55 protein-coding genes, 1 tRNA gene, 1 pseudogene and 2 other annotated features (2 of these 59 cut by a window edge) are annotated in these 57,671 nt (G+C 41.2%); of the genes and pseudogenes, 50 read left to right on the top strand and 7 right to left on the bottom strand.

Annotated elements, in window-relative coordinates; genetic code table 11:
* The 7 genes from ftsZ to ileS form a co-directional block, all read left to right on the top strand.
* Window positions 1-721, top strand: partial view of a cell division protein FtsZ gene (ftsZ, locus tag AC1Z3S_RS14080; protein WP_461735614.1) — the 3' portion only. Its footprint begins 527 nt before the window's first position; only the last 721 of its 1,248 coding nucleotides appear in the window; its start codon lies off the left edge, out of view; it ends in the stop codon at window positions 719-721.
* Window positions 722-739: 18 nt separating this feature from the next.
* On the top strand, window positions 740-1,417 hold the full coding sequence (locus AC1Z3S_RS14075) for a YggS family pyridoxal phosphate-dependent enzyme (RefSeq protein WP_461740885.1): 678 nt from the start codon (window positions 740-742) through the stop codon (window positions 1,415-1,417).
* 13 nt (window positions 1,418-1,430) lie between these two features.
* Window positions 1,431-2,033, top strand: coding sequence for a cell division protein SepF (locus tag AC1Z3S_RS14070; protein WP_461735616.1), 603 nt, complete (start codon window positions 1,431-1,433; stop codon window positions 2,031-2,033).
* A 17-nt stretch (window positions 2,034-2,050) separates the two neighbouring features.
* On the top strand, window positions 2,051-2,323 hold the full coding sequence (locus AC1Z3S_RS14065; protein WP_461735617.1) for a YggT family protein: 273 nt from the start codon (window positions 2,051-2,053) through the stop codon (window positions 2,321-2,323).
* A 27-nt stretch (window positions 2,324-2,350) separates the two neighbouring features.
* Window positions 2,351-3,133 carry a YlmH family RNA-binding protein gene (locus tag AC1Z3S_RS14060; RefSeq protein WP_461740884.1) on the top strand — a complete coding sequence of 261 codons (783 nt, stop codon included), beginning with the start codon at window positions 2,351-2,353 and terminating at the stop codon, window positions 3,131-3,133.
* Window positions 3,134-3,151: 18 nt separating this feature from the next.
* A complete protein-coding gene (locus tag AC1Z3S_RS14055; RefSeq protein WP_461740883.1) occupies window positions 3,152-3,874 on the top strand; it encodes a DivIVA domain-containing protein in 723 nt (240 codons plus the stop codon).
* Window positions 3,871-4,080: a binding site (T-box leader), on the top strand. Its footprint overlaps the gene before it by 4 nt.
* Window positions 4,081-4,137: 57 nt before the next feature.
* Window positions 4,138-6,936 carry an isoleucine--tRNA ligase gene (ileS, locus tag AC1Z3S_RS14050; protein ID WP_461740882.1) on the top strand — a complete coding sequence of 933 codons (2,799 nt, stop codon included), beginning with the start codon at window positions 4,138-4,140 and terminating at the stop codon, window positions 6,934-6,936.
* A gap of 263 nt (window positions 6,937-7,199) precedes the next feature.
* Here the strand turns inward: ileS and zwf are convergent, their stop codons facing one another.
* Both zwf and AC1Z3S_RS14040 read right to left on the bottom strand, forming a co-directional pair.
* On the bottom strand, window positions 7,200-8,720 hold the full coding sequence (gene zwf, locus AC1Z3S_RS14045) for a glucose-6-phosphate dehydrogenase (RefSeq protein WP_461735621.1): 1,521 nt from the start codon (window positions 8,718-8,720) through the stop codon (window positions 7,200-7,202).
* A 48-nt stretch (window positions 8,721-8,768) separates the two neighbouring features.
* On the bottom strand, window positions 8,769-9,416 hold the full coding sequence (locus AC1Z3S_RS14040; RefSeq protein WP_461740881.1) for a metal-dependent transcriptional regulator: 648 nt from the start codon (window positions 9,414-9,416) through the stop codon (window positions 8,769-8,771).
* 216 nt (window positions 9,417-9,632) lie between these two features.
* Between AC1Z3S_RS14040 and gltB the strand changes: the two genes are divergently transcribed.
* The 26 genes from gltB (at window position 9,633) to phnX (ending at window position 36,022) form a co-directional block, all read left to right on the top strand.
* Window positions 9,633-14,144, top strand: a complete 4,512-nt coding sequence (gene gltB / locus AC1Z3S_RS14035) for a glutamate synthase large subunit (RefSeq protein ID WP_461740880.1) — start codon at window positions 9,633-9,635, stop codon at window positions 14,142-14,144.
* A gap of 1 nt (window position 14,145) precedes the next feature.
* The gene (locus tag AC1Z3S_RS14030) at window positions 14,146-15,585 is read left to right on the top strand and encodes a glutamate synthase subunit beta (RefSeq protein ID WP_461735624.1); all 1,440 of its coding nucleotides are present in this window, start codon (window positions 14,146-14,148) and stop codon (window positions 15,583-15,585) included.
* Window positions 15,586-15,634: 49 nt separating this feature from the next.
* Window positions 15,635-15,873: a binding site (T-box leader), on the top strand.
* An 81-nt stretch (window positions 15,874-15,954) separates the two neighbouring features.
* Window positions 15,955-17,280: a histidine--tRNA ligase gene (gene hisS, locus AC1Z3S_RS14025; protein WP_461740879.1), complete on the top strand. Its 1,326-nt coding sequence runs from the start codon at window positions 15,955-15,957 to the stop codon at window positions 17,278-17,280.
* Complete coding sequence (locus AC1Z3S_RS14020; RefSeq protein ID WP_461740878.1) at window positions 17,280-18,455, top strand: ATP phosphoribosyltransferase regulatory subunit; 1,176 nt, start codon at window positions 17,280-17,282, stop codon at window positions 18,453-18,455. Before hisS ends, AC1Z3S_RS14020 begins: the two co-directional genes overlap by 1 nt.
* 1 nt (window position 18,456) lies before the next feature.
* Window positions 18,457-19,092, top strand: a complete 636-nt coding sequence (gene hisG, locus AC1Z3S_RS14015) for an ATP phosphoribosyltransferase (protein ID WP_461740877.1) — start codon at window positions 18,457-18,459, stop codon at window positions 19,090-19,092.
* Window positions 19,089-20,378, top strand: coding sequence for a histidinol dehydrogenase (hisD, locus tag AC1Z3S_RS14010; RefSeq protein ID WP_461740876.1), 1,290 nt, complete (start codon window positions 19,089-19,091; stop codon window positions 20,376-20,378). The genes hisG and hisD overlap by 4 nt, the downstream gene beginning before the upstream one ends.
* Window positions 20,378-20,962, top strand: a complete 585-nt coding sequence (gene hisB, locus AC1Z3S_RS14005; protein ID WP_461740875.1) for an imidazoleglycerol-phosphate dehydratase HisB — start codon at window positions 20,378-20,380, stop codon at window positions 20,960-20,962. The genes hisD and hisB overlap by 1 nt, the downstream gene beginning before the upstream one ends.
* Window positions 20,963-21,589, top strand: a complete 627-nt coding sequence (gene hisH, locus AC1Z3S_RS14000; RefSeq protein ID WP_461740874.1) for an imidazole glycerol phosphate synthase subunit HisH — start codon at window positions 20,963-20,965, stop codon at window positions 21,587-21,589.
* Window positions 21,567-22,286 carry a 1-(5-phosphoribosyl)-5-[(5-phosphoribosylamino)methylideneamino]imidazole-4-carboxamide isomerase gene (gene hisA, locus AC1Z3S_RS13995; RefSeq protein ID WP_461740873.1) on the top strand — a complete coding sequence of 240 codons (720 nt, stop codon included), beginning with the start codon at window positions 21,567-21,569 and terminating at the stop codon, window positions 22,284-22,286. Before hisH ends, hisA begins: the two co-directional genes overlap by 23 nt.
* The gene (hisF, locus tag AC1Z3S_RS13990; protein ID WP_461740872.1) at window positions 22,276-23,031 is read left to right on the top strand and encodes an imidazole glycerol phosphate synthase subunit HisF; all 756 of its coding nucleotides are present in this window, start codon (window positions 22,276-22,278) and stop codon (window positions 23,029-23,031) included. The genes hisA and hisF overlap by 11 nt, the downstream gene beginning before the upstream one ends.
* Entirely contained in the window at window positions 23,028-23,351 is a 324-nt protein-coding gene (gene hisI / locus AC1Z3S_RS13985) for a phosphoribosyl-AMP cyclohydrolase (protein WP_265455343.1), read from the top strand. Before hisF ends, hisI begins: the two co-directional genes overlap by 4 nt.
* A 14-nt stretch (window positions 23,352-23,365) precedes the next feature.
* Window positions 23,366-23,677 carry a phosphoribosyl-ATP diphosphatase gene (gene hisE, locus AC1Z3S_RS13980; protein ID WP_461740871.1) on the top strand — a complete coding sequence of 104 codons (312 nt, stop codon included), beginning with the start codon at window positions 23,366-23,368 and terminating at the stop codon, window positions 23,675-23,677.
* Window positions 23,678-23,996: 319 nt separating this feature from the next.
* A complete protein-coding gene (locus AC1Z3S_RS13975) occupies window positions 23,997-25,022 on the top strand; it encodes a phosphate/phosphite/phosphonate ABC transporter substrate-binding protein (RefSeq protein ID WP_461740870.1) in 1,026 nt (341 codons plus the stop codon).
* Between the two features lie 12 nt (window positions 25,023-25,034).
* On the top strand, window positions 25,035-25,787 hold the full coding sequence (gene phnC, locus AC1Z3S_RS13970; protein ID WP_461740869.1) for a phosphonate ABC transporter ATP-binding protein: 753 nt from the start codon (window positions 25,035-25,037) through the stop codon (window positions 25,785-25,787).
* Window positions 25,788-25,830: 43 nt separating this feature from the next.
* The gene (locus tag AC1Z3S_RS13965) at window positions 25,831-26,628 is read left to right on the top strand and encodes an ABC transporter permease subunit (protein ID WP_461740868.1); all 798 of its coding nucleotides are present in this window, start codon (window positions 25,831-25,833) and stop codon (window positions 26,626-26,628) included.
* A 1-nt stretch (window position 26,629) separates the two neighbouring features.
* Window positions 26,630-27,520, top strand: a complete 891-nt coding sequence (locus AC1Z3S_RS13960; protein WP_461740867.1) for a PhnE/PtxC family ABC transporter permease — start codon at window positions 26,630-26,632, stop codon at window positions 27,518-27,520.
* Window positions 27,521-27,552: 32 nt separating this feature from the next.
* Window positions 27,553-27,984: a phosphonate C-P lyase system protein PhnG gene (phnG, locus tag AC1Z3S_RS13955; RefSeq protein ID WP_461740866.1), complete on the top strand. Its 432-nt coding sequence runs from the start codon at window positions 27,553-27,555 to the stop codon at window positions 27,982-27,984.
* The gene (gene phnH / locus AC1Z3S_RS13950) at window positions 27,981-28,559 is read left to right on the top strand and encodes a phosphonate C-P lyase system protein PhnH (RefSeq protein ID WP_461740865.1); all 579 of its coding nucleotides are present in this window, start codon (window positions 27,981-27,983) and stop codon (window positions 28,557-28,559) included. The genes phnG and phnH overlap by 4 nt, the downstream gene beginning before the upstream one ends.
* Window position 28,560: 1 nt before the next feature.
* Complete coding sequence (locus tag AC1Z3S_RS13945) at window positions 28,561-29,679, top strand: carbon-phosphorus lyase complex subunit PhnI (protein ID WP_461740864.1); 1,119 nt, start codon at window positions 28,561-28,563, stop codon at window positions 29,677-29,679.
* Window positions 29,666-30,502 (top strand): alpha-D-ribose 1-methylphosphonate 5-phosphate C-P-lyase PhnJ, encoded by an 837-nt coding sequence (locus tag AC1Z3S_RS13940; protein ID WP_461740863.1) that lies wholly within the window; start codon window positions 29,666-29,668, stop codon window positions 30,500-30,502. Before AC1Z3S_RS13945 ends, AC1Z3S_RS13940 begins: the two co-directional genes overlap by 14 nt.
* Window positions 30,492-31,358 (top strand): ATP-binding cassette domain-containing protein, encoded by an 867-nt coding sequence (locus AC1Z3S_RS13935; RefSeq protein ID WP_461740862.1) that lies wholly within the window; start codon window positions 30,492-30,494, stop codon window positions 31,356-31,358. The genes AC1Z3S_RS13940 and AC1Z3S_RS13935 overlap by 11 nt, the downstream gene beginning before the upstream one ends.
* A gap of 14 nt (window positions 31,359-31,372) precedes the next feature.
* On the top strand, window positions 31,373-32,560 hold the full coding sequence (locus tag AC1Z3S_RS13930; RefSeq protein WP_461740861.1) for an alpha-D-ribose 1-methylphosphonate 5-triphosphate diphosphatase: 1,188 nt from the start codon (window positions 31,373-31,375) through the stop codon (window positions 32,558-32,560).
* Window positions 32,538-33,290 carry a phosphonate C-P lyase system protein PhnL gene (locus AC1Z3S_RS13925; protein ID WP_461740860.1) on the top strand — a complete coding sequence of 251 codons (753 nt, stop codon included), beginning with the start codon at window positions 32,538-32,540 and terminating at the stop codon, window positions 33,288-33,290. The genes AC1Z3S_RS13930 and AC1Z3S_RS13925 overlap by 23 nt, the downstream gene beginning before the upstream one ends.
* A 28-nt stretch (window positions 33,291-33,318) precedes the next feature.
* Window positions 33,319-34,149, top strand: a complete 831-nt coding sequence (locus tag AC1Z3S_RS13920; RefSeq protein WP_461740859.1) for a PHP domain-containing protein — start codon at window positions 33,319-33,321, stop codon at window positions 34,147-34,149.
* An 18-nt stretch (window positions 34,150-34,167) separates the two neighbouring features.
* Window positions 34,168-35,265, top strand: coding sequence for a 2-aminoethylphosphonate--pyruvate transaminase (gene phnW, locus AC1Z3S_RS13915; RefSeq protein WP_461740858.1), 1,098 nt, complete (start codon window positions 34,168-34,170; stop codon window positions 35,263-35,265).
* Window positions 35,255-36,022, top strand: a complete 768-nt coding sequence (gene phnX / locus AC1Z3S_RS13910; protein ID WP_461740857.1) for a phosphonoacetaldehyde hydrolase — start codon at window positions 35,255-35,257, stop codon at window positions 36,020-36,022. The genes phnW and phnX overlap by 11 nt, the downstream gene beginning before the upstream one ends.
* 100 nt (window positions 36,023-36,122) lie before the next feature.
* Here the strand turns inward: phnX and AC1Z3S_RS13905 are convergent, their stop codons facing one another.
* Window positions 36,123-36,488: a DUF4828 domain-containing protein gene (locus tag AC1Z3S_RS13905; RefSeq protein ID WP_461740856.1), complete on the bottom strand. Its 366-nt coding sequence runs from the start codon at window positions 36,486-36,488 to the stop codon at window positions 36,123-36,125.
* Between the two features lie 182 nt (window positions 36,489-36,670).
* On the opposite strand from AC1Z3S_RS13905, the gene sfsA reads away from it, so the two are divergent.
* From sfsA to AC1Z3S_RS13850, 11 genes and pseudogenes are all read left to right on the top strand, one after another.
* Complete coding sequence (sfsA, locus tag AC1Z3S_RS13900) at window positions 36,671-37,393, top strand: DNA/RNA nuclease SfsA (protein WP_461740855.1); 723 nt, start codon at window positions 36,671-36,673, stop codon at window positions 37,391-37,393.
* A 20-nt stretch (window positions 37,394-37,413) separates the two neighbouring features.
* Window positions 37,414-38,409: pseudogene (locus tag AC1Z3S_RS13895) on the top strand (Gfo/Idh/MocA family protein).
* A 61-nt stretch (window positions 38,410-38,470) separates the two neighbouring features.
* A complete protein-coding gene (locus tag AC1Z3S_RS13890) occupies window positions 38,471-39,670 on the top strand; it encodes a DEAD/DEAH box helicase (protein ID WP_461740854.1) in 1,200 nt (399 codons plus the stop codon).
* Between the two features lie 95 nt (window positions 39,671-39,765).
* Complete coding sequence (locus tag AC1Z3S_RS13885) at window positions 39,766-42,486, top strand: sigma-54-dependent transcriptional regulator (RefSeq protein ID WP_461740853.1); 2,721 nt, start codon at window positions 39,766-39,768, stop codon at window positions 42,484-42,486.
* A 128-nt stretch (window positions 42,487-42,614) separates the two neighbouring features.
* Window positions 42,615-42,935, top strand: coding sequence for a PTS sugar transporter subunit IIB (locus tag AC1Z3S_RS13880; protein WP_265455331.1), 321 nt, complete (start codon window positions 42,615-42,617; stop codon window positions 42,933-42,935).
* A 21-nt stretch (window positions 42,936-42,956) separates the two neighbouring features.
* Window positions 42,957-43,274 (top strand): PTS lactose/cellobiose transporter subunit IIA, encoded by a 318-nt coding sequence (locus AC1Z3S_RS13875; RefSeq protein WP_461735639.1) that lies wholly within the window; start codon window positions 42,957-42,959, stop codon window positions 43,272-43,274.
* An 83-nt stretch (window positions 43,275-43,357) separates the two neighbouring features.
* Entirely contained in the window at window positions 43,358-44,764 is a 1,407-nt protein-coding gene (locus tag AC1Z3S_RS13870; protein WP_461740852.1) for a PTS sugar transporter subunit IIC, read from the top strand.
* A 70-nt stretch (window positions 44,765-44,834) separates the two neighbouring features.
* Window positions 44,835-45,053 (top strand): hypothetical protein, encoded by a 219-nt coding sequence (locus tag AC1Z3S_RS13865; RefSeq protein WP_461740851.1) that lies wholly within the window; start codon window positions 44,835-44,837, stop codon window positions 45,051-45,053.
* A gap of 16 nt (window positions 45,054-45,069) precedes the next feature.
* A complete protein-coding gene (locus AC1Z3S_RS13860) occupies window positions 45,070-45,273 on the top strand; it encodes a DUF3188 domain-containing protein (protein WP_461740850.1) in 204 nt (67 codons plus the stop codon).
* Complete coding sequence (locus AC1Z3S_RS13855; protein WP_461740849.1) at window positions 45,252-45,665, top strand: DUF3284 domain-containing protein; 414 nt, start codon at window positions 45,252-45,254, stop codon at window positions 45,663-45,665. The genes AC1Z3S_RS13860 and AC1Z3S_RS13855 overlap by 22 nt, the downstream gene beginning before the upstream one ends.
* Window positions 45,666-45,931: 266 nt before the next feature.
* Entirely contained in the window at window positions 45,932-47,116 is a 1,185-nt protein-coding gene (locus AC1Z3S_RS13850; RefSeq protein ID WP_461740848.1) for a GNAT family N-acetyltransferase, read from the top strand.
* A 227-nt stretch (window positions 47,117-47,343) separates the two neighbouring features.
* Here the strand turns inward: AC1Z3S_RS13850 and AC1Z3S_RS13845 are convergent, their stop codons facing one another.
* Both AC1Z3S_RS13845 and AC1Z3S_RS13840 read right to left on the bottom strand, forming a co-directional pair.
* Window positions 47,344-47,514 carry a hypothetical protein gene (locus AC1Z3S_RS13845; protein ID WP_265455317.1) on the bottom strand — a complete coding sequence of 57 codons (171 nt, stop codon included), beginning with the start codon at window positions 47,512-47,514 and terminating at the stop codon, window positions 47,344-47,346.
* A gap of 133 nt (window positions 47,515-47,647) precedes the next feature.
* Window positions 47,648-48,592, bottom strand: a complete 945-nt coding sequence (locus AC1Z3S_RS13840) for a DUF7916 family protein (protein WP_461740847.1) — start codon at window positions 48,590-48,592, stop codon at window positions 47,648-47,650.
* A 92-nt stretch (window positions 48,593-48,684) separates the two neighbouring features.
* On the opposite strand from AC1Z3S_RS13840, the gene AC1Z3S_RS13835 reads away from it, so the two are divergent.
* A tRNA-Arg gene (locus AC1Z3S_RS13835) sits at window positions 48,685-48,756 on the top strand.
* 224 nt (window positions 48,757-48,980) lie between these two features.
* Window positions 48,981-50,300 (top strand): DUF2142 domain-containing protein, encoded by a 1,320-nt coding sequence (locus AC1Z3S_RS13830; protein WP_461740846.1) that lies wholly within the window; start codon window positions 48,981-48,983, stop codon window positions 50,298-50,300.
* Window positions 50,301-50,349: 49 nt separating this feature from the next.
* Here AC1Z3S_RS13830 and AC1Z3S_RS13825 read toward each other — a convergent pair whose 3' ends face one another.
* On the bottom strand, window positions 50,350-51,585 hold the full coding sequence (locus AC1Z3S_RS13825) for an aminopeptidase (protein ID WP_461740845.1): 1,236 nt from the start codon (window positions 51,583-51,585) through the stop codon (window positions 50,350-50,352).
* Between the two features lie 238 nt (window positions 51,586-51,823).
* On the opposite strand from AC1Z3S_RS13825, the gene AC1Z3S_RS13820 reads away from it, so the two are divergent.
* Both AC1Z3S_RS13820 and AC1Z3S_RS13815 read left to right on the top strand, forming a co-directional pair.
* The gene (locus AC1Z3S_RS13820) at window positions 51,824-52,393 is read left to right on the top strand and encodes a TetR/AcrR family transcriptional regulator (protein WP_461740844.1); all 570 of its coding nucleotides are present in this window, start codon (window positions 51,824-51,826) and stop codon (window positions 52,391-52,393) included.
* Between the two features lie 363 nt (window positions 52,394-52,756).
* Window positions 52,757-55,231 carry a glycoside hydrolase family 95 protein gene (locus AC1Z3S_RS13815; protein ID WP_461740843.1) on the top strand — a complete coding sequence of 825 codons (2,475 nt, stop codon included), beginning with the start codon at window positions 52,757-52,759 and terminating at the stop codon, window positions 55,229-55,231.
* On the opposite strand, the gene AC1Z3S_RS13810 is transcribed toward AC1Z3S_RS13815, so the two are convergent.
* On the bottom strand, window positions 55,217-55,390 hold the full coding sequence (locus AC1Z3S_RS13810) for a hypothetical protein (protein ID WP_461740842.1): 174 nt from the start codon (window positions 55,388-55,390) through the stop codon (window positions 55,217-55,219). The genes AC1Z3S_RS13815 and AC1Z3S_RS13810 overlap by 15 nt on opposite strands.
* 513 nt (window positions 55,391-55,903) lie before the next feature.
* Here AC1Z3S_RS13810 and AC1Z3S_RS13805 point away from each other — a divergent pair.
* On the top strand, window positions 55,904-57,391 hold the full coding sequence (locus AC1Z3S_RS13805; protein WP_461740841.1) for a cellulase family glycosylhydrolase: 1,488 nt from the start codon (window positions 55,904-55,906) through the stop codon (window positions 57,389-57,391).
* A 147-nt stretch (window positions 57,392-57,538) separates the two neighbouring features.
* Window positions 57,539-57,671: the start of an MFS transporter gene (locus tag AC1Z3S_RS13800; RefSeq protein ID WP_461740840.1), read on the top strand. The gene runs 1,298 nt beyond the window's last position; the window shows 133 of its 1,431 coding nt (coding positions 1-133); its start codon is at window positions 57,539-57,541; its stop codon lies beyond the right edge, outside the window.

Genomic DNA, 57,671 nt, shown 5'->3' with positions numbered 1-57,671 from the left:
AAAGACACCGATGTTGGAAGCTTTCCGTGAAGCGGATAATGTTTTACGCCAAGGTGTGCAAGGTATCTCTGACTTAATCACAGCTCCTGGTTACGTGAACTTGGACTTTGCTGATGTGCGCACTGTGATGGAAAATCAAGGCACTGCTTTGATGGGTATCGGTGTTGCCAGCGGAGAAGAACGGGTCGTTGAAGCTACTAAACGAGCAATTTCTTCACCTCTACTTGAAAGTTCAATTGACGGAGCTGAACAAGTCTTGTTAAATATCACTGGTGGATTAGACATGACTTTATTTGAAGCTCAAGATGCTTCTGATATTGTTGCTAATGCTGCTTCAGGCGACGTCAACATTATTTTAGGAACGTCAATTAATGAAGACATGGGGGATGAAATTCGTGTTACTGTTATTGCAACAGGAATTGACCCTGCTAAAAAAGAAGGTCGGGTTGGCCGGGCTTCCGCTCGTCAAAGCCAAATCCATTCTGTGAGACAAGAACCTGTCTTAGATATGGAACAAGCAACGCCAATTCGCGAAGAAGAAACAAGCGCTTTTGGTGATTGGGATATTCGTAAAGAAGAAACTTTACGTCCAAAAGTAGAAGATACTGCATTTGAAAACGTTGAGAAAAAAGAATTAGAAACTTTTAGTCGTCCTGATTCCAATACCAACAACGATTCAGATGAAATTTCAACACCACCATTTTTCCGTCGTAAAAGATAATTTTGGAGGCTGAGACCGATGATTTCCGATAATTTGAATGAGGTTTATCAGAAAATTGCGGAAGCCAGCGTCAAAGCTAAACGGCAGCCTAGTGACGTGACTTTAGTAGCAGTGACCAAAAGTGTGGATGCTGCTACAGCGCGCCAGCTAGTCGAAAATGGAGTCATTAATCTCGCCGAAAACCGTGTCGATAAACTTTTAGAAAAACAACATGACCTAAAAGATCAAACAGCTGTAAAATGGCATTTAATCGGCAATCTGCAGCGGCGTAAAGTCAAAGATATTATCAATCAAATTGATTACTTTCATGCCCTGGACAGTTTGCGTCTAGCTCAAGAAATTGAAAAAAGGGCTGAGACAGAAATTAAGTGTTTCGTTGAGGTTAATATTTCTGGTGAAGCTAGTAAGCATGGCTTCTCACCAGAGGAAGTGTTGAACTTTGTTAATGAGCTGGGGACCTTTGAAAAAGTCAAGGTCATCGGTTTGATGACAATGGCGCCTTTAACGGCGACAGAAGCAGAGATACGTGTTATTTTTAAACAACTAAAAAGACTACAATCTACCGTGCAGGATTTAAAGGTTGAACAAGCTCCCTGTAGTGAATTGAGTATGGGAATGAGCAATGATTTCGAAATTGCGATTGAAGAGGGTTCAACGTTTATCCGTGTCGGTAGAATGTTATTCGGTGCGATGTGAAGGAGGTAGGCCAATGGCACTTTTTAATAAGAAATTTGCCAATTTTTTTGGACTGTTAGACGAGGAAGAATACGAAGAAGAAGTTCGGTCAAATCACGAGGAGAGCAGTTTCCAAGCCAGAGAACAACATCAGGTAGAAATGCCCCAAGCAGTGAATGATCCTGTTCGTGAAACTCGTTTTAGTGAAAACATTCAAAAAGCCATGAAGGAATCTGATGACAAACAGGTTGAAAGATCCCGTCAAATGCAACAGGAAGCTCCTAAATTGGTATCACTTAGCAATAATTCGAACCGAGGTGGCGGTGGCGGAAACGGGACTAAAAAAACCGGTTCAGCTAAAAATCTCGGTAAAATTACCATTTGTGAACCAAGAGCTTACTCTGAAGCGATGACAATTGCCAAGCGGATTATCGCTGGCGAATCTGTTTTAATTAATTTCTATTCTGTCGAGGAACTCCAAGCACGCCGAATTGTAGACTTTCTAACCGGAACAGTCTATGCACAAGATGGTGATATTCAACGGGTTGGTGACGAAATCTTTTTATGCACACCACCGGATGTTGAAATAGACAAAAGCATTGCACAATCGCTTGCAGAGTCGAATTTCTTCGAATAATCTAGAGGAGGAATTCCATGTTAGTGTTAATTGAAATAATTAGAGTTTTTCAGTATGCAGTGAGAATTTATTCAATTCTCTTAGCTGCTTATGCGCTGATTTCTTGGTTTCCTGGAGGCTATCAGTCCTCCATCGGAAAATTTTTGGCACGGGTTTGCGAACCTTATTTGAGCCTATTTGATCGTTTAAATTTAAGATTTGGCGGCTTGGATTTTACAATTCTAGCAGCAATTCTAATTTTAAATTTGGCGAGCCAAGGATTAGTAATGCTAATTGTTCGATTGCTATAAAAATATATGAAAAGGGGGTGATTGTCTTTGAATGCAAATGTGTACCAGCATTTTCGCAGAGATGAGCACCCTTTTATTGATACTGTGGCTGATTGGATTGAGCGGGTCTCGTTGCAATATTCTCCGTACCTGACTTATTTTCTTGACCCTAGACAGGCTTATATTGTGGAAACCTTGGTTCAGCAGCAGGAGGACGTAAAATTTAAATTTTATGGTGGTTATCCTGAGGCAGAACGTTTCCGCTGTATGATTTATCCAGAGTACTATGAGCCTGAGGATACAGATTTTGAAATCCAATTATTTGAAGTTAATTATCCGCAAAAATTTTCAACCTTAAGCCACGGCAAAATATTAGGGAGTTTAATCGGTGCGGGTGTTCAGCGGGATTCCTTTGGTGATATTATTACCGACGGGGAACAATGGCAGGTCTTTATTGCCAAAGAAGTTAGTAATTTTATTGTCAGTCAAGTGACCAAAGTCGGCAATATTTCCGTCCGCCTCGAAGAACTAGATGCCAGTCAATTTGTGGAGTCTATCGATAAGTGGTCAATTGAGACAATTACTGCAAGTTCTTTAAGATTAGATGTCATTATCTCGAATGTCTACAATATTTCTAGACAACGCTCGAAACAATTGATAGAATCAGGAAAAGTCAAAGTGAATTGGGGAGAAACCCTCAAACCTGATTTTCCGGTTGATTTGTTGGATATTATATCGGTCCGGGGATTTGGCCGTATTCAGTTAAATGAAATTGGCGACAAAACCAAAAAGGACAAATATCGTATTACGATTGGCGTATTGCGTAAATAATTAGAAGAGGTGAAAAACATGCCACTAAGTCCATTAGATATTTCAAATAAGAGTTTCGCAGTCAAAATGCGGGGCTATAGTCAAGATGAAGTTGATGATTTTCGTGATTTAATTGTGAAAGATTATGAAGAGGTTCTATCACAAAACCGCATGATGGAAAAAACATTAAAGCATGCGGAAGAAAAGCTGGAATACTTTAACGAGTTAAAGGATGCCTTGAATCAGTCAATCATTGTAGCACAAGATACTGCTGATAAAGTGAAATCAAGTGCCAATAAAGAATCAGAAGTAATCGTCGGTGACGCTCAAAACAAAGCCCATGAATTAGTCAGCGATGCTGAGGCACGGTCAAATTACTTAATTACCACGGCTGAGGAGAAAGCTCGTCAGATTATTGATGAAGCAACCGCTAGAGCACGAGAATTAGTCAGTGAAACGGATGACTTGAAGAAAAAAACGCGGGTTTTCCATCAGCGTTTAAGTTTGATGTTGGAATCACAATTGCAAACTGTTAAGAGTGAAGAATGGACACAATTATTAACACCATTTTCATCTTACGTGCAGGATTCTCATACCGTGATTAAAGAATTATTTGGCGATGAATTTGGCTTTGGTGCTATGCCAACAGCTAAGGAAATGCCTGTAGCAGAAGTTGTTGATGAAGATATTATTGTCAAAGAGACGCTTGACGGTTATAATCAAGACGAAGCGACAACGGATGACAATCAAGCGTCAGAATAAAAAGATAGAACAGAAAACCAGAAATATCCTTAATAGCGAACCAAAGCCGGTGAAAGTTTGGTAGGCAATGTTTCTAGGTAGATCCTCTATTTACTTATAATCTGAATTTAGTAAGATTATACGAGTGACTTCGTTACCAGTTACGAAAGATAATCCAAGGAGTTGGATTAAAATTTGGGTGGTACCACGATACGTTCGTCCCTTTTTAGGGATGGGCGTTTTTTTATATAGATTTTTAGTGAATTTAAAGGAGCGAAACACGCATGAAGATGAAGGAAACATTGCATTTAGGAAAAACAGCTTTTCCAATGCGAGGCAATTTACCAAATCGTGAAGCTGAATGGCAGAAGGATTGGGAAGAAAAAAAAGTATATGAAATGCGTCAAAAAATTAATGAAGGTAAACCGACTTTCGTTTTACATGATGGCCCCCCCTATGCCAATGGCAATATCCATGTCGGTCATGCCTTAAATAAAATCAGTAAAGATATTATTATCCGCTCAAAATCAATGTCAGGTTTTAGATCACCGTACGTTCCCGGTTGGGATACCCATGGTCTGCCGATTGAACAAGTCTTAACCAATAAAGGCATTAAACGCAAAGAAATGACGATGGCAGAATATCGCCAAAAATGTATGGAATACGCTTTGTCGCAAGTTGACGCTCAAAGAGCTGACTTCAAACGGTTAGGCGTTGCTGGTGATTGGGAGCATCCTTATATCACGTTGGATCCTTCCTACGAAGCAGCTGAAATTCGTGTTTTCGGAAAAATGGCGGAAAAAGGCTATATCTACAAAGGCTTAAAACCAATTTATTGGTCACCTTCAAGTGAGTCTTCTTTAGCTGAAGCTGAAATCGAATATAAAGATGTGAAATCAGCTTCTATCTATGTTGCCTTCAAAGTGAAAGACGGCAAAGGATTATTGGATAATGATACGGCTTTCGTTATTTGGACAACGACACCGTGGACTTTGCCCGCTAACCAAGGTATCGCTGTGAATCCAAGTTACACTTATAGTGTTGTCGTTGCAGACGGCAAAAAATATGTTGTCGCAAAAGACCTAGTGGAAACAGTTAAAGAAGCTGTTGGCTGGGAAAATGTTCACACAGAAAAAGAAATTAAAGGAACTGAGCTAGAGTATATGACAGCTCAACATCCTTTTTATGATCGTAAATCTTTAGTTATCTTAGGCGACCACGTTACTTTAGACGCTGGTACAGGTTTGGTCCATACAGCACCTGGCCATGGTGAAGATGACTATGTTGTTGGGAAAAAATATAATTTAGAAGTGATGTCGCCAGTTGATGATAAAGGAATTTTCACAGCGGAAGCACCTGGCTTAGAAGGTGTCTTTTATGACAAGGCCAATCCAGTTATTACTGAATGGCTAGAAGAAAAAGGTGCATTATTAAAACTTGATTTCTTCGTCCACAGCTATCCCCATGATTGGCGTACGAAAAAACCGGTTATCTTCCGTGCAACGCCGCAGTGGTTTGCTTCAATCGATAAATTCCGCCAAAATATTTTGGATGAAGTTGAAAAGGTTGATTGGGTTATCCCGTGGGGTAAAACGCGTTTATATAATATGATTCGTGACCGTGGCGATTGGGTCATCTCCCGTCAAAGAGCTTGGGGTGTGCCGCTGCCAATTTTTTACGCTGAAGATGGTGAACCCATCATCACACCAGAAACAATCGATCATGTGGCTAATTTATTTGCGGAATTTGGATCTAATATTTGGTTTGAAAGAGAAGCCAAAGAGTTATTACCAGAAGGATTCACTCATCCTCATTCCCCAAATGGCGAGTTTACCAAGGAAAAAGATATCATGGACGTTTGGTTTGACTCTGGCTCTTCCCATGAAGCAGTCCTGCGTCAACGTCCAGAATTAACATTCCCAGCAGACATGTATCTTGAAGGCTCTGATCAATACCGTGGCTGGTTCAACTCAAGTATTACGACTAGTGTGGCCATCAATGGTGTTGCACCTTATAAAGCTGTCCTGTCACAAGGCTTTACTTTAGATGGCGAAGGTCGCAAGATGAGTAAATCTTTAGGCAATACAATTGTTCCTGATAAAGTGATTAAACAAATGGGTGCAGATATCCTGCGCTTATGGGTCAGCAGTGTTGACTATGAATCAGATGTACGGGTCTCAATGGACATCTTAAATCAAGTTTCCGAAGTCTATCGGAAAATCCGTAACACTATGCGTTTCTTATTAGCGAATACTTCTGATTATGTGGCGAGTGAAAATCGCGTGCCTTATGCTGAATTGCGCTCAGTCGATAAATATATGCTGGTGCGTTTAAACCAAGTCATCAAAGAAATTCGTGAAGAAGGCTATGAAAAATATAACTTCCTGCACATCTATCGGACAGTAATGAATTTCCTAACAGTTGATTTGTCTTCCTTCTATTTAGATTTTGCCAAGGATGTTGTTTATATCGAAGCAGCCGATGATTACCAACGTCGCTGCATGCAGACTGTTTTCTATGATGTAATTGTTGCGTTAACTAAATTAATGACGCCAATCATCCCTCATACAGCTGAAGAAATTTGGTCCTATCTGGAAAACGAAGAAGAAGCCTTCGCCCAATTAGCTGAATTTCCTGGCTATGAAGAGTATGCTAATGCTGCGGAATTGACGGATACTTGGAGCAGCTTCTTAGAATTTAGAGATAAGGTCTTGAAGGCTTTAGAAGAAGCCCGCAATGAAAAATTAATCGGAAAATCTCTTGAAGCAAAAGTGACTATCTATCCAAATCAAGAGGTTAGAGATTTATTAGTGGCAGTTGATAGTGATTTAGCTCAGCTGTTGATTATTTCACCAGACTTTTTTGAAGTTGCTAAAGCGGGTGAAACAGCACCGGCTAATGCGATGAGCTTTGATGATGTCGCAATTTTAGTGGAAAAAGCCGATGGTGAAGTTTGCCAACGCTGTCGTCAAATGCGCAAAGACGTTGGTTCCCATGAACATTTACCACATATTTGCGGTCACTGTGCCAATATTGTAGAGGGTGAATATCCTGAAGCCGTTGCGGAAGGTTTTGAAGAATAATTGAGAAGCCTTTAAAAGAATCTGTTCTGAATAAATTAAAAAAGCAAACCATTGGGAAATCATTTTCCAGTGGTTTGCTTTTTGTTTACAAAAAGAGGCTATGACATTAGTTAGAAGAAAGCCGAACTTTACGAACGGTATCTAGTGAAAATCACTAAATATTGTTAATTTGCGACAAGGACCTACTGGACCGCAGGAGCAAATATAATACAGTTCGGGATTTCATCTGTTAGAAAGACTAATGTCACAGGCCCGTTTTATTTTTATAATTGATCTCTATCCCGATACCAGACATCCGGCTGCCAGTTCCAAGTGAAGCCGTCTTTTTCCAATAAATCAAAGGCTGCTTGTGGTCCCATGGTTCCAGCTGCATAATTGGGAAAATCTGGTGTTACTTGATCCCAAGCGTGGCGAATAACGTCGACAATATGCCATGATTGGGCCACTTCATCCCAGTGGGAGAAGTTGGTGCCATCTCCATTTAAGGCATCAAGAATTAGTTTTTCATAGGCTTCGGGACTGTTTTCAATCGTTTCAGCGCTATTGCGATAATCTAGCTTAACGGGAATCGTATTGAAGCCTTGGCCGATTTCTTTGCCGTTTAAAGTCATCGAAAAGCCTTCCGTCGGTTGAATGTAAATGGTTAAAACATTCGGCGGTAAATCTTTATTTTCGCTGTGGTCTTCTAAATCAGTCCGAAAGACATTGATTGGCACTTGTTTAAAAACGATATTGATGCGAGTCCCTTTTTCGGTCATGCGCTTGCCGGTACGAATGTAAAAAGGCACGCCAGACCAGCGGAAATTATCGATATAAAATTTACCAGCAACAAAAGTTTCAATCGTAGAATCAGGGCTAACGTTTGGCTCATGGCGATAATCGACAAATGATTGATTCGCTAATTGCCCCTCACCGTATTGGCCCCGGACAAAGTTTTCCAGCGCTTCTTCTTCATTGTAAATGCGTATGGCATTTAAGGCTTTGACTTTTTCAGTCCGAATTTCTTTTTCTGAAAAGGCAACTGGTGGCTCCATGGCTAATAAGGAGACGACCTGCAGAATATGATTTTGCACCATGTCCTTCAAGGCGCCACTATTTTCATAATAGCCGCCGCGATCTTCAACCCCTAATGACTCAGCAAAAGTAATTTGCACATTGTCAATATAGCGATTGTTCCATTGGGACTCAAAAATATTATTGGCAAAACGAATGGCAGAAATATTTTGAATCATTTCTTTACCGAGGTAGTGGTCAATCCGGAAAATATCTTGTTCTGGAAAGGCTGCCCGGATTTCTTGGTTCAGCTGGTAAGCCGATTGGTAATCTGAGCCAAAAGGTTTTTCAATGATCAACCGGTCAAAGCCGTGATCAGAAATAATTTGCTGACTCTTTAAATGTTCGACGATTGTCCCGAAAAATTGCGGAGACATGGCTAAGTAGTACAGGCGATTGCCTTCAATCTGATAGGTCTCATCCAATTTATCAGCCAGTGTTTTCAAGGCATCATAATGTTGCGTATCGGTCACGTTATGGGCTTGATAGTAAAAATGGCTAGCAAAATCAGTTGCTTCGGCCTCTGTCGGATTTAAATCTTGAATGGTTTCTTTGACGATTTCCCGATAATAATCGTCGCTCCATTCTCTTCTAGCGGTGCCAATCACTGCAAAATGGTTAGTAATTTCGCCTTTTTTGTACAGGCGAAAAAGAGAAGGATACAATTTGCGTTTGGCTAAATCACCGGTACCGCCAAAGATCGTCATTAAGACGCGGATATCATTTTTCATCATAAAAAACTCCTTTTGATTGCGATTGTGTTGCACTGGGGAAACTATTTATAGCGGATCAACAAAAATGGTGCTGGCGGCCTTAAAGCTAATGGCGACTTTTTTGGTTTCATTTTCCAGCGTAATGGGGCCTTCAAAGGCGGCCTTATCGCTAATGGTAAAGTGCTCATCAATTTTAATATTAACTGAAACTAAATAATCCAAGAGCTCCTGTTCGTCTAACACGCGGGCGATGCGAATCGTTGCCCCGATTGGATAATCTTTCAGGTTTTGCCGCTCTTTTTCATCAACTACGGCTGTTGCAGCGGGAATCATTCCGCCATGGGGACAGTATTGAGGATGCTCTAGATATTCCTCCAAGTGGTTTGCCAAATGATCTGAGGTCACATGCTCTAAGACTTCAGCATCATCGTGGACCGTATTCCAAGGATAATTCAGATGCTCCACTAAAAAAACTTCCCATAAGCGATGCTTACGGATTAAACTGCTGGCCAACTGAGTACCTTTGAAAGTTAGCTGTGCTCCTTGATAAGGAAAATGATCAACTAAGCCCTCTTTGACTAGCTTGTTAATCATCTCGCTGACGGAAGCCGCGGAAACATTCAGTCCGGAAACAATTTGCTTATTGTTAATCTTGCGTTTGTCGCCGCCCAGCTCCAGTAATAATTTCAAATAATCTTCGCGATTTGGGGTCATGTAGCTTAACTTCCTTTCCAATAGATTAATTTTATCAAAAAAGTCTTTCTTTGACTATTTTAATGAAAGTAAAACTGCTATTATTTTTAATAAAATAAAGTAATAGAGGGCTTTCAATGAAAATTATTTTGCAAATGCATTGTAATTCTGTGAAAAACAAGGTAGAATATTAAAATAAAATTAGAATTTTCAAAATATTTAAAAGGGTTGGTGTCCATGAAAGTAAAACTGCCGGAAGCTAAAAAAACAATGTATGATCCCTCATTTGAAAAAGATGCCTGTGGAATGGGTTTTATTGCCCAAATGGACGGTGTGGCTTCCCATCAATTAGTCGATCATGCTTTAACTATGTTGGAACGGATGAATCATCGCGGCGGAACTGGGGCAGAACCTGATACTGGTGACGGTGCGGGGATTTTGATGGCTTTGCCGGATGTCTTTTTCCAAAAACAAGCAGCCAAAGCGCAAGTTGAATTGCCTGAAAAGGGTAATTATGCTGTGGGCATGCTTTTTTTACCACAGGAAGAAACCCATAAAGACCACATGCTACAGGCCATCACCTTAGATATTGAACAGGCTGGCTATCACGTTTTGTGGCATCGGGATGTTCCGTTTGTCTTTGAAAACTGTGGACCAGGTGCACAAAAAGTCATGCCAAGCTTTGTCCAAATTTTTGTCGAAAAGCCGATTGATGTCAAAGCGGGCCGCGCTTTTGAGGATCGTTTATTCCGACTGCGGCGTAAGCTTGAAAAAACCTATGCGCCAGAAGAAATGGCAATTTGTTCTTTGTCTTCTAAGACAATTGTATATAAAGGCATGCTCCATGCTTATCAAGTGCGGCTCTTTTTCCCGGACTTATCAGATAAAACGATGGAAACCAGCATTGCTTTAACGCATTCTCGTTTTTCAACGAATACCTTTCCCAGCTGGGATCGGGCGCAACCGTTTCGCTTTTTAGCCCATAATGGAGAAATTAATACTCTAAGAGGTGCCGAAAACTGGATGCGCAGCCATCATATTGAAATTTATAATGAAGAAAATTCTGACTCAGCAAAATTAGAAAACTGTTTAGAATATCTTTATCGCAACGGCCGGGATATTCCCCAAGCTTTAATGATGATGATTCCTGAAGCTTGGTCACCAGAAGCGAAATTAGCAGATGAAACGGCCGCATTTTATGAATATGCGTCAAGTTTCATGGCTCCGTGGGATGGCCCTGCGGCTTTGTGTTTCACAGATGGCGATATGGTGGGAGCAACTTTAGACCGCAATGGCCTGCGCCCGTCTCGTTATTCAATTACGAAGGATCGGATGATTATCGTAGCTTCAGAATCTGGCGTCGTTGATTTAGAACCGGCTACCGTAGTCGAAAAAGGCGTATTAGGGCCAGCCAATATGATTTTAGTTGACACGACTACTGGCAACTTTTACCGCAATGAAGAAATTAAAGAGAAGTATGCAACCGCCCATCCATATCGGGAGTGGCTGGACAGCACCCGTTTAACAGTAGCAGATCTAGCTGAAGTGTCAGATGAAGCAGCAAAGGATTTTTCTGAAAAAGAATTAAAACGTTTATGGAAATTAAACGGCTACACAGATGAAATTATCCGCACTTTAATTATCCCAATGGCAGAAAAAGGGGAAGAGCCGGTTATTTCGATGGGCTTTGATTCACCTTTAGCAGTTTTAAGTGAAAAACCACAGTCTTTATTTACCTATTTTAAACAACAATTTGCTCAGGTGACCAATCCTCCTATCGATGCGATTCGAGAAAAATTAGTTATCGGTACCGAAATGTTTTTAGGTCGAGATGCAGATGTGAAAGTTGATAATAAAGAAAACTGTCACAAGCTGAAAATTGAAAGCCCAGTGCTGTCAACAGCTGATTTTGACAAGATTAAGCAAGTTGCGCTAAAAGGTCAAAAAGCTGTCGAGCAGTCGATTTTGTATAGCGTCTATCCGGAAAACGACAACCGCTTTTTACATGCATTAGAAAGTATGTTTAAAGAAGCGGAGGAAAAAGTCGACGAAGGTGCGACTATCTTAGTTTTGACGGATCGAAATTCGCAGGAAGGCCAAATGGCTTTGCCGATTTTATTGGCGGTCTCTGGTTTACACAACTATTTAGTGGAGAAAGGCAAACGGGGTCTGGCCTCGATTGTCGTTGATTCAGCAGAAGTCTGTGAGGTCCACCATTTTGCTATGTTGATTGGCTTTGGTGCTTCGGCAATTCACCCTTACGGAGCTTACGCAACGATTAAAGATTTTAAAATGACGGATAAAATCGAAACCTATCGACAGGCTGCTGAAAAAGGCATCATCAAAGTGATGTCCCGCATGGGGATTTCAACAATTGCCGGTTATCACGGTGCCCAATTATTTGAAGCAGTCGGTTTATCTGGCCAAGTTGTTGAAAAATTCTTCACTGGCACCGCTAGTCGAATTGGCGGTTTATCGTTAAATCAGATTGAAGCAGAATATTTGGCTCGCTATAATTTTGCTTATGGCGAAAAACAAGACGATTTCCTGCCTTCTGGCGGCAGCTTCCAATTTAAAGCAGATGGCGAACACCATCTCTTTAATCCAAAAACAATTTATAATTTCCAAACAGCGATTCGTAAAGGCGATTATCAACTGTACAAAGAATACGCCCGCGAATTAAACGACGAAGCAATCAAGCAGCCGACCACCTTGCGTTCGATGTGGGAATTTGCAGCAGATCGGCCAGCGGTCAAATTATCTGAAGTCGAGCCGGCTGAGATGATTGTCAAACGGTTTAAAGTCGGTGCAATGAGTTTTGGCTCCCTTAGCCAAGAGGCCCACGAATGTATCGCTGAAGCCATGAACTCCATCGGCGCTAAATCCAACAGCGGTGAAGGCGGCGAAAACCGCAATCGCTTCAAACCACAAGCCAATGGCGTCAATTTAAATAGCCGCATCAAACAGGTTGCTTCTGGCCGTTTTGGGGTCAATGCAGAATATCTAATGAGTGCTGATGAATTGCAGATTAAGATGGCCCAAGGTGCTAAGCCTGGTGAAGGTGGGCAACTGCCAGGGAATAAGGTCTTTCCTTGGGTGGCAGAAATCCGTGGCTCGACGCCGGGTGTGCGGCTGATTTCACCACCACCTCATCATGATATTTATTCGATTGAAGATTTGGCACAGCTGATTTATGATTTAAAAACCATCAATCCTTATGCCAAAATCAACGTCAAACTTGTTTCCTCTACGGGAGTTGGCACAATTGCCACCGGCGTAGTGAAGGCTGGTGCAGATGTTGTCGTTATTTCCGGTTACGATGGCGGAACGGGAGCTTCGCCTCGTAATTCTGTGCGGGATGCTGGCTTACCGTGGGAGATGGGCCTAGCGGAAGCCCATCAAACGCTGGCTATGAACAATCTGCGTCAGCGGATGACCTTAGAAACCGACGGCAAATTAATGACCGGTCGTGATGTGGCGATTGCGGCTATCTTAGGAGCTGAGGAATATAGCTTTGCTTCCCTTGCTCTAGTAGCAGTTGGCTGCGTTATGATGCGGGTATGTAGTTTGAATACTTGTCCGGTAGGCGTTGCGACGCAAAATCCGGCGTTACGGAAATTTTTCGCTGGTAAACCAGAACACGTAGTTAATGCGATGATGTTTGTCGCTGAGGATTTAAGAGAAATCATGGCAGAGCTAGGCTTTAGAACCGTAGATGAAATGATTGGCCATGGGGAAGTCTTGAAGCCTAAATTTGTCGCCAAGGGAAAAGCGAAATCTTTAGACTTTTCAAGAATTTTAGGGAGCACCTTACCGATTGAACGGAAATGTGATGATCCCTTCAAAGAACCGCGCCAATGGAAAGAACTGGATGCTTTTGCTAAAGCGGCAATTGATAACCAGCAGCAAGTTGCTTTAACTGGTCCGATTAACAATGTAAACCGGACAGTGGGCGCTCGTATGGGAGGCTGGATTGCCGAACGCTTCGGTAATTACCAAGTGACACCAGGACTGATTAAATACGAATATACCGGAATTGCTGGTCAAAGTTTTGGAGCCTTTACCACTCAGGGAATGGAATTAAAATTAATTGGTGAAGCCAATGACTATGTGGCCAAAGGTCTCAGTGGCGGCCGTTTAATTATTTTGCCGCCAAGCGATGCTGCTTATGATATCGAACAATCGCCAATTGTCGGCAATGTTGCCTGCTTTGGTGCCAATCGTGGCGAGGCCTATTTTATGGGCCGAGCTGGGGAACGCTTCTGTGTCAGAAATAGCGGAGCCGAGGTTGTCGTAGAAGGTGTCGGCGACCATGGCTGTGAATATATGACCGGTGGTGTGGCCGTTATCTTAGGAAGCACTGGCCGTAACTTCGGTGCCGGCATGTCCGGCGGTGTAGCTTACATCTACGATCCGGAAGGTAATTTCCCAGAGCAGTTAAACACTGAGATGGTGGAGTTATTTAAATTGGGAGAATCTGGAAATGATAAGATCTTAAAAGAGTTGTTAGAAAAACATCGGGATTATACAGGCTCCAAAAAAGCAACGACTATTTTAGAAAACTGGGAAACTGAACAGGCTAATTTTGTGAAGGTTTACCCGACTGAGTACCATGAAATGATCAATGTAACCGAAAAATTACGCAAGAAGACCAAACTTAAAGGCAATGCGTTATTGGAAAAAGCCTTTGAAAGTGTCATCGGCGAGCAAGTTGCACCGCCAAAACCTGCAGTGAAGGAGCGTGGCTAAAATGGCAGATCCATTTGGATTTTTAAAATATCCCCGCAAGGATAACCCTTACCGACCAGTTGAAGAGCGCATTACCGACTGGGAAGAATTGCAAACGCCCCTTGAAGAAACTGAGCGACAAGAACAAGCAGCCCGCTGTATGAGCTGCGGCATTCCTTTTTGCCATACCGGTGTTTTTTACGGCGGTAAGCGGGCAGTTTCTGGGTGCCCCAATGATAATTTAATTCCTGAGTGGAATGATTTAGTCTATCGCGGGGAATACAAAAAGGCTTGGGAACGTCTGAGCCGCACCAATCCGATTCCCGAAATGACTGGGCGGGTTTGTCCCGCCCCCTGTGAAAAATCTTGTACCGAGGCCTTGAACGGCTCTGGTGTTGCGATTCATGACAATGAACGCTTCATCATTGACACGGCCTTTGACAACGACTGGGTGCGTCCGACAGGGATTCCTGAAAGCCGGACTGACTTTCAGATTGCGATTGTCGGCAGTGGACCGGCTGGGCTTTCAGCCGCTTGGCGGTTAAATCAATTGGGCCATAATGTCACAATCTTTGAACGCTCAGATCGTTTCGGTGGCCTGTTAATGTACGGCATTCCAAATATGAAATTGGATAAAGACGTTGTGCAACGGCGTATCGATGTGATGATGGAGGTCGGCATTAAGTTTGTTGCCAATACTGAAATTGGCACCGATAAAACCGCTGAGGAATTATATGCTGAGTTTGACCGGGTGATTATCACTAGCGGCGCATCTGTGCCCCGTGATTTAAAAGCTCCAGGGCGGGAATTAGAAGGCGTTCGCTTTGCTGTTGATTATTTGACAGAAGCAACGAAGGATGTTTTAAAACATGGTAAAGGCGCCACTAGCCGCAAGCTTGAAGGCAAACATGTTGTCGTGATCGGCGGTGGTGATACCGGAAACGACTGTCTGGCTTCGGCAATTCGTCAAGGGGCAGCGTCGGTGAAACAGTTGGAAATTACCCCGATTTTACCGGAACAACGCACACCGGCTAATCCTTGGCCTGAATATCCGATGGTGGATAAAGAAGGCTATGGACAAGCGGAAGCTCACTTTGTTCAAGATGAACAGTTAACGTATTATTCTACTTCCACAACTAAATTTTTAGGAGCGGAACGAGGTCAATTAATTGCTATTGAAACCGTCGAAGTCGATAATCAATTCCAACCGGTGGAAGGTACTGAAAAACGCATGAAGGCTGATTTAGTCTTGTTAGCGATGGGCTTTACCGGTCCAGAGCATAGTTTATTGGCGGAATTTGGGGTTTCTGAAATTTTAGATGATTACACTACCAACAATGAACGGGTTTTTGTTGCCGGCGATGCCAAACGGGGCCCAAGTTTAGTTATTTGGGCAATTCGAGAAGGTCGTCTAGCAGCTGAAAATGTTGATGCTCAATTAAGAGCTCTGGTTGCACAATAAGTTTGACGGATACAAAAATTTGTGTTAATTTATGATAAATGAATGAGAAAATAAAACTTTGATTAGAAAAAGTAAGTTTGCTCTTTAGTCTAAGAGAGCTTCCGACAGCTGTGAAGGAAGTACTAAATCAAGCTGAACACATCTAGGAGTTATTTTTCTGAAAGTAGTAGGAAAAATCGGCGATGGCCGTTACCCATGTTCTAGTTATAAACTAGCAGAGATCTGTCCTGTGAAGTGCAGATGAATCTGAGGTGGTACCCCGGGAGTTTACCAATTCTCGTCCTCTTGGCTTTTTTGCCAAGAGGACTTTTTTTATTTCCAAATTTTTATGTAGCTTAAAAAAATTAATCAGATAAAGGAGCAGCCGATATGAAAATCACCCAGCCGAGAATTGCCAGCGGTTTTCCAGAATATTCGCCAGAGGAGCAGTTAGCCTTTGATCATCTGCTGACGATTATTCGCGACACCTACGAACTTTATGGGTTTACACCGATTGAAACACCGCAGCTGGAGCTTAAAGAAGTGCTCTTGGCAAAGGGCGGTGGTGAGACGGACAAGCAGGTGTATGAATTACAACGGGGAAAAAATAATTTCTGTCTACCCTTTGATTTGACCTTACCGCTAGCCCGCTATGTGGCTGAGCGACAGGGGAACTTAATTTTTCCTTTCCGCCGTTATCAAATTGCCAAAGTTCATCGAGCTGAGCGAGCACAGGCTGGTCGCTATCGGGAATTTTATCAATGTGATATCGATGTGATTGGCAGCAATAATCCTTACATTGATGGGGAGTTGCCGGCGGTTATCAATCAGATTTTTGAAGCATTTCAAATTGGTGAATTCACTATCCAAATCAACGACCGTAAATTGTTAAACGGCTTTTTTAAAGCCATTGGCTATCAGGCAGAACCGACTCCGCTATTGCGGCTAATCGATAAACTAGCCAAAATTTCTTCTGAGGAGTTTGCAGCAGAATTGCAGAAACTAAACTTGACCAGTGAACAAATTGAGCAGCTGCAGGATTTTATGGCTATTCAAGGGACCAATAGCGAAGTTTTAGCGGCTTTAACCGATTTAGCTATTGCAAATGAAGAATTTCAAGCAGGCCTAATTAATTTGCAGGAAATTTATCAAGTGCTGAGGGATTTAAATGTTCCGGAAAGCCGTTTTCAAATTAATTTGAGTATTACAAGAGGGCTAGATTATTACACTGGGACAGTTTATGAAACTTTCTTGGATGAATATCCGCAGCTAGGTAGCATTTGTTCAGGAGGGCGCTATGATGATTTATTAGGTCATTTTTCAAAAGCGCCATTACCGGGAGTTGGCATTTCAATCGGTCTCTCCAGATTGTTTTATCAATTATTAGAAAATAAACTATTAAACATTTCCCAGCAGACAAAAGTTGCTGCAGTTATCTTACCCTATGATCAAAATAGTTTTTCAGCCGGTTTAAAGCTAGCCAGTCTTCTTAGAGAACAACATGTACCGGTAATTTTTTACAGTGAGGCAACGGCCTTTAAAAAGAAAATGCGCTATGCCGACCGTTTGAAGGTGCCTTTTAGTTTGATTATCGGCGAAGATGAAATTGAAAAACAGACAGTGTCAGTCAAAGATATGCGCACAGGTGAGACGACAGAAATAGCTGAGACAGCTGTTGTTAACTATTTGCAGGAAAAATTGAAGGGGGCCGACTGATGAGTTGGAAAAAATCTTTACCAAATGGCATGCGGGACCGCTTATTTAGAGAAGCGTACGGCAGTGCCGCTTTAGAAGCAGAAATCATGGAAGTCTTAAAAAAACGCGGCTATCAGCGGATAGAAACACCATCAATTGAGTTTGAGGATGTCTTTAATGTGGTAGCAAATCAAGATAATCTTTACCGCTTTTACGATGGCCAAGGCCGCACCCAAGTCCTGCGACCGGATATGACTTTACCGATTGGCCGAGTGATTGCAACAACGGGGGTTCAACTGCCACTGCAATTAGCCTATAGCGGCAAAATTTTTAGAGATGGCCGCCAGCTTGAAGGGATGCGCAATGAGTTGACGCAAATCGGTATTGAAATTGTCGGTTATCCTTCAATCAAAGCAGAACTGGAATGTTTATTAGCCAGCTATAGTGTCATGCAGGCGATGCAAATCCCTCATGTGCATTTTGAATTAGGACACGCCGCAATCGTTCCAGTGATTGAAGCGGAGCTGAACTTTTCAATGGAGGACAAACAGGCCTTAAGACAGGCCTTATCAGAAAAAAATATCTCGACGGTTGCAAACTTTGTTGAAGCGCACCCTAGTGAGTACGACGCTTTTCTCAAAGCGTTGCCAATGCTTTTCGGAGATATTGATGAGACCCTTGAAAAAGCTCAGAAATTACTGCCGCGAGTGACGCCGATTTTACAATTATTAACTGATTTACAAACCTTAGCGGGCTACTTGACGCAGGTGACAGCGGAGTTTCCAATTACCGTCGATTTAGGCACAGTAGCCAAAAAGGATTATTACACAGGAATTATTTTCAATGCTTATGGGGCTGGAATTGCTGAAGACTTTTTAAGCGGCGGCCGCTATGATCGCCTTTTGGAAAAATTTGAAATGGAGCCAACTGCTGCTGTCGGCGTGGCTTTAAATTTGGATGCACTGATTGAAGCCCAGTATGAATTAGGTATTTTACCGAAGCAGGCCCAAGTCAATCGTCTAATTTTCACAACAGTAGAAACTTTTTGTGAAGCGCAACAACTGATAACAGAAACAACCAGGCTAGCATTGTTTGATACGCTAGCAGAGACGAAGGCCTACGCCAAACGCTGGCAGATTCCAGAAATTTTAGTGATGACTGAATTAGGTCAAGAGCTGATTAAGGTGGGTGAATAAGATGAGTTTAACAATTGCGCTAACTAAAGGGCGCCTACAAAAGCAGACGCTGGCCCTTTTTGAAAAGGCCGGCATTGACGTCAGTTTTGTTGATGAAAGTAATCGCAAGTTGACCTTTACTTCTCCGGCTGGCGAGCTGACTTTTTTGCTAGTTAAGGCAGCGGATGTTACCACCTACGTCCGCCATGGCGTAGCTGATTTAGGTGTTGTCGGCAAGGATGTTTTGATTGAACATCCTGGCGAGTATTATGAATTGTTGGATTTAGGCATTGGCCGCTGTAAATTTTCCGTCGCATCAACAGCCGGCTTTGAATTAAAAGATTATAAACGGAAAATGATTGCTACTAAATATCCGACGGTTGCCCGCCAGCATTTTCAAAAAAAGGGTGAGGATGTCGAAATCATCCGCATTGAAGGTTCAGTGGAAATTGCGCCGATTTTAGGTTTGGCAGATGCCATCGTGGATATTGTTGAAACAGGAACGACTTTAAGAGAAAACGGCCTGCAGGTTTACGAAGATATCATGGAGATTTCTGCACGAATGATTGCGAATCGGGCTGCTTTAAAACGCAAGCGGACAGAAATTTCTCAATTGCTGGCAACAATCAGTCAAGAAATAAAGGAGAATACACTATGAAATGGTTAAAGGGCAGCAAGGCAGATATTTTAACAGATTTAGCAACGGATCAAAGAAGCAGCAACGATCAACAACAGATAATTGACCAACAGGTGGCAGCAATCTTAAAAGAAGTTTCTGAAACAGGCGATGCTGCTGTCGTCAAATTTACCGAAACCTTCGATCAGGTCCTATTAGACGAACTGGAGATTTCCGCAAAAACTGTGGATTTAGCTTTAGATTTGGTTGAGCCTGAGGTCATCAGTGCTTTAGAGGCAGCCAAGGCTAATATTATTAGTTATCATCAACAGCAAAAACAAGTGCCCTTTGTCGATGCCAATCGAGTTGGTGTGATTCGTGGACAATTGGTGATTCCTTTAGAGCGAGTGGCTGTCTATGTTCCCGGAGGCACGGCTGCTTATCCTTCCTCTGTTTTGATGAACGTTTTACCGGCAAAGATTGCCGGGGTTAAAGAAATTATCATGGTGACACCTCCTGGAAAAGACGGAATTCCGCCAGTGATTTTGGCGGCGGCCAAAATTGCCGGTGTCGATCGGATTTTCCAAGTTGGCGGCGCTCAAGCGATAGCCGCTGTTGCCTATGGAACGGAAACGATTCCTCAAGTGGATAAAATTGTGGGGCCGGGTAATATCTATGTTGCGACAGCCAAAAAAATGGTCTATGGGCAAGTCGCAATTGATATGATTGCCGGACCGTCTGAAATCGGCGTAATTGCCGATGAAAATGCGAATCCAGATTATATTGCTGCTGATTTATTATCTCAAGCGGAACATGATGTCTTGGCCCGGGCAATTTTAGTGACGAATGATGTCAAGCTAGGAGAAAAAGTTGAGGCTGCTGTGGCTGCTCAATTAAAAACTTTGCCACGACGGGCGATTGCTGAAGCGGCCATTCGCGATTTTGGCCGGATTGTTTTATGCAATACGACTGTGGAAATGTTTGAATTAATGAATGCTGTTGCCCCCGAACATTTAGAAGTTCAAGTCACTGATCCTATGAGCTATCTAGGTACTATCAAAAATGCCGGCTCAATCTTTTTAGGAGAGTACGCCTCTGAACCAGTCGGAGATTATTTTGCAGGGACCAATCATGTATTGCCAACTAGCGGCACCGCACGCTTTTTTTCACCACTGGGGGTCTATGATTTTGTTAAGCACAGTCAATTTACCTACTATACAAAAGAGGCGCTGCAGGAAGATCAAAAAGCGATTACGACTTTGGCTCGCAAAGAAGGTCTTGAGGCCCACGCCCGGGCGATTGATATTCGATTTGAGGAGGAAAACTAATGCGCCAATCAGAAATGATGCGAAACACGAATGAAACTAAAATTAAATTAGCGTTAAACTTAGACCAACAAGAGCCGGTTTCGATTCAAACCGGCGTCGGCTTTTTTGACCATATGCTGACTTTGTTTGCTCGCCACAGTCGCATCTCTCTTGAGGTGACTGTTGACGGTGATTTAGAGGTAGACAGTCATCACACTGTTGAGGACGTTGGAATTGTTTTAGGCCAGTGCCTTCGCGAAGCCTTAGGTGATAAAGCTGGTATCAATCGTTACGGCTCAAGCTTTGTACCGATGGATGAAACATTAGGCTTAGCTGTTGTGGATTTAAGCGGTCGTTCTTTTTTAGTTTTCGATGCTGCCTTTGACAATCCGAAACTTGGTGCTTTTGACACCGAGCTGACAGAGGAATTTTTCCAAGCCTTAGCCTTTAATCTGCAGATGAATTTGCATTTGAAAATTTTACACGGGAAAAATAGTCATCATAAAATCGAAGCACTCTTTAAAGCAACTGGACGAGCTCTGCGGGAGGCGATTACCAATAATCCCGACATTCAAGGCGTCAATTCAACGAAGGGAATGTTGTAGATGATTATTATTGTCGACTATGATACGGGCAATACCCGCAATGTCCAAAAGGCCTTAGATTTTATCGGTTTAGAAAGTCAGATTAGCGACCAAGCGGCAGATATTTTAGCGGCTGATGGCTTGATTTTGCCGGGAGTTGGTGCATATGCTTTAGCGATGGAACAATTAAAGCAACGAAATTTGATTTCAGTTTTAAATGAAGCGGTTGAAAGAGGAATTCCCTTACTAGGTGTTTGTTTAGGGATGCAGCTGCTTTTAGAAGGCAGCATGGAATACGGATATCATGATGGCTTAGGCTTTATTCCGGGAATTTGTGAAAAGCTTCCAGAGGAAAAAGCTTTTCCGGTTCCCCATATGGGCTGGAATCAATTGATGGTCACCCAAGAGAATGCATTGACTAAAGAAATTGCTGGTGAATATTTTTATTTTGTCCATTCCTATTATGCTGACTGCGAGCCAGAATATATTGATGGATTGGCACAATATTCCTTAAAAGTGCCGGCTGTGATTTCAAAGGGCAATGTCTATGGGGCCCAATTCCATCCAGAAAAAAGCGGTGAAGCTGGGATGAGGTTATTAAAAGGCTTTAAGGAGGTCGTTGATCATGCAAGTATTACCCGCAATTGATATTCGTGACGGTCAAGCTGTCCGTTTAGTCCAAGGTGATTTTGAACAAAAAACCGTCGTTCATCCAGATCCAATAGCTCAAGCCGAAATATTTGCCAAAGCTGGCTTTCAATTTATTCATGTCGTCGACCTAGACGGTGCATTGGCTGGCAGAGCAGTCAATGCAGATATTATCAAAGGTATTTTGAATTTGGGACTGCAAGTGGAAATTGGCGGTGGTATCCGCACTTTAGCTCAAATTGAAGAGTATTTGGCTTTGGGTGTCAGTCGGGTAATTATCGGTTCCGCTGCTTTAAGTCAGCCTGAGCTGGTGCGGGAAGCTGTTGAATTATTCGAAGAAAAAATCGCTGTCGGTATCGACGCCAAAAATGGCAAAGTAGCAGTAAGCGGTTGGCTAAAGGTTAGTCAAACTGATTACCTAACCTTAGCAAAAGAGATGGCAGCGATGGGTGTCAAAACGATAATTTACACAGATATTAGTAAGGATGGAACATTAGCCGGTCCAACATTAGCAGACTATCAAGCTTTGCAAAAAGCTCTACCTGCCGTCAAGATTATCGCTTCTGGCGGAGTGGCAAGTCAACAGGACTTGTTTGATTTGGCTCAGCTACATTTGGCTGGTGCGATTGTCGGCAAAGCTTATTACAGCGGCAAGGTCAGTTTGGAGGAAATGCTGGAGGTGCAAAATGTTAGCTAAACGAATTATTCCTTGTCTCGATGTTACAGACGGACGAGTGGTCAAAGGGGTTAATTTTGTTAATTTAACGGATGTCGGCGATCCAGTGGAAGTGGCCCGAGCTTATAATGAGCAGGGAGCAGACGAATTAGTTTTCTTAGATATTACCGCCACCAGCGATGAAAGAAAAACCATGGTGGAGGTTGTCGAGCGGACTGCTGCGGAAGTTTTTATTCCCTTGACAGTCGGCGGCGGTATTCGCTCCGTGGAAGATATGCAAAAAATGTTAAAGGCCGGCGCTGATAAAATTTCTTTAAATTCCGCAGCCATCGCCAACCCGGCATTAATTTCTGCCGGGGCTGAAAAATTTGGTAATCAATGTATTGTAGTTGCCATCGATGCTAAAAAAGTGGGTGACGGCTGGCATGTTTTTGTTAGAGGTGGTCGTGAAGATACTGGCTTGGATGCTTTGGAATGGGCCAAAAAAGCTGTCGAGTTAGGTGCAGGTGAAATTCTGCTTACAAGTATGGACGCTGATGGCACGAAAGCGGGCTATGATTTACCATTGAACCAAGTAATCGCTGAAGCGGTGAGTGTTCCGGTGATTGCCTCAGGGGGCTGCGGTAGCAGTCAAGATATTTTAGAGGTCTTTGAAAAGACACCGGTGACCGCTGCTTTAGCTGCTAGCATCTTCCATTATGGTGAAGTTAAGGTGCCGGAAGTCAAGACTTTGTTGGCAGAACATCATGTGGAGGTGCGAAAATGATTCCAGATTTTTCTAAAGGCTTAGTGCCGGCAATTGTTGTGGAGGAGACGACTCAAGAGGTGCTGATGCTGGCTTATATGAATGAGGAAAGTTACCAAAAAACTTTGGCGAGCGGTTATACTTGGTTTTTCTCCCGCTCCAGAAATCAACTGTGGAAAAAAGGCGAGACTAGCGGACATTTACAACGAGTAAAAAAAATGTTTTTGGATTGTGATCAAGATACACTCTTAGTTTATGTTGATCAAACTGGTCCGGCTTGTCATACCGGCGCCCACAGCTGTTTTTTCACGCCAATTGAAAGTCCTAATTTTGAAAACTAGAGGGGGCAACACGCATGATTGATGATTTATATCAAGAAATACTAGACCGTAAAAATCAACCAAAAGACGGTTCTTATACCAATTACCTTTTTGATAAAGGCTTGGATAAAATCTTAAAAAAAGTCGGTGAAGAAAGCACCGAAGTTATTATTGCCGCGAAAAATAATAATGAAGAATTGGTGTATGAATCAGCCGATTTAATCTATCACCTGCTGGTTTTATTAGTGAATCAAGGGGTTAGCATGGCAGATATTTCAACTGAATTGGCTAGCCGTCAAGGAAAGCTGAGTAAGACAGAAGATCGTAAAACAATTGAAGAATTATAAGCCGTAATCATAGGTCCTACAAAATTTTAACTAATTTTGTAGGTTTTTTTATACAAAATTCTGGGTTTCATGAAAACCCTTTCGTAAATTTTAAGGAGAGCGCTCGCTAAAATGAGAGCGCTCTTTTTGTTTTCTGCAAAAAAAAAGCTGATTTATCAATAGTTCCAGTCCTTTTTCGATGAAAATAAATTGACAATAATTTTACAAAGTTCAAAAAGTTCGAGCAGGAATTCCAAATGAAATTTACATAACTGCTATAGACTAAAGGTGTACCAAATAACTACCAAAAATTAAAACATACATTTTAAAGGAGTCTAACATGTTAAACAGTCAATTTAGAAAAGCGGTTTTAGGTTTGTCTTTAACGGGTACAATTCTTTTAGCTAGCGGCTGTGGTTCAAGCAGCACCTCAGCAAATGCTACCAATTCAAGCAATTCTGATGAGCCATTGAAGGTGGCGTTTTATCCCAATGAATCGGCTACTGAATTCGAAGCAGCTAGAGATGAAATTCAAAAAACGTTAAGTGATGCAACTAGCCGGGAAGTTGAAATTGTTACCACTACGGATTATAACGTTGTCGTTGAATCAATTGCTAATGGTCAAGTTGACATGGCATACATGGGAGCAGAGGGCTACATCGAGGCCAATAAGAAAAATGACAAAGTGCAGGCTATATTTACCAACTCTGGGGCGAGCGGTACTTTAGATGATGCTATCTACTACAGTTACATCGCAGTTAAAGAAGAAAACAGCGGCGACTATCAGGATGGTTCTGACTATTCGTTGGAAAATATTGAAGGGAAGTCTTTCTCCTTTGTTTCCAACAGCTCAACTTCTGGTTTTAAAGTGCCAAGCTCTTCAATTGTTAAAGAATTTGGTTTAGAGAGTGCTGATGAATTATTAATTGATGGCGACTTTTTTGAACGAGTGCTATTCGGTGGCTCCCATCAAGGATCAGCGGTGAATTTATTAAATGGCGATGCAGATGCTGCAGCCTTTATGAATATGCCGCAATACTTTGAGGTTGTTGAAGGGGAAGAAAGTCAAGCTGGCATGTTATATCAGGTTAAAGAGGATGCTGAAGCCCCTTTTGATTCATTGAGAGGTGAGCAAGCGCGGATTATTCAGACAACTCCCGTTTTAAATGGGCCAATCGTTGCCAACACAGAAACTTTAGATGAAGAGACTGTCGATAAGATTGTTGAGGCGATGACTTCTGATGAGGTGGCTGAGAATACAGCAATTTTCGCGCCAGAGGGAGAAACTGGATTTTATGAGAAAAAAGGCGAGGACCGTTACGTTGAAGTCACAGATGAATGGTACAACCCAATTCGAGAATTATAAGAGGAGTTCAGTATGTTATTAGGCGTATCAGGTATTTCAAAAACTTACAGCAACGGTAAAGAAGCTTTGAAGGAAATTTCTTTTGAAGTAGAAGCTGGTGAATTTGTGTCGATTATCGGTCCTTCAGGGGCCGGTAAATCGACTATTCTCCGCAGCATTAATCAGTTAATTTCCATTGACCGAGGAGAAATTTGGTTCCAGGATACCAACTTGGTGACTTTAAAGAAAAAACAATTACGGCAGCATCGCCGCAATATCGGCATGATTTTCCAACATTATAATCTGGTCAGTCGCTTAACAGCAGTTGAAAATGTTCTCCATGGACGCTTAGGCTACAAGTCGACCATGGCTGGTTCCTTGGGTTTGTATCAAGAAGCAGAGAAGAAACGGGCCTTTGAATTATTGGCTAAAGTCGGGTTGGCAGAATTTGCTTATACCCGCTGTGATCAGCTCAGCGGTGGTCAGCAGCAACGGGTAGGAATTGCCCGGGCTTTGATGCAAGAGCCAGCATTGATTCTCTGTGATGAACCGATTGCATCTCTAGATCCAAGCGCCTCAAAAGTGGTGATGGATTATTTACGAAAAGTCACCAGAGAATATGGGATTGCCTGTTTGGTTAATCTCCATCAAGTTGAAGTTGCCCTAGATTATTCTGATCGGGTAATTGGAGTCAACAATGGTCGGGTGATTTTTGACAATCAACCGGAGCACTTGACGAACCCTATCATCGAGGAAATTTATCAATCCAAGCAACTACTCGTTTAAATAAGTCAGCTGAAAAAGCGGCTGCATCAGAAAGGATCAACCCATGAATTTTTTAAAAACTCAAGATATTTTTCAAAAAAGAAAATGGCTGCTGCTGTCGCTTTTAGCTGGCTTTTTATTGATTTACATAGTGTCAGCCAATACAGTCGGCTTTTCTTTAGGACAATCTTTATTGGCGATTCCCTTAAGCTTTGAGTGGTTGTTGACTAACTTTATTCCGACAGCCACCTCCGTCAGCTACTTACCACTGATTTTATCCCGTTTACTACAAACGGTTTTGATGTCAGTCACCGCTACCACAACAGCTGCGATTTTTGCCCTGTTGATGGCAATCATCGGCTCTCGAAGCACGGGTTTAAATAGTGTGACCAAGGCAATCGCTCGTGTTATCGCCAGTTTTTTTAGAAATATTCCGATTGTAGTTTGGGCGATGATTTTATTATTGAGCTTTAAGCAAAGTGAATTTACCGGCTATTTAGCGATTACCTTCACCACTTTCGGTTATTTGACACGTTCTTTTATGGAGACGATTGATGAGATAGCCGGCAGTATTATTGAAGCCTTGACGGCGACTGGTGCTGGTTATCTGGAAATTATTTTTCAAGGGGTGCTGCCGATGGTTTTCGGCCAGCTCATCAGCTGGATGCTGTTTTTGATTGAAAATAATATTCGCGACGCCACTTTAGTAGGGATTTTAACTGGAACCGGTATTGGTTTTCTGTTTGACCTCTATTACAAACGCTTTGAATATGATATGGCGGGCATGATTACCCTGACAATTGTGTTGGTGGTAATTACTTTAGAACTGACATCAAACAAAATTAGGAGGCTGATTCATTAAGATGGACTTTCGACAAAATGAACCTGAGGCATTATTACCTCAAGGAGAGCTAGCATTAGGAGAATTGATGCGCCACACCCGCAAACAAAAAATTCGCATTCGGATTTGGAGTATCAACCGGCTAGTCCCTTGGCTGCTATTTTTATTTTTAGCTGTAGTTTCAGGCTACACCTTTTTAACCATGGATTATGGTGATGCGAATTTGGCCACTGCATTAGGGCAGTTTTTTACCGATTTGAGACGCATGTTTTTTCAACCACAGCTTTCTGGCCGGTTTACTTTTATGTCATTGGTGCAGGCGTTGGGCATTACTGTTGGGTTGTCAATTTTAACAACGCTGATTGGTTCTATTACAGCCTTCTTTTTTAGCCTAATGACAGCTCGCAATATTGCCAATCCAACTGTGTCGACGATTATTCGAATGTTTATGTCCTTTGTACGAGCTGTTCCAACAATTTTGTGGGTGCTGATCTTTTCCATTTTAATCGGACTGGGGGCAAATGCCGCGATTATTGGGATGGCCTTTCACAGCGTAGCATATTTGACGAAGGTCTATTCAGAAAGTATTGAAGAAATTGATAGCGGCACAATTGAAGCTCTAAAAGCTTGTGGCGCTAATTTTTGGCAGATTGTCTTTCAAGGAATTCTCCCTGTCTGCTTAACTTCGCTGTTATCTTGGACCTTTATCCGTTTTGAGATTAATTTTACCAACGCAATTGCCGTTGGGGCTGCGGCGGGAGCTGGTGGTTTAGGTTTCCAACTAGCAATGTTAACCGGTTTTTATTTTGACTTGAATGAAATTGGTATGGTGGTTTATATGATTCTAGCAGTGGTAGCTGTTTTAGAAATTATTTCTCTACAGCTACGGAAAAAATTTATTGTCAAAGGCTGATGACTTTCAGCCTAAGTAGAAAGGAATATTTAATGGAGCGGCGAATCAGAACAAAAATATTAATTGAAGATCAAGAACATTTAATTCAGGAGCTGGCAGACTCGGCACAGCGTCTGTTTACAATTGAAGTTAGAGAGGCAGCCCATCTAGGTTTATTGATGAATCCAGCCCGGGAAACCGCCAAAAAAAGTTTATTTTATCTTGGGGAAACTTTAATTACTAGAGCACGAGTTGAAATCAATGGTGTGATGGGTCTAGGCCTGATTAGCGGTGAAGAGTATCAGAAGGCTTTTGATCTAGCTGTAATTGATGCTGCTTATCCACAGCTTAGCTTGACAGAAAAGATTTTATGGGACGAGCGCCTTTTAACTTGTCAGCAAAAAAATCTCCAACGTCTGTTGAAAAAACAGGCTCATATTCAGCAGACAAAAGTCTCCTTTGAAACAATGGAGGTAGCAGAATGACGAGTAAAGTCTTTACAACACAAGATACCTTTAGACGATTAGTAGACGCCGCTTCTTACGTAGGCGAAATCAAAGAAATTTCTCTGGAAGATGCCGCAAGCCCTTTACCGCAAGCTTTATTTCAAATTGCCGAGACGCTATTGGACCAAGAAGTAAGCTTTGAGACAATCGGTTTTTCAGCAACAGTTAACGCTTGGCTTCAGGCAGAACTTCGCTGTCAAAGGACAGCGATTGAAGAGGCTGATTTTGTATTGTGTAATTTTTCTGAGGCGGATCAATTTCCTTGGCGTCAACTGCCCCTCTTAAAAATCGGTGATTTAATCGATCCGCAAAATTCCGGAACTGTTTTAGGCTTTGTCCAAGATTTATTCCTTGAAGAAGTGCCCTATCAATTAAGTGGGCCTGGCATTTTAGGTAATAAGCTGATTGGTCTGCCGCTTGTTTTAAGTGATTTATTTAGTATCCGAGAAAATCTAAATCAAGAATATCCTTTAGGCATTGATTTAATTTTAACAGATCAATTAGGGCGACTACTTTTTATTCCCCGAACGACGCAAGTAAAGGAAGTGGACTAAGATGGCCTATGTTGCTGTCAAAGGCGGTCAAGAAGCAATTGAAGCCAGTTTAAAATTACTGGAATTTCAAAAAATTGCCGATGGTGACCATTTAAAAATCGAAGCGATTGAAGCAAATTTAAAATTATTAGTCGACCAAGTCATGAGTGAAGCCTCCTTGTTCGCTCCAAAGCTTGCGGCCAGAGCCTTGTGGCAGGCGGAGGGCTCGGTGGAAGAAGCCGTCTTTTTATTGCGGGCCTATCGCTCAACGCTAGAACGATTTGGTTATACGAAGGTTTTAGAAACAACCTCGGAAATGTTCGTTGAACGACGTATTTCAGCGGCCTTTAAAGATATTCCCGGTGGTCAGATGCTGGGCGCTAGCTATGACTATTTTCACCGGCTGATTGATTTTTCCAGTGAGGGAGAACGGGCAGCCAAGGTAGCCGAATTAGTGGCTGAATTCAATCAAGAGCTTGATTTAAAGCAGGCGGCTGTTTTTGAAAACCAAAGCTTTCCGAAGGTTTCCGACTATTTAAGAAACTTGGGTATTTTAAAAGAACTACCTGAGGACGCTAGTGAACCGATTGATATCACTAAAAAATTATTAACCTTTCCCGCCCAACGTTCTGAATGTTTGCAAACTCTAACCAGAGGTATGTCCCAAGCTTTAATGGCGTTGGCCTATTCCATTATTCGCGGTTACGGCAGCGCTCACCCAACTGTTGGGGAATTGCGGGTCGGTCAGGTTCCTTTGTATTTTTCAATGGAAGAAAATGACGGCAATGCAGCCGATGATTATTATTTAGGAGCGGTCACCGTGACAGAAGCAGAGATGTTTATTCCGGTAACCGTCAAAAGAGACGGCCGCGATGTGATGGAGATTGAAATCGGCTACGGCTTAGTCTATGGCCGCAATGAAACCAAGGCAATTTCGATGGGAATTTTAGATTACGGGTTGGAAGAAGCCAACCCTGACGTGCCGACAGGCGATCAGGAATTTGTCTTGTATCATATTGATAGTATTGAGGCGACTGGCTTTTTATCTCATTTAAAGCTGCCTCACTATGTGACTTTTCAGTCCAAGCTCGACAGTATTCGCAAAACTCAAAAAGGAGGCATGGAGGATGCAGTCTTATAATTTTGCTTTTTTTGATGAGGGATCTAAACGGGAAATCCGACGGGGCATTTTAAAAGCGATTGCGATTCCCGGTTATCAAGTTCCCTTTGGCTCTAGAGAAATGCCAATTGGTCGCGGCTGGGGCACCGGTGGGCTCCAATTAACCCTCTCTTTAGTCGGACCCAACGATAGTTTAAAAGTTATCGACCAAGGCAGTGATGAGAGTGTCAATGCGGTAAACATCAAAAAATTAGTTCAAAAAACAACCGGTATCGCTTTGACAAATGACACAGAAGCTGCCAGTTTGATTCAATCCCGCCACCGGATTCCCGAAAAGCCTTTAAAAAAAGGCCAAATTTTAATTTTGCAAGTACCTGTCTGCGAGCCGCTACGGGATTATGAACCGAGTGAATATGTGACGAAACGTTTACATGCCGATCAAGATTACACCGGCTCTTGGTTGCTTTTATTCGATCAAATTATGCGCTTTGGTGTGACGACTACAGGAGCGGCACATCCCGTCATGGTTCATGAGCGCTACTTGATGACACCTTCACCGATTCCCCGTTATGACAATCCTCAGATGGAGAACAATCCGGCGTTGATTTTATTGGGGGCCGGTCGAGAGAAGAAAATTTTTGCCGTACCGCCTTATACTGAGGTCCGTTCAATTGATTTTGAGGATTATCCCTTTGAAGTGGAAGATTTTTCAGAAATGACTTGTCATCTCTGCGGCAATACCGGTGTCTTTATGGATGAACTATTTGATGAACAAAATCAAGTGCTGCATCAATGTAATGACACCAGCCTGTGCATGGAGAGGAGAAATCAATTTGCTAGCTAATGTTCTGAAGGAAAAACTCGTGGCTCAACCTGTCTTGGCGGTCAATCAGTTGAATAAGCAATATGGAGATGGCTGTTCAGCGTGTAGCGATGCTGCCACCCGCCAGCTTGAGAAAAATTATTGTCCGGTATGCGGCACTGTCTATGCGTGCCAAGATATTTCTTTAGAGGTCTATAAAGGTGAAATTATCGGCATCGTCGGTGAATCTGGTTCTGGCAAATCCACTTTGATGAAGTGTTTGTATTTTGATGAAGAACCGACTTCCGGCATCTTACAGTTTGCAGAACTCGGTGAACCAGAGGCTAATCTTTTTGAGCTTTCCTCACAGCAAAAACGCAAGCTGCGAAACGAATGCTTTGGCATGGTTTATCAAAATCCTTATCTCGGTTTGAAAATGGATATCTCGGCAATCGCCAACGTTGCAGAAAAGATGATAGCCAGTGGCAATCGCCAGGTTACCGATATGACGATTGTCGGTGGTGATTTATTAGAAGAGGTAAACATTCCGCAATTTCGGATGAAGGAAGCCCCAAAATCTTTTTCTGGCGGCATGCAGCAACGTGTTCAGATTGCTAAGGCACTCTCCACCAATCCGCCAATATTATTTTTAGATGAAGTGACTACCGGTTTGGATTTATCAGTACAGGCGGTGGTATTAGATATCATCAAAAAAATTCAGCAAACCTATCAGGTCAGCATGCTGGTGGTGTCTCACGATTTAGGTGTTATTCGGATGTTAGCCCAACGGACCTATGTTTTGTTAAACGGACAAGTCATTGAAAAAGGCCTGACGGATCAAATCTTAGAAGATCCTCAACATCCTTATACACAGCAGCTAGTGTATTCATTAATTTAGAAGGGAATCTGCCCATGTATATTATTACCAATGGTGAAATTGTCACCCCAGATGAGGTTTTAACTCATCATTCTTTAGTGATTGAAGATGAAACAATTACTAAAATCATTCCGAATCAATTCATTGGAAGTGTGCCGCCAAATGTGACAGTCATCGACGCAAAAGGTGGTTTTGTTTTGCCGGGCTTTATCGATATTCATTCCGATTATATTGAAGGAATCGCAGCTCCTCGGCCGACTTCTTTAATGGACTTTGAACTGGCGCTGTATGAAGCAGAGCGGGAATTATTGACCCATGGGATTACCACTATGTACCATTCCCTCAGTCTATTTGAAAACTCTGTTCAGGTGTTTCGGGAAAAACCGATTCGTTCCAGTGAAAATGTGATTAAATTGTTAAACTTGATTGATGAAAGCAATCAAAAATCCCGTCTAATTCATCACCGTATGCATCTCCGATTTGAGATAAATAATTTTGAGCAACTGCCATTAGTCAAAAAATTATTAAAGGAAGGCAAAATTCAATTGCTCTCCTTGATGGATCACACACCAGGGCAGGGACAGTATCGTGATTTAGAAACTTACCGTTTGATTTTGGCGGGCTATCATGATGGTGACTATCAGCGGGTGGAGGAAATTATTCAGCAGGTGGGGACAATTGAAAAAATCGCCTATGAAGATTTAGCAGAGCTCGCTGAATTAGCTCAAGAATATGGCGTACCTCTGGCTTCTCATGATGATGATTCTTTAGAAAAGTTAGAAATCGTGACAGCTTTAGGCAGTTCAATTTCTGAATTTCCCATCACGCAAGAAGTGGCTCTAGCAGCCAAAGCGAGGGGCTTAGCGACGGTTGGTGGGGCACCGAATATTTTGTTGGGTAAATCCCATGCCGGCAATCTTTCAGTTTTAGAGGCAGTGAAAGCAGACAGTATTGACATTTTATGCAGCGATTATTTTCCAGCCGCACTGCTCCACAGTATTTTCAAATTATGGCAACAGGATATCTTGACGCTGCCGCAAGCCGTTCGCCTAGTCACCTTAAATCCAGCACAAGCGGTGGCAATCGCTGAGGAAACCGGCAGTTTAGAAGAAAATAAAATGGCGGATGTGATTGTGGTTAATACCGCCGGCAATCACATACCGGTGGTCACTCATACCTTTGCGAAGGGAGTTTTAATTAATGAAACCACTTATCGTATCTGAGGTACTGTCAAAGCCACGCGATGTGCAAGAAGACAACCAACCGTTGCTTCAAATTGAAAATATTTCTAAAACCTTCACACTGCATGAAATGGCCAAGCAAGTGATTGGCTGTCAACATGTCAGTTTTTCGGTTGCAAAAGGAGCTTTTGTTGGCATAACCGGCAAAAGCGGCAGTGGCAAGACGACCATTCTCCGCTGTCTTTATCGCACCAATCTACCTCAAAGCGGCCATATTTTTTACCAGTCTCGCTTATTCGGGGAAGTTGATCTAGCAACCTTGGATGAACGGCGAATGACCTTAATTCGAGAATATGAAATCGGCTATGTATCGCAATTTTTACAGAGTTTACCGCGGGTCACAGCCTTTGATTTAGTCTATCGCTCGGCCTTGGAGACGGCAGCTTCACCTGAGGCTGCCAGAGAAGAAACCAAGGCCATCTTGAACCATTTTGAAATCAAAGAAGAATTGTGGGAGCTGTATCCAAAAACCTTCTCCGGCGGCGAAAAGCTGCGCTTAAATATTGCAAAGGCAATGGTCAAACGGCCAGAGCTTTTGTTATTAGACGAACCGACAGCTTCTTTAGACCAACATTCTAAAGAGAAGGTTCGTGACTTAATTGAAGAATTGAAAAATAGCGGCACTACTATGATTGGTATTTTTCATGATTTAGAATTCATGGAGGGATTGTGTGATCAGGAATTTAATATTCAAGAAGGACGTTTTGTTTAATTGGCAACCAAGCTAAGGAGAATTTGTTATGAAGGCAGATTTGCATGTCCACAGTCATTTTTCTGATGGGACTTATTCACCAGAGGCCCTCTTAAGAAGGGCTATAAATTTTAAAATCAGCGATTTAGCGGTCGTTGATCATGATACGTTTGCCGGAGTTGAGAAATTACAAGCCGTTTTTGAAGGCAGCCCGGTAAATTACATCGCAGGAATTGAAATCAGTGCCTATGATTTTCAACGGCAGCGGAAAGTTCATCTTTTAGGCTATAACCTTCAGCGGCGGGAGTATGTCGAAGCTTTGTGCCAGCCCTTGTTAGAAGCCCGCTCTGAAAATACGCTACAGCAATTAAAAATAATCCAAAAAGCCGGGTATCGGATTAGTCAGGAGGCCGTTTTAAAAAAGGCTCAAGATTCGACAGCCGTTTATAAGCAGCATGTGATGGCGGCTTTGATTGATGCCGGTTACGAAGCGGAAATATACGGTCCACTTTATCAAAAACTATTTAAAAACCACGGCATCGCTCAAAGGGATATTGAATACATCAATGTGTTTGAGGCGGCAGAAGCAATTAGACAAGGTGGCGGCAAAGTGGTTGTAGCCCATCCCGGTCAACTTGATAGTTACGACTTGATTCCTGAATTGGCTAGCTGTGGATTGGATGGAATTGAAAAATACCATCCTGATCACACTGCTGCCGACCATGAACGGGTCCAGCTTTTAGCAGATACCCTACAGCTGGCAACTTACGGTGGTTCTGATTTTCATGGGGCATACGGACCAGATTTTTTTGGAAAATGCGCCATTGAAAATGTGCAGGAATTTCCTGATACGCTGCGTTTATTTCAAGAAGCGAAATAAAATAAAGAAGGAAAAGAAATGAATTATAAATTATTAACTCCCGGACCATTAACTACCACAACGACCGTCAAAGAAGCTATGATGGTGGACCATTGCACGTGGGATGAAGATTACAAAATGATTACCCAATGGGTGCGCCGCCAGCTTTTAGACTTGGCAGGAGTCTCAGCTAGAGAGTACACGACTGTCTTGCTGCAGGGCAGCGGTTCCTTTGGTGTCGAAGCTGTTTTAAGCTCGGTTTTAAAACCAACGGATAAAATATTAGTTTGTGTCAATGGAGCCTATGGACAGCGGATGGTCCAAATGGTGGAACGCTATCAAATTCCCCATGTGGTGTATCAAGTGTCTGAAGCAGAGACCTTTTCTAGAGAGGGCTTTGCAGAAATATTCGCAGCAGAACCGGATATCAGTGGGATTGCAGTTGTCCACAGCGAAACCACGTCGGGAATTTTAAATGATTTAGCAATTGCCTCTGAGTTTGCTACCGAAAATAATTTGCTGTTGATTGTCGATGCCATGTCGAGCTTTGGTGGAATTCCGATTGATGTCAGCGGCTTGGCCATCGATTTTTTAGTCTCCAGTGCCAATAAATGTATTCAAGGAGTGCCTGGTTTTTCCTTTGTCATCTGCCAAAAGGAGGCTCTCTTAGCTAGCGAAGGTTTAGCTCGAACGGTTTCTTTAGATTTGTTTGACCAGTATCAAGGAATGAAGGATTCTGGCAAGTGGCGCTTTACCTCGCCGACCCACACGGTTTTAGCTTTTCAGCAAGCCTTGCTAGAGTTAGCAGAAGAAGGCGGGATACCCGCTCGTTATCAGCGCTATGCAGCGAATAATCGGTTGCTGATTGAGAAAATGCGGGAAATTGGATTTCAAACGTATATTGATGATCACCAAGGTCCTTTTATCACTTCTTTTTTATATCCTGAGAATCCAGCTTTTGATTTTGAAAATTTTTACCAGTATTTAAAAGCCGGCGGGTATGCTATTTATCCGGGGAAAATTAGTCAGACAGACTGTTTTCGGATTGGCAATATCGGTGAAATTTACTCAGAAGATATTTTAGCCGTAATCGAGCTAATCAAAAATTTTATGGAGGAAAACCGGCTTGAAGTATAAAGGGATTATTTTTGATTGGGCGGGAACAACGGTCGACGATGGTTGTATGGCACCAGTAGCGGCTTTCAGGGAAGCCTTTCAAGCGTTTGATATTCAGTTAACGGATGCGGAAATTAGAGAACCAATGGGCTTATTGAAAAAAGACCATATCCGCTATCTGTTACAATTACCACAAGTAGCCAGAAGTTGGCAGCAAAATCACAGCGAGTTGTCAGAGGAAATGGCTGTGGAAAAAATTTATCAGATTTTTTCAGAGCGGCTATTTCGCGATTTAGCAAACTATGCTGTACCGAAGGCTGGTGTAATCGAGGTTGTTCAGGAATTGCGGGAACTGGGAGTACAAATCGGCAGCACGACCGGTTACACTCGGGAGATGATGGAAGTTGTTGCTCCAGCAGCTAAAAAATTAGGTTTCGCGCCGGATGTATTGGTGAACCCTGATGAGGTCAACGATTTTGGCCGACCTTATCCCTATATGATTTTTGAAAACATGGAGAAGATGCAGCTGAAATCAGTAGCAGATATTTTAAAAGTCGGCGATACAATTGCTGATATTCAAGAAGGAATCAATGCCGGTGTCCAAACGGTCGGCATTATAGAAGGTAGCTCCCTCAGCGGTTTATCTGTGTCTGAATACAATAGCTTGACCAAAGAACAACAGCTGGCTGTCGCTAGCGCTACCCGTGAAAAATATGTAGCGGCGGGTGCGGACTTTGTACTAGAAAATATCACTGAGCTAATAGCTATTGTTAAATAAAATCCAATTACTTTATGAAATAGTAAATCAACTATTTTATAAAAAAAATGAACTGTAGCAGCGTTCCACAATGTTGGAAATGCTGTTACAGTTCATTTGTTTATTGTCCTAAACTCTCTAGTTGCAACTCAATTACTCTATCTTCTGCCTCATCATACAAAGTTGCCTGACCGTCACCCAAAAGCTGAACAACGATGTGGTAACCATACTCATCCCGTAAGACTAATTTTTCTTTGGTCAATTCAATTAAGACCGCTTTTAAAAGTTTATCATCAATTGTGATGGAAAATGTCGATTCAATTTTTAAACTGTGGGGCTGTTTGCGATGATCACTAAACTGCCAGTTACCAACATAGCTGTTTAAGACATCATCTTTTGTCTTGGGGGCTTTTTTGGGAAAAGTTGCCAAACCAACCAAGCCGGTCAGAAGAGACGCACCTAATACCAGAGGCCATTTTTTTCTCATTGTTATCCACCTTTTTAACCTTTTCAAAAATAGAGTACCACGATTCTGTCACAGATGATAGCGGAATTCTTTTCTGTAAAAAAATTGTAAGGTTTCTGTTACTTAGCAGCATTATGCTTCCATTGAAAACGATAGTGAAAGCCCATAAATTATGGTAAGATGCTAAAGAAGCAGGTGAAAAAATGGAGTATCAAAATATTTATTTAGCTCGATTTGTCCGCAGGGTCAATCGCTTTATTGCCGAGTGTTTATTGGAAGATGAGCTAGTGATTGTGCATGTGAAAAATACCGGACGGGGCACGGAGTTATTAATTGCCGACGCACTTGTCGCCATTAGTTATCAAGACAGTCCTACCCGCAAAACCAAATATGATTTGATTGCGGTGAAAAAGGCTGATTTTTGGATTAATATTGACAGTCAGCTACCTAATAAATTAGTGGCGGAAGGTTTAAAAAATGGTCAGATTCATTTGCCACAGCTGACAGGCAAGATTAATCTGATTAAACCTGAAGTCAAGCATCTGCATTCAAAATTTGATTTTTATGGCGAAACGGCAGCTGGCGAAAAATTTTTTATTGAAGTCAAAGGCGTGACGCTGGAAAATTTTGGTGTAGCGGCCTTTCCAGATGCTCCGACCTTACGAGGCTTGAAACATGTTTCTGAATTGACGGCTGTTTTAGCTGAGGGGTATCTTAGCTATGTCATTTTTGTCGTTGAATTTCAGCCGGTTAAAGTGGCAACGATTCATACCGCCATGCAGCCGGCCTTACGGGATGCCTTCGCCGAAGCAATTGAGACGGGAGTTCAGGTTTTGGCTTACAATTGTCAGGTAAGCCCCAATCAAGTGACTTTAAAGGAAGCCATTCCTTTTGATTTAGATGTTTCATTTATCGATCCTAATTAAAAAGAAAAGAGGAAGTTCAGATGATTAACTTAGGTGTTATTGGTACCAATTGGATTACCCGCGTCTTTATCAATGCAGCGCTAGCCACGGGAGAATACGAATTGACGGCTGTATATTCCCGCAAGTTAGAGACCGCTCAAAAATTTGTGGAGGATTTTAGCGATGTCGAGATTGCAACGGATCTAGAAACTTTTTTTGAACTTGAACACTTGGACACAGTCTATATTGCTTCACCAAATAGCCTGCATTTTGAACAGGCACGGGCAGCTATTCTTGCTGGCAAAAATGTGATTGTCGAAAAACCGGCTTTTTCAACGCCGGATGAGATGGCGGAAATAATTCAGCTGGCCAATCAAAAACGGGTCTTTTTCTTTGAGGCGGCCCGCAATATCCATGAGTCTGGCTTTAAAAAAATTGTCGATTACCTTTGTGACAAACAGGTGATTGGTGCTAGCTTCACTTATATGAAATATTCTTCCCGCTATGACGCTGTTTTAGACGGAGAAGAGCCGAATATCTTTTCGCCGCATTTTTCCGGCGGCGCCATCATGGATTTAGGGGTGTACTTAGTCTATGCCGCTTTAGGCTGGTTTGGGATGCCCCGCAGTCAGTATTATTTTGCCCAAAAAATTTCGACGGGTGTCGATGGTTTGGGCTTAGGCGTCTTACGCTATGAAGATTTTGATGTCGCATTGCAGACTGGTAAAATTGGTGATTCCTTTTTGCCTTCTGAAATTTATTTTGAAGATGGCACTTTGATTTTAAGTGGTGTTAGCGCCTTTGAAAAAGCGGAGTTTTATCATCGTAATACTAAAAAAACGACAGTCCTATTTGATCAAGGAGAAAAAATGCCGATGTTTGATCAGGCGACTGATTTTGCAAAAGTCATCTAAAATCCTAGCGCCCCTGATTTAGGTGAAGCCTATCAAGAATGGGTTGAATTAGCCCGCAATGTCAACGAAGTCATCTATGCTTTAAGAAAGCAAGCCGATATCACCTTTGATGCGGATAAATAATAGTTTAAAATTTTATCGGACTAAAGTGATGTGACTATAAAAGTAAGAACGAGGAAAATAAATGAGTTTTATTACAGAATTACCAGAAAAATGGCAAGCCCTCTGGCAACAAAAGGGCTTTAGCGAACCATCCATCATCCAAAGCCAGGCCTACCAACCGTTAAAAGACGGCGAAAACCTTTTAGGCATTTCCCCGACAGGCTCAGGTAAAACTTTGGCCTATTTATTGCCAACACTGCAAAGAGTAACAGCTGGGCAAGGGATGCAGCTATTGATTTTAACTTCTTCGCAAGAGTTAAGCGTACAGGTTTTTGAGGTAGCTAAAGAGTGGGGAGAAGCCCTTGGGTTAAAGACCCAAGCGGTAATTGGTGGTGCCAATGTCAAACGGCAAATTGAAAAGCTTAAAGAGCGGCCCGAAGTCTTGGTGGGAACACCGGGACGGGTGTTAGAATTAATCAAACAAAAAAAATTAAAAGCCCATCAAATTCAAACTTTGATTTTTGATGAAGCAGATCAGCTTTTAGGCGAAGCGCTACCCCAACAGATTATCAAAATCGTCAACCAGCAAAGCCAATTTGCCTTCTTTTCGGCTACTGGTCAAAAGGTAATCGCTGAGGTCAAAGAATTGCGACCAGCTATTCAAATTGTTGATGTCAGCCAAAATGATCAATCAACTAGTGGGCTGGAACATTACTATTTAAAAGTCACTCCCAGAAAAAGAGGCGAAGAATTAAGACGACTGGCGAACGTCCCTGAGATGCAGAGCTTGGTTTTTTTCAACGAGCTTAGCGATTTAGGCGATGCCGAAGAAAAACTCCTTTATCGGCAGCTGCCGGTGGCGTCTTTAGCCTCCGATCAAAATAAATTACTGAGAAAAGCCGCCATTGAAAACTTTAAAAAGCAGCAGCTGATTTTGTTACTCACAACGGATTTAGCCGCTAGGGGCTTAGATATCGAAAATCTGCCACTAGTCATTAACTATGATATTCCGACTAGTGAAGAAAGCTATTTACATCGGGCTGGCCGAACTGGTCGCATGGGGAAAAAAGGTCAGGTAATTACCTTTGTCCATGACGGTAATTTCAGAGATTATCAGCGCTTATTAAAAAGTGTTGGCGTCGACGGTCACGAGATTTTTCTTTATGGAGCTGCCCTGCATCAGGAAGCTTCTGCAGAAAATAAGCAAAGAAGTGAAAAAAATACAAAATATAATCAAAAAGAAAAAAATAAAGGACGAAAAAAAGTGCGTAAACTTAAGTAACCGTTGTTTTTTATTACATTTCTCAATAGGAAGGACAATTCAAAATAACTTTGTGTTATGATAAAAGGGGATCGTTTTCTGATAGGGGGGATTCGATGAAGTCACGAAAAGATGATATTCTAAAGGTCTTACAGGATAAACCAACCGGCTTGACAGCCACTGCTTTAGCCGACCTGCTGCAGATTGACCGTAGCAGTGCCAGTCGTTATTTAAGCGATCTTTATAAAGAACATAAAATTACAAAATCCTCTGGCCGGCCAGTTGTCTATAGCAGTTTAACTTCAGAGACTCAGGTCCATGTCGATAATTCTGCTGAGATGACGTTTACCAATTTAGTTGGAGAAAATGATTCATTAAAAGTTTCCATCCAACAGGCCAAAGCGGCGATTTTATATCCACCGCGGGGGTTACATACGATTATTTTTGGAGAAACTGGTACCGGCAAGTCGATGTTTGCGGAGTGTATGTATTCATTCGCCGTAGAATCAGGAACTTTGCCAGCAGATGCGCCTTTTATCTCCTTTAACTGTGCTGACTATGCCCAGAATCCGCAGCTGCTTTTTGGCCATATCTTTGGTATTCGTAAAGGAGCTTATACCGGAGCTGGTGAGGACAGCCCCGGGTTAATGGCAGCAGCAGATGGTGGGATTTTATTTTTAGATGAGATTCATCGGCTGCCACCAGAAGGACAAGAAATGCTGTTTACCTTCATTGATAAAGGTATTTACCGTCCTCTAGGGGAAAGCAGTCAAACATACGAGGCTTCTGTGCAAATTATTGGAGCGACCACTGAATCATCCGACAGTTTTTTGACAACCTTTAATCGCCGGATTCCAATGGCCATCACCCTCCCAAATTTAGCGAGTCGTTCCATCGATGAGCGTTACAGCATTATCACTCGCTTTATTAAACAGGAGGCTTTTCGGCTGAATCAGCGGATTGTTGTTGAAAAGGATGCCGTCTTGGCCTTTATGCTCTATGATGCTGAAGGTAATATTGGTCAGGTTAAACGAGATTTGAAATTAGTCTGCGCCAAATCTTTTTTACATTATCGAACACACGGTGAGCGGGATTTAACGATTCGCCAAAAAGATTTATCACTGCAGGTTCAAAAAGGCCTGTTAAAAATTAAAGAGATTCCCGAAAGTGTCGAGCGTTTCTTTGGAAATAAGAGCCAATATCTAACCTTTGAACCAGGGACTGCGGAAGTGGTCTGGTCTCAAGACCCTGAGCGAAACATGCAGGTCTATAATGATATTGAAGAAAAGTATTCATCATTAACGGAAGATGGTATTGAGACGGTTGACTTAGAGGCGTTGATTGCTAAAGATGTCGATGCTTATTTTGAAACTTATGTAGAAGAGTTGGCTAAGGCCAGCATCCATAAAGAATTAATTCCTGATAATATTTGGGCCTTGACTAATCAGCTCTATGACATTGCCGAAGAACGTTTGAATCGCCATTATAATGAACAAACACGTTTTGCTTTGGCCTTACACCTGCAAAGCACCTTAGAGCGGATTAAAGATGGTCATATGATTGTCCATCCCGATTTAAATAATATTCGTAAAGACTACAACAATGAATTCAAGGTGGCAATTGATTTATCCAATTTAATTGAAGATAGCGAGGATATCGAGATTCCTTTTGATGAAATTGGTTTCTTGAGTATGTTTTTAGCCATTGATGTGGATGAAAAACAACCCTTCAAAGAAAATCCAGTCGCCGTGATTTTATTAATGCACGGCAGCACTACAGCTAGCAGTATGCTGGAGACAGCGCAGGATTTACTGGGCACCACCACCGGCAAAGCCTTTAATATGCCGCTGACGATGGAAGTTCAAAATATGTACAATCAGCTGAGCAAATACATTAAAAACAATCTGGAACATTTTTCCAATGGCATTTTGCTATTAACGGATATGGGTTCATTGAATTCCTTTGGTAGCCTAATCTTTGAAGAAACTGGTATTCCCACTAAGGCGATTTCAATGACTAGCACAATGATTGTCCTAGAAGCCTTGCGAATGGCGATTTCCGGACGCAGCTTAGAAGACATGTATCAAAATATTCAAGTTTCCTTTGAAATGATGGTCCGAGAACAATTTCTTGAAGAAGAAATGGAGCCGAAGAAAAAAGCTGTTATTGTTACTTGCTTTACCGGTGAAGGGGTCGCCGCCCGACTTTATCAGCGTATCGAGCCGGTCATTGATACCAATCAAGTCGAATTGATCCAGATGCAGTTTATTGAAAAGCGGATGTTTCGTAAACACATTGACGGTTTGCTGGATAAATACGAAATTAAGGCAATTGCTGGGACAGTGGATGTCGATTATCAAAATATTCCCTTCTTCTCTGCTTATGACATTTTTAATGATGATAAATTAGCGGTCTTAAAACGAATGGTCAGTGATGAAATTCCAACAGATAAAATTGTCCAGACCTTGAGTAAGGAATTGGATCAAGTTGAAATGCTGCCGGCTTTAGTCAGAACTCTACAACTGAATTTGCAGCATGTCGAATCCGAGCTGCACGCATTATTAGAGCCGGAAGTCACAGCGGGCATTATTATTCATATTGCATTTATGATTAATAGTTTGAAAAAAGGCCAGAAACCCCGCAAATTTAAAGATTTGTCTAAATTTATTAAAGAGAATCGCTTGGAAATGGACCTACTAAAAACTAGTTTATTGCCAGTTGAAAAGAGTCATTCTGTGATTATTCCAGATGATGAAGTGGCGTTTATTGTCCAAATGATCCGCAATAATCAAATTAATCCCCACGACAACGCACATAAAATCTACAGTGTGCAGTAATTTGTTAGTGTGCACACACAAAAACAAAAGGAGAATGTTTGTTATTCAAGCATTCTCCTTTTGTTTTTTTTGGCACGCTTCTTGCTTTATATAAGAGTGTAAGAAATAAATTAGAGGGAGTGAATCGAATGGCAAAGAAAACGATTATGTTAGTTTGTTCAGCGGGGATGAGTACCAGTTTGTTAGTCACAAAAATGCAGCAAGCAGCAGAATCTCGTGGGGTCGATGCAGAAATTTTTGCAGTTTCCGCATCAGAAGCCGACAACAATCTTGAGAACAAAAATGTTGATGTACTACTTTTGGGACCGCAAGTCCGCTTCATGAAAGCTCAATTTGAGCAAAAACTTGCGCCTAAAGGCATTCCATTGGATGTCATTAACATGGCAGATTACGGCATGATGAATGGCGAAAAAGTTTTAGATCAAGCTGAAACTTTGATGGCCAAGTAAATAGTTGGAGGAATTTTTCAAGTGGAAGATCAACAAAATTTAGAAGCAATCATGGGTTTAATTATGTACGGCGGTAATGCCAAAAGCGATGCAATGGAAGCCATTCAAGCAGCCAAAACCGGCGACTTTGAATTAGCAGACCAAAAAATCGTCGATGCGGAAGCTTCCTTAGTACAGGCCCATCATTCACAAACAAATATGCTAACCCAAGAAGCACAGGGCAATCACATGCAAGTCACCTTGTTGACTGTTCATTCACAAGATCACTTGATGACAGCCATCGCTTTTACCGACTTAGCAAAAGAAATTATTGATTTATATCGTCGTCTCGACAAATAAGTGTTTTTGGTATTAAGTAAAATCTCATTTTTGGGGAGAGACTTTACTTTTTATAAATTTAATTAAATAGGAGGAATAAAAAAATGGATGCATTAACTTCATGGTTGGAGAAATACATCTTACCAGTGGCTGCGAAAATTGGTGCGCAAAAACATCTGGTAGCATTACGGGATGCTTTTATTGGTACAATGCCAGCAACAATGGCAGGGTCAGTAGCTGTAATGATTAACGCAATTATTCGTGACTTACCACCGCAATTTTTCCCAGGATATGACGGAAATACGATACCGGTAATTAAAGAAATTATCGCTATCAATGGTTATGTCTGGAATGGTACATTAGCAATAGCTGGGGTAATTTTCGCCTTTTCTTGGGGATATAACTTAGCCAAGGCATACGGCGTCAATGATTTAGCAGGGGGGATTGTTTCCTTAGCTGCTTCAATCGCTGGTGTAATTTACTCTTTCTCTGGCGCTTTAGAAATCGAGGTGCCATCTGCGTTTGCTGACTTAGTAAATGCTGGAACAGCTGATACTGGTTGGTCAGCAACTGCTGACGGTCTGGCTGTTAGCGGTTGGGGTTGGATTCCATTAAGAAATATGGACTCAAACTTCTACTTTACTGCTATGATTATTGGGTTCGTAGCGACAGTTATTTTTGCAAAATTAATGTTAGCTAATATCACTATCAAAATGCCTGAACAAGTACCACCAGCAGTATCAAAAGCCTTTGCAGCGATTATTCCTGCAACTGTTGCTTTATATGTAGTTGCTATTTTCTACTGGTTATTTGCTAAAGTTGTGCCAGATATGAACTTTATTACTTGGTTGCAAGAAACCATTGCTAAACCATTGTTGAATTTCTCTGAAGGTTATGGTGCAGTGTTAGTAATGACATTGTTTGTACAACTATTCTGGTTCTTTGGTATCCATGGTACCAACGTATTAGCACCGATTTTAGAAGGTGTCTTCTCAGTTAAACAATTGGATAATGTCAACTTATTCCAAGAAGGCGGTCTACAAAACGTATTAGATAATGGTTACCTATGGGTACGTGGTTCATTTGACCAATTTGCTTGGTTCGGTGGTGCCGGTGGTACAATTATGTTAATCATTGCCATCTTAATCTTCTCCAAACGTTCAGATTACCGTGCTGTAGCCAATCTATCATTAGGACCTGGTATCTTTAACATTAATGAACCAGTTATGTTTGGTCTACCAATCGTATTGAATGCGATTATGTTTATTCCATACTTATTGGCTCCACTAGTATCTGTTTCAATTGGTTACGCTGCAACTGTTTCTGGTTTAGTTAATCCAGTCTCTCAACAAATTACGTGGGTAACACCGCCACTAATCAGTGCATTCCTAGCAACAGGTGCCGATTGGCGTGCAGTTGTGGTATCATTGATTTGTATGTTAGTAACATTTGCAATCTATGTACCATTTGTAATTGCTGCTAATAAATTGGAACCAGGGATTGAAGACTAAAAATTAATTATTAAATCAGCCACTTCTTAAAAAGTGGAAGTGGCTGACTTTTATTGAAAGGAAGATTGAAATGATTAGTATTGCAAGTGCGATGCAACAAGAACAAATTAAAGAACTATTGGCAAATGTCGATGAAGATGGTATTACGTATAGCTTCAAAGAAAAAAAAGGTATTAAACTGTATTTCAATGTAACTGGTGATGTCAATGAAGCTGTTGCAAAGGCCAAAGCGTTAATCAAAGCGCAGCCATGGGGTTCAGTGCTGTATTTCCAAATCTTACCAGAATAAAAAGAGGTGGACACAAATGATCAAAAACGGGTTATTTCTTTGCAGTATCGGTCTGTTACTCTTCTTGTATTCAATCAATCCCGCCAATTTAGTTTATAATTTAGGATTATTAGCTTTTGCACTTATTTTGATAATTGCCGGGGTCTGCGTGTTTATGAAAGGACGAAAAAACGACTTAAAAAGAGAGAAGGATAATCAATGGAAGTCAAAAGAAAGCTAAAGATTCCTGCCAGCTTCTTCTATGAAAAAATTGTTGATTCAGTTGTCTACGATGTGCACAGTGCTACAGGGAAAACGATGAATGCCAAGCAATTAAATGGCTTTGAATATGTAAAAGATTTTTCCGCTAGCAAACGGGCGAAAATAAAAATTGAAGAATTGGAAGAAAATCACATCTATCAATTTAAAACGACAACTACCCGTAATGAGTTTGTAGTTCGCTATGAAATTAACCCGATTGATCAAGAAAACTGTGAAGTCACATTTACTGAATCAATGAAATCCTTCGGGCTGATTCAACAGCTAAATGATATGGCAACTGGACTAATTCTGGGCTTTTTCAAAAAGCGCCGTTTCAAAGAGATGCTCACTATGATTGAGCAGTCATATTAATACTTATCAATTAAAGAGACTATAACATTAGTAAATACAGATTAAATTTATCGAGCCCTACTTGCTAAAAGGCAATAGGGAGGCAAGCATGAGCGCTTACTTGACCCCAGAAGTAAGCAGCGCTAGCTATTTATTCGAAAATATCTGTTTAGAAGCTATCGTTATAGGCTCTTTTTTGTGGTATGGAATCTTCTTATTGTGCTTTATGTTAGAATAAAAGGGAATTTAATTACTGAAGTAGCAGAAAAATTTTTATGAGGTGACTTATGGAGACTACAGGTTTGATTGAAAATCGTAACCGGGAAATGTTTGAGTTGGGGAAATATGCGTTTCGTTCAACAGATACACCGGAAGTTCGGCAGCGTTTTGATTGCCTGGTTGAGCATTCGTGGAATTATGGGCATTTGGTCGATAATGTTTTGGCCAGTCAATTGCAAGCGACGCCTTTTGATGTTTGGATTGGCCCTAAATTGTTCAAAATGGCCGGTATCGGTACGGTGTCCTCTTATCCTGAATATCGTGGTCAGGGGGGCATTAACAAGTTGATGGAAAAAATGCTAAATGACTTGAATCAAGCGGGAGTGGCTTTAACTTATTTAGCGCCATTTTCCTATCCATTTTATCGTCGGTATGGTTATGAGTATTTGTTTGAAAAAACAATTTACGATATTGCCGGTTCAGATTGGCCGAAAGCAAATAATCAATTGGGCACAGTGAAGCGACTAAGTTTTCGAGAGGCTCAGGCTGATATCAAAAATGTTTATGAAGCAGTTATGGCAAATCAAGTGGGCCCAGTAAAAAGAGCAGACTGGTGGTATCAATATAAATTTGAGATGCACCATCATAGTCAATATGCGGTCTATTTTAATGAAGAGGGCCTAGCTAAAGGCTATCTGGCTTATCGTTTTGATGAAGGTCAGTTCACGATTATTGAATGGGAATATTTGACGGCAGCGGCTTTTTGGAGCTTGGCGAATTATTGCGGCAGCCATAGCGATTCCTTTGGAAAATTTCATTATGAAACTGGCAGAAGCGCGAGTAATTTGAATTATCTCTTTGCTAAGCCAGCGTTGGAGATTTCTGTTCGACCAGAAATGATGGGCCGAATCGTCAATGCAGCTAATTTCTTAGAGGAATATCCTTTTTTAGCGGCAGCAACGAACTTGAATTTTATTTTGGAGCTGACTGAAGATCGCTACGCCCCTTGGAATACCGGGAAATATCAAATCACAATTTCTGCTAATGGGGACTGCCAGATTGTTTCTGACAATCTGCAGGCTGAACTCAGCACTTTGACCTGTGATATTCAAGGTCTGACGCAATTGATGCTAGGTTTTCGTTCTGGTGAGGAGCTAAAATTTTTCGAGAAAATTCAAGCTCCCGAAGATTTATTAGCGGATTTAGGTCAACGGATTTTGCCGAAAAAACCAATTTTGGAGGATTATTTTTAAGCAGCGTTCTCTTATAGTAGGGATTAGTTTTTATGCTTTAAAAAAAATTAGCATTTACTAGATGTAAAAATAAAATCTAAAAGAGCTATTACAAAATAGGAAAATCACTGGGGATATTCTATTTTTTCTTTTGTTTATAAATTTCTGAGAAAATCAAAAACGTCGACTGTTGTTGAGGCAAATCGACGTTTTTTGTTTGGAATTATTTAGTTTTAAAAGAAAGCAAATTACTCAAAAAGCCGAGCAGATTTGGTTAATTTATAACGAATTTTGGTTTTGGGACGTTGATTTTCAGGATCTTCGTGGAAATTTTTGAGAGCGGCCTTGATAACTAACTCGCGACTGACTTTTGACTGATGGAAACGTTTAGCGTAGATTTCTTCTGACGTTTTTTTCATCTTCGATCACTCCTAATTTCAGTTACCTCACTCGTGATGAAGGAGCAAGACTGTTCAAAATTTTTTGGTCCTTGCAATTATGATAGCAACTGAAGAGTCAGATTAAAAGTTTTTTGCCTATTCTTAAAGAATTTTAACGATTTACTGAACGGCCGATGCGATTAATTGTATGGCGCAATCCGCGGATAGCAATCGACATTTCATAAATATTTTCTGGTAAAGTCATTCCGCCAAAACCGGCATCCCCGATGTGTTGGATATCGACGCCACAAGTTTTATTGACAATCGCCATCTGACGAATGGTTTCCGGACGTGCACTTTCTTGACTAGTTCCGATTGCTGTCATCGTTAACAAGTCGTAGCTTTTCGCAATTTCAACAGCTTCAATTAAATGTTTTTCCGTGAAACCTTGAATTGTTCCGACAGCCGGCAGTAATAAAATATCTGCGCCAGCTTTTGCGTAAGCTTCAACAGCTTCGGGTGTCACAACAGGTTCACTTGAGCCAGCTGAATGCATTTTACCAGCAATAATTAAGCCACTGAAATGTTGTTTAGCAACTTTAACAGCATCCGCAATCGCTGCATTGGTCACACCAGTTCCAGGATTTCCAGTAAAACAAATGAAATCAACGCCCATTTCCTCCGCTTTTTGGATTGTTTCTGGTGAGCTAGTTCGACCAGAGCTAATTGAAATTCGTTCGCTTAGCATGTCATCAGAAAAAGCAATTGGTTCTAAATTTATCCCAATTGGTCGGCCCGTTAATTTTTTCAAAGTAGGAATCGGATTTTCAACTTCCGCTTCTGGATTCATCAATTGTGCAAAAGAACCTTCTACAGTAGTGCCAGGCATTCCAAAAACAATCGGACGGAAACAATCAAAGGCGTTTAGCAAAATTAAATCGGCTCCATAAGCGCTAACCACTTCTGCATTAGTAATATCGCCGGCTGCTGGTGAAGCCAGGACCACATTTTCCACCGCAATTGTCCGGCCTTCACTAGCTTTAATTGATTGTTTCAACTCAGCTGCTGTCATGTTAGCGATTTCGCTAGAAAATGCGCTAATTAATCTTTTTACCATTTTAAAACCTCCAAAATTTTAATTACTATATCATTATAACCTTAAAAGCGTTTGACATAAACATTTTGCAAAGATAAAATAGTAAAGTATTTGTCCCCTTAGTTAAATGGATATAACAAGTCCCTCCTAAGGATTAGTTGCTGGTTCGATTCCGGCAGGGGACGTCAATCAAAGAGACTGTGGCATAAGTCAAAATAGATTTGATTTTCCGAAACTTAAGCAACAAACGCTGTCTATATTAGTTAATGTGGGCCTATAATGTTATGGAGAGCCGAAACATATAAGCTTTCTCATCATTATACTTGGTTATAGTAAAAGCAAGCTGGTTCGGATAGCTAATCTATAAAAGCTTTTATGTTGTAGTCTTTTCTTATTTTTGAGGGATGGTGTGAGTGTGGGAGTAAATCAAAGAAAACCGGCGATAACTTTTTTTGTGATAATGTTAATTTTTGGTATCCTGTCGATTTTTGTGACTTTTCCATTATCTAACGGAGATGAAGGATTTCATCTTAGCGCTGTCTACAATATGTTTAGTGCCAATCATCCTGAAGCGATGTCAGAAGAAGCTCTTAGGGAAATTGAAATGGTGGCGACCTCGCTACCGAAAAATATCGATTTGGGTCAGCTATTTAGTCAAAAAATCACGGCAATCAGTGCTGATGGTGTAGCGTTGAATATTTTAACGGACAGTAATTTAATTAGTCGAATTGATATTGCCCATCTGCCGGCTGCGCTAGGCGCGTTAATCGGCCGTTTTATCTATCCAAGTATTGGTTGGATCTTGGTCTTTTCTCGGCTGACAAATCTACTGTTCTTTTTAATTAGTTTTTATTTTATCATCAAAGCCAGCAAGGTAGGCCAATGGTCTTTGATCATGCTTTTTACAGTTCCTTTTATTCAAAAATTGGCTAGTCCCAGCTATGATGTTTTTTGTTATGTTGTAGTGTCATTTTTTATTATGATGATCTTCAACTTACAACAAAAACAAAAGTTTGCAGAGTATACCAAGAGAGAGTGGCTTGGCTTAACAACTTCGCTGATTTTATTGTTCTTTTTAAAAAATAATTATCTTTTTGCTTTACCGCTGCTTTTAGCGCTACCAAGTCTCCATCAGCCAGTTCTTAATTGGTTCAAAAAGTTAAAAAAGCACCGGCGCAGCTTATTAGTCATTTCTGGGGCTTTATTGATTGGGATATTTCTGATAGTTTTACATTGGCAAATTAATTTAGTGGAATTGGCTAAGGTTTTTTTCACAAATTATTTAAATGTTGAAACTATGGGGAGGAGAGCCAGACAGCTTTGGCAGGTGACACCATTAATTTTACCTAATTTATTGAATATACTATGGCTACTTTGCCTATTTTTAGTATTATTGACAGAGAAAAAAAGGCGCTGGTTTGGAGCTAGCCAAACTATTTCTATTGGTGTTTTTCTATTGAATTGGATTGGGATTTTCGCAGGGTTCTATTTAATTTTAAACAGGCAGCCGTTTGATGACTTATCTGGTCGTTATATAAGCCCTTTTCTGATTCTAGTTCTTCCGCTGTTGCAAAACTTCGGGACCAAATATGAGCTGCAACTGCCCGAAAAAGTGGTTAAACGCATTAGTTTAACCAGTACAGTTATTATTTTAGTACTGTATTTGATTATTTGTTACTACCGTGGTTTTGTGTGGGGAGTAACGCCAACTTGGACAAATTTAGGATAAAAAATTAGCAGCTTCCTGATTCTCATACATCAGGAAGCTGCCTTTTTATTTACGCCCAATCACCATTTCTGAAAACAGGGACGCGGGTGCCATCGGCTTTGATGCCGTCGATGTTCATCTGTGAGGAGCCAATCATGAAGTCGACGTGGGTGTGGCTGCGGTTTAAACCGGCAGCGATTAATTCTTCTTCGGACATTTCGGTGCCGCCTTCGATACTGAAGGCATAGGCTGAACCTAATGCTAAATGATTTGAGGCATTTTCATCGAATAGAGTATTGTAAAAAGTAATGCCAGATTGGGAAATTGGTGAAGGGTCAGGCACTAAAGCGACTTCGCCTAAATGTTTGGCGCCTTCGTCAATTGCCAATAATTTTGCTAAAACTTCTTGTCCTTGTTCGGCTGAAAAATCAACCACTTTGCCATCTTTAAAGGTAAATTTCATACCTAAAAGGGTAGTCCCAGCATAGCTTAATGGCTTAGTGCTGGAAACAACGCCATCAACGCGATTTGCATCAGGAGCGGTAAAGACTTCTTCAGTTGGCATATTGGCCATAAATTTTTCGCCGCGGGCATTGAAACTGCCAGCGCCTTCCCAAAGATGATTTTTTGGCAAACCAACAATCAAATCAGTCCCCGGAGCAGTATAATGCAGCGCAGTAAATTGTTCTTTATTTAACTCAGCAGCTTTTGAGGCTAATTTGGCATCGTGATCCTTCCAAGCTTGAACAGGATCCGCTTGGTCGATGCGGGTCGTTTTAAAAATTTCTGACCATAAGGCTTCAACTTGTTCTTTTGATGAGTTTAAATCTGGAAAGACTTTGGCTGCCCATTCTTTACCGGCAGCCGCCACAACGGTCCAGCTGACTTTATTGGCTTGGGTTGCTTTTCTGAGGTTCGCCATGGCTTTACCGGCAGCTGCTTGGTAAGTAGCCACACGGTCAGCGTCGACACCGGCCAATGAATCAGGGTTTGCTGAAACAATGCTGATGCGGCTAGCACCTTTGGCCACCCAATCATCTGAACGGTCAACGACATATTGTGGAATATTTTCCAGACGGTCACTGTCAGCATTGGCTAAAAATTCTTTTTGGATAAAATCATCGTTCCATTGGACAATGACTTCAGCGGCTCCTAATTTGTAGGCATGTTCGGTAATCAAACGGACTAATGGTGCTTGGTCGACACTGGCTTGCACCACAATTGTATGTCCTTTTTCAACGTTTACACCAACCTCGGTAATCAGTTGAGCATATTTTTTTAATTCTGTTTGAAATTCACTTGACATCAGGAAATCCCCCTTATTTTTAATTACATGAAATATGATAGCATTTGCAAATCCTAAAAACAATTATTACCACTGGAAACATTTGTTTTGATAACTTATTGAAGGTTTAATTAAATTACATGGTCATAATTGAAAGCTTATCTAAAAAGAGTTTTGCACTTTAAATAAAACGTGGTAAAATGTAAATATAACAGAGATTGAAAACGTTGTTACCGACGCCAGACAGGGAGGAATCATCATGGCCCGCAAGAAAACAATAACAAAAGAACAAATTTTAAAAGCTGCATACGAAGTTGTCGCAACCGAAGGATTCTCACGTTTTACCGCCAGGAATATTGCTGCTAAGATGGGTTGTTCGACCCAACCAATCTATTTGGAATTTAAAAATATGAACGACCTGAAGGAAGCATTATTGGACCAGCTCTATGCTTATTTGGCGGATGAAGTTTTTATGGTGGAACACACTCGTCAGCCACTGATTGATTTAGCGCTGAATTACATCCATTTTGCTGAACGGGAAAAACAACTTTACCGGGCGCTTTACTTGGAGGAATCAGGTTTTGGCAATAAAATGCAGGAATTTTCTAATAATCTTTTTGCTGAGCTGGCTTCAAAGGATCCCAGCTATGAAAATCTTTCTCCAGAGCAGATTCAGTCTCTAAATATGGGCTGTTGGGTGGTTGCTACCGGAATTGCCTCGTTGATGTCTTCGGCGATTATCAAACCGACTGATGAGCAGATTATCAGCCTCATGCAACTGACAATTGATAATATCTTAAAAGATGATGTGCGGATTGATTTAGATTAGGTATAGTTTGAAATAATTTTTGACTTCATTTTGAGTAGTGATTTGACCTTTAACTGGATGGATTTTGACCAAAATAAGATACTGTCATTATGGACACAATTCCAAATGAAGAATAATTTTCTTTATCAATTATCTTTTAAACAGATGTATCAACAGTACTGAATGACAAATATTTGTTATTTCAGTGCTGTTTTTTTTTAATAATCCCAGTCTATCTGGAAACTTGAAAATAACCAATCCAATCGCTTTTGGTAAGTGATTGCCATGAGAATTCGTATTTTTGATGAATGATTTATAAATGTCTGACTTACTCAAAATTTATTATTCAATCTAAGCAGAATTTTATTTTTAAGGAGTTTGCCCATGAAAACAAAAACGGTAGAGCAACGCCATCCTTTAAATCCCTTGACTTTGTGGTACACCGAACCCGCCTCCAAAGGTAAGACAATCTTATCTCCTGGAGCTTTTAATACGACTGAAGAAGACAATTTGTGGCAGCAATTTACTTTGCCAATCGGCAACAGCAGCATGGGGGCTAATATCTATGGAGAGATTAGCCAAGAGCGGCTGACCTTCAATCAGAAAACTTTATGGAATGGTGGTCCCAGCGCAAGGCGTCCTGATTATAATGGCGGCAATAAGCCCATTGCTGAAAATGGGCTAAAAATGTCAGCAGTTTATCAAAAAGTTATTGAGTTGTATCAAGCAAATCAAAATGAGCAAGCAGCTGAGCTAGCGCAACAATTGGTTGGCGGAGCAAATGGTTATGGCGCTTATCAGTCGTGGGGAAATATTTATGTTAATTTTCTGCTAGATGAATCGCAGGCGGAAAATTATCTTCGTTCATTGGATTTAACCAAAGGGCTAGCAACGGTTTCTTTTGATTATCAAGGTGGGACTTTTTCAAGAGAATATTTGGCTAGTTACCCTGATAACGTCATTGCTTTTAAGTACACAGCTGAAAATATAAAAACGAATTTTGATATACGTTTTCCGATTCATAATGAAAAAGAGGTTCTTGAGGGAAACTTAGGTAAGGAAATTTCAACTAGCGTTTTTGGAAATAACATAACTGTCAGCGGAAGTCTGCAGGATAATCAATTGCGGTTAAACAGCCAATTGCAAATTGGTGAGACTGATGGAAAAGTTTTTGTAAAAGACGGAGAAACACTAGCTGTCAGAGAGGCAACTTTCGTAACGATTTTTGTCACGGCTAGTACGGATTACCAAAATATCTATCCCGACTATCGTTCCGGAGAAACTAGCCAACAGCTTAACGAACGGGTTTCAAAGATTTTAGCAGCAGCGGTCAAAAAAGGGTATCAAAAAATTAAAGCAGACCACTTGAAGGATTATCAGCAGTTATTTGAACGGGTTCAGTTAAAGCTTGGGCAGATAGCTGCTCCTGTGCCGACAGATCAGCTGTTAGATAAATACAATGAAGGACTTGCTACGGATGCTGAAGCAAGACAGCTGGAAGTGTTACTTTATCAATATGGTCGTTATCTAGCTATCGCCTCTTCTAGAAAGGGCGACTTGCCGGCGAATTTACAGGGAGTGTGGCAAAATCGGGTGGGGGATGCTGAACGTGTGCCGTGGGGTGCTGATTTTCATATGAATGTCAATTTGCAGATGAACTACTGGCCAACATACAATGGAAATTTAGTTGAAACAGCGTATCCATTGATTGATTATCTGAATTCTTTGGTGTCACCGGGCAAAGTTTCAGCAGAAATTTATTTTGGCGTTACCAGTGGCTTTACTGCTCACACCCAAAATACGCCCTTTGGCTTTACAGCTCCCGGCTGGTCCTTTGATTGGGGTTGGTCACCAGCGGCGGTGCCGTGGATTTTGCAAAATGTCTGGGAGTATTACGAATACACTCTTGATGCTGAATTTCTAAGAGAGCAGATTTATCCGTTATTGAAGGAATCTGTGGCTTTGTACAATCAGTTGTTAATCAAAGATTCAAAAACTGGTCGCTTAGAAACCGCGCCGACATTTTCACCAGAGCATGGGCCGATTACAGCAGGAAATACTTACGAACAATCGCTAATCTGGCAGCTTTATCAAGCAATCATCACGGGAGCAAAAGTACTTGGTCAAGACACGGAAAAAATTAGTGGCTGGCAAAAAACGCAAGCACAGCTAAGACCAATTGAAATCGGTCAAGATGGACAAATTAAGGAATGGTACAACGAAACAACTTTGGGAAGTCTTGGCGAAAAAAATCACCGCCATCTTTCACATTTATTAGGCTTATTTCCGGGAAATTTAATTTCGATAGAGACACCAGAATTGTTGGAAGCAGCGATTATTTCATTAAATGATCGGGGAGATGAAAGCACCGGCTGGGGTATGGGTCAGCGGATTAATGCTTGGGCCCGCGTCGGAGATGGTAATCGGGGGCACCAGCTGATTCAAAAATTATTTAAAGAAGGGCTTTATCCAAATTTATGGGATGCGCATCCTCCCTTTCAAATTGATGGCAACTTTGGGTATACCGCTGGTGTGACAGAAATGCTGATGCAAAGCAATTTAGGCTTTATTCACCTATTGCCGGCATTGCCGGATATTTGGTCGGATGGTTTCGTAAAGGGGTTACTAGCTCGGGGAAATATTGAAATCAATTTGACTTGGCGGGCAAAAGTTTTGATTGAGGCAACTGTCAAACCAAATGTCAAGCAAGTGGTGAAGCTGCGCTATCCTAATTTAGCCAATGCCAAGGTTTACGATGATAAAAATCAGCAGCTTTCTTTTCAAAGAATTAATCAGGATACAATTTCTTTTGAAGGGGCAGCGGGGCATAAGTATCGAGTAGTATTAAAGCAAAAGTAACTTTTCAGTATTAGTTTTAAAAGCATGATGTAGTTGGCTTGTAGGTTGTTGGCATTTATTGATAATGCCATAGCGTAGTTGATTTGAAGCTGTTAGTTTAATTTCACCCTTCAGATGATTTTCAAAATTATTTCCACCTCTTAGATTTTTACTTAACATTTAGAGGCTCCCTTCTTATAACGATAACAGAATCGTGATAAGAAGGGATTCTTTTTAAGTTAAATTCCAATATCAACTTTTAAAACTTTATTATTTGCCCTTAAGTAAATCTAAATTTACCAAACTCAAACAAAACTCCAGAGTGATTTTACTGAAGCTAGTAGCAGCTTAAAAAAATAGCTCACAAAATTCCGAGAGCTTTTAAAAGACCAGAAATAGCTTTGGCTACTACAAAAATAATAATTAACTGAATATTACCATCGATATAAAATACTTTGAAATAAAAAAATAGAATCAGCTAGAGAAAACCTAATATTTTTTTATCAAGATAGTAATAGGTATTACAGTAGTAATTGATTATGTTATTTATCTTTTTTGTTTCAAATGAAAGAAAATAGATAATATTATTCGTTTCAGCAAAAAAATCCGCAATTAATCATGTAATTATTTGGGGAAATATGCTAAAATTTTTGTATAGTATTTTTTTAATAAAGTTATTTATTTACCGAAGAATTGAAAGCGTTATCTGTTGGGCTATTTTTTAAGAGAAAGAGGGACACTATTGAAAAAATTAAAATCAAAGGCCAGAAATTTTTAACTGAGAGTGGGAAAGAAGTTATTTTTAATGGCTTAAACCTAGTTGAAAAAAATCGTGAACTGGGACACATCACGCCTGGCGGTGAAGCATTATTCCAACAATTACGAAATAATGGGATTAATTTAATTCGCTTGGGCCTGTTTTGGAAGGCCGTTGAGCCAAAGCCGAATGAATTTGATTTAGTTTATTTAGAAAAGCTAAAGGAGCAGGTGCGTTGGGCTAAGAATGCTGGCATTTATGTCTTTATTGATATACATCAAGATCTGTATAGTGAAAAATTTGGCGACGGTGCGCCGCTGTGGGCCACGTTGGATGATGGCCTTCCCCACGTGGCTGGTCAATTATGGAGTGACACGTATCAACTGAGTGAAGGCTTGAATCGGGCCATCGATTATTTTTGGGAAAATGCGCCAGCCGCTGACGGCATCGGCCTACAGGATCACTATACTGAAATGTGGAAATTTGTTGCCAACTTCTTTAAGGATGAAGAAAATGTCATCGGCTTTGATTTGATGAATGAGCCTTATCCAGGTTCTTCAGGAACGCAGGTGCGGGACCAGCTGATTGGCTTGTTTATGCATCGTTTCCAATTATCACCGGAGGAATTGATGGCTAAATGGCTAGATGATGCTGCTAAACAGGAATTATTGGGCACTCTAGCAGACTTAGATATTTACCAACAAGCCCTGGGTTTATTGACACCGATTGTGCAGGAGTTTGAAAAAAATATTTTGCAACCCTTCTTTGATAAATTGGAGACGGCTTTGCTGCCACTGATTGATGGCAAATTAATTTTCTTAGAAACTAGCTTCTTTAATAATATCGGCATTCCCAGTGCTTTAACCTTTAAAGACAATCAGCAGGAGGTTTTTGCGCCCCATGCCTACGATTTAGTTGTCGACACTACGCATTTTGAAAATTATAGTACCGAGCGCATTGAAAATACTTTGATGGTTCACCGTGAAGTCCAAAAAGAACAAAATGTTCCTGTGATTTTAGGTGAGTGGGGGGCATATTTCCAAGATCCGGAAACTCAACGTATCAGTCAAATTCATATCGAATACTTTGAAAACTATCTCTGGGGCCATACTTATTGGAGTTATTATGATGGGTATTTTGAAAGTCCAACGGCGGCCGTCTTAAACCGGCCATATCCGCAAATGGTTGCTGGTGTAATTGAGCGTTATCACTACGATTATCAAAACCAAAAATTCACTCTGCGCTATCAAGCGAAAGCAGGCGAAAGTGTTATTTACCTGCCAGATTTAAGCAAAGTTAATTTAGAATTATTTGCAGAAATGGGCTTAACTTCTGAGTTACACGCTCATGACAACAGCGCTGGCGGTAGCTTGATGATTACGGCTTCAGAGGATGAATTAGTTGAACTAGAACTAAATTTATAAATGTTGAAATAAGAGTTTTTAAAGCAAAATTTATTTAAAAGGGCACAGTGAAGAGCTTTGCCCTTTTAAGTAAAGCCTTCATTATGTTAGCTTTCTTCAAAACTCTTTTTTGTGTCTGCCACCAAATGTCACATGGAGGAAATGAGCATGAAGTCAAAACTTAATCTCCTACAAATTTTAAAGGAATCTTTTGCGTTTAAGAGCAGCGGGCTTTCTTTTTGGAAAAAATTTCAACTCTCCTTACCGGCACCGATTTTATCTGTTAGCCAAGTTATCATTC

The organism is Enterococcus sp. LJL90 (assembly GCF_056924355.1).
This window is presented reverse-complemented; position numbering and strand designations above follow the sequence as displayed.

Bases quoted from the DNA above. Each gene is read 5' to 3' on its own strand.
- AC1Z3S_RS14075 (WP_461740885.1), top strand. From the start codon at position 740: ATGATTTCCGATAATTTGAATGAGGTTTATCAGAAAATTGCGGAAGCC.
- AC1Z3S_RS14070 (WP_461735616.1), top strand. From the start codon at position 1,431: ATGGCACTTTTTAATAAGAAATTTGCCAATTTTTTTGGACTGTTAGAC.
- AC1Z3S_RS14065 (WP_461735617.1), top strand. From the start codon at position 2,051: ATGTTAGTGTTAATTGAAATAATTAGAGTTTTTCAGTATGCAGTGAGA.
- AC1Z3S_RS14055 (WP_461740883.1), top strand. From the start codon at position 3,152: ATGCCACTAAGTCCATTAGATATTTCAAATAAGAGTTTCGCAGTCAAA.
- ileS (WP_461740882.1), top strand. From the start codon at position 4,138: ATGAAGATGAAGGAAACATTGCATTTAGGAAAAACAGCTTTTCCAATG.
- zwf (WP_461735621.1), bottom strand. From the start codon at position 8,720: ATGAAAAATGATATCCGCGTCTTAATGACGATCTTTGGCGGTACCGGT.
- AC1Z3S_RS14040 (WP_461740881.1), bottom strand. From the start codon at position 9,416: ATGACCCCAAATCGCGAAGATTATTTGAAATTATTACTGGAGCTGGGC.
- gltB (WP_461740880.1), top strand. From the start codon at position 9,633: ATGAAAGTAAAACTGCCGGAAGCTAAAAAAACAATGTATGATCCCTCA.
- AC1Z3S_RS14030 (WP_461735624.1), top strand. From the start codon at position 14,146: ATGGCAGATCCATTTGGATTTTTAAAATATCCCCGCAAGGATAACCCT.
- hisS (WP_461740879.1), top strand. From the start codon at position 15,955: ATGAAAATCACCCAGCCGAGAATTGCCAGCGGTTTTCCAGAATATTCG.
- AC1Z3S_RS14020 (WP_461740878.1), top strand. From the start codon at position 17,280: ATGAGTTGGAAAAAATCTTTACCAAATGGCATGCGGGACCGCTTATTT.
- hisG (WP_461740877.1), top strand. From the start codon at position 18,457: ATGAGTTTAACAATTGCGCTAACTAAAGGGCGCCTACAAAAGCAGACG.
- hisD (WP_461740876.1), top strand. From the start codon at position 19,089: ATGAAATGGTTAAAGGGCAGCAAGGCAGATATTTTAACAGATTTAGCA.
- hisB (WP_461740875.1), top strand. From the start codon at position 20,378: ATGCGCCAATCAGAAATGATGCGAAACACGAATGAAACTAAAATTAAA.
- hisH (WP_461740874.1), top strand. From the start codon at position 20,963: ATGATTATTATTGTCGACTATGATACGGGCAATACCCGCAATGTCCAA.
- hisA (WP_461740873.1), top strand. From the start codon at position 21,567: ATGCAAGTATTACCCGCAATTGATATTCGTGACGGTCAAGCTGTCCGT.
- hisF (WP_461740872.1), top strand. From the start codon at position 22,276: ATGTTAGCTAAACGAATTATTCCTTGTCTCGATGTTACAGACGGACGA.
- hisI (WP_265455343.1), top strand. From the start codon at position 23,028: ATGATTCCAGATTTTTCTAAAGGCTTAGTGCCGGCAATTGTTGTGGAG.
- hisE (WP_461740871.1), top strand. From the start codon at position 23,366: ATGATTGATGATTTATATCAAGAAATACTAGACCGTAAAAATCAACCA.
- AC1Z3S_RS13975 (WP_461740870.1), top strand. From the start codon at position 23,997: ATGTTAAACAGTCAATTTAGAAAAGCGGTTTTAGGTTTGTCTTTAACG.
- phnC (WP_461740869.1), top strand. From the start codon at position 25,035: ATGTTATTAGGCGTATCAGGTATTTCAAAAACTTACAGCAACGGTAAA.
- AC1Z3S_RS13965 (WP_461740868.1), top strand. From the start codon at position 25,831: ATGAATTTTTTAAAAACTCAAGATATTTTTCAAAAAAGAAAATGGCTG.
- AC1Z3S_RS13960 (WP_461740867.1), top strand. From the start codon at position 26,630: ATGGACTTTCGACAAAATGAACCTGAGGCATTATTACCTCAAGGAGAG.
- phnG (WP_461740866.1), top strand. From the start codon at position 27,553: ATGGAGCGGCGAATCAGAACAAAAATATTAATTGAAGATCAAGAACAT.
- phnH (WP_461740865.1), top strand. From the start codon at position 27,981: ATGACGAGTAAAGTCTTTACAACACAAGATACCTTTAGACGATTAGTA.
- AC1Z3S_RS13945 (WP_461740864.1), top strand. From the start codon at position 28,561: ATGGCCTATGTTGCTGTCAAAGGCGGTCAAGAAGCAATTGAAGCCAGT.
- AC1Z3S_RS13940 (WP_461740863.1), top strand. From the start codon at position 29,666: ATGCAGTCTTATAATTTTGCTTTTTTTGATGAGGGATCTAAACGGGAA.
- AC1Z3S_RS13930 (WP_461740861.1), top strand. From the start codon at position 31,373: ATGTATATTATTACCAATGGTGAAATTGTCACCCCAGATGAGGTTTTA.
- AC1Z3S_RS13925 (WP_461740860.1), top strand. From the start codon at position 32,538: ATGAAACCACTTATCGTATCTGAGGTACTGTCAAAGCCACGCGATGTG.
- AC1Z3S_RS13920 (WP_461740859.1), top strand. From the start codon at position 33,319: ATGAAGGCAGATTTGCATGTCCACAGTCATTTTTCTGATGGGACTTAT.
- phnW (WP_461740858.1), top strand. From the start codon at position 34,168: ATGAATTATAAATTATTAACTCCCGGACCATTAACTACCACAACGACC.
- AC1Z3S_RS13905 (WP_461740856.1), bottom strand. From the start codon at position 36,488: ATGAGAAAAAAATGGCCTCTGGTATTAGGTGCGTCTCTTCTGACCGGC.
- sfsA (WP_461740855.1), top strand. From the start codon at position 36,671: ATGGAGTATCAAAATATTTATTTAGCTCGATTTGTCCGCAGGGTCAAT.
- AC1Z3S_RS13890 (WP_461740854.1), top strand. From the start codon at position 38,471: ATGAGTTTTATTACAGAATTACCAGAAAAATGGCAAGCCCTCTGGCAA.
- AC1Z3S_RS13885 (WP_461740853.1), top strand. From the start codon at position 39,766: ATGAAGTCACGAAAAGATGATATTCTAAAGGTCTTACAGGATAAACCA.
- AC1Z3S_RS13880 (WP_265455331.1), top strand. From the start codon at position 42,615: ATGGCAAAGAAAACGATTATGTTAGTTTGTTCAGCGGGGATGAGTACC.
- AC1Z3S_RS13870 (WP_461740852.1), top strand. From the start codon at position 43,358: ATGGATGCATTAACTTCATGGTTGGAGAAATACATCTTACCAGTGGCT.
- AC1Z3S_RS13865 (WP_461740851.1), top strand. From the start codon at position 44,835: ATGATTAGTATTGCAAGTGCGATGCAACAAGAACAAATTAAAGAACTA.
- AC1Z3S_RS13860 (WP_461740850.1), top strand. From the start codon at position 45,070: ATGATCAAAAACGGGTTATTTCTTTGCAGTATCGGTCTGTTACTCTTC.
- AC1Z3S_RS13855 (WP_461740849.1), top strand. From the start codon at position 45,252: ATGGAAGTCAAAAGAAAGCTAAAGATTCCTGCCAGCTTCTTCTATGAA.
- AC1Z3S_RS13850 (WP_461740848.1), top strand. From the start codon at position 45,932: ATGGAGACTACAGGTTTGATTGAAAATCGTAACCGGGAAATGTTTGAG.
- AC1Z3S_RS13845 (WP_265455317.1), bottom strand. From the start codon at position 47,514: ATGAAAAAAACGTCAGAAGAAATCTACGCTAAACGTTTCCATCAGTCA.
- AC1Z3S_RS13840 (WP_461740847.1), bottom strand. From the start codon at position 48,592: ATGGTAAAAAGATTAATTAGCGCATTTTCTAGCGAAATCGCTAACATG.
- AC1Z3S_RS13825 (WP_461740845.1), bottom strand. From the start codon at position 51,585: ATGTCAAGTGAATTTCAAACAGAATTAAAAAAATATGCTCAACTGATT.
- AC1Z3S_RS13820 (WP_461740844.1), top strand. From the start codon at position 51,824: ATGGCCCGCAAGAAAACAATAACAAAAGAACAAATTTTAAAAGCTGCA.
- AC1Z3S_RS13815 (WP_461740843.1), top strand. From the start codon at position 52,757: ATGAAAACAAAAACGGTAGAGCAACGCCATCCTTTAAATCCCTTGACT.
- AC1Z3S_RS13810 (WP_461740842.1), bottom strand. From the start codon at position 55,390: ATGTTAAGTAAAAATCTAAGAGGTGGAAATAATTTTGAAAATCATCTG.